Origin of the sequence: Clostridium sp. J1101437_171009_A5 (assembly GCF_015547905.1) — a bacterium.
GTDB lineage: Bacteria > Bacillota > Clostridia > Oscillospirales > Oscillospiraceae > Pseudoflavonifractor_A > Pseudoflavonifractor_A gallinarum.
In genome coordinates, this window is sequence record NZ_JADMVY010000016.1 from 1 (window position 1) to 48,362 (window position 48,362).

General features: G+C 58.2%; 49 protein-coding genes, 4 tRNA genes and 2 pseudogenes. 43 read left to right on the top strand and 12 right to left on the bottom strand.

The window, feature by feature from the left end; translation table 11 throughout:
* Positions 1–342: pseudogene (locus I2C21_RS15865) on the top strand (MobQ family relaxase); the annotation flags it as partial.
* A gap of 550 nt (positions 343–892) precedes the next feature.
* On the opposite strand, the gene I2C21_RS15870 reads toward I2C21_RS15865, so the two are convergent.
* From I2C21_RS15870 to I2C21_RS15885, 4 genes are read right to left on the bottom strand one after another with little or no spacing between them, the layout of a single operon-like run.
* Positions 893–1,078 carry a cysteine-rich KTR domain-containing protein gene (locus I2C21_RS15870; RefSeq protein ID WP_087235254.1) on the bottom strand — a complete coding sequence of 62 codons (186 nt, stop codon included), beginning with the start codon at positions 1,076–1,078 and terminating at the stop codon, positions 893–895.
* Positions 1,079–1,100: 22 nt separating this feature from the next.
* Positions 1,101–2,504 carry a putative hexosyltransferase gene (locus I2C21_RS15875; RefSeq protein WP_195279734.1) on the bottom strand — a complete coding sequence of 468 codons (1,404 nt, stop codon included), beginning with the start codon at positions 2,502–2,504 and terminating at the stop codon, positions 1,101–1,103.
* Between the two features lie 45 nt (positions 2,505–2,549).
* Positions 2,550–4,001 carry a M56 family metallopeptidase gene (locus I2C21_RS15880; protein ID WP_195279735.1) on the bottom strand — a complete coding sequence of 484 codons (1,452 nt, stop codon included), beginning with the start codon at positions 3,999–4,001 and terminating at the stop codon, positions 2,550–2,552.
* Between the two features lie 11 nt (positions 4,002–4,012).
* The gene (locus I2C21_RS15885) at positions 4,013–4,366 is read right to left on the bottom strand and encodes a BlaI/MecI/CopY family transcriptional regulator (RefSeq protein WP_353654830.1); all 354 of its coding nucleotides are present in this window, start codon (positions 4,364–4,366) and stop codon (positions 4,013–4,015) included.
* A 372-nt stretch (positions 4,367–4,738) separates the two neighbouring features.
* Here I2C21_RS15885 and I2C21_RS15890 point away from each other — a divergent pair, with 372 nt between their 5' ends.
* Positions 4,739–6,295, top strand: a complete 1,557-nt coding sequence (locus I2C21_RS15890) for a recombinase family protein (protein ID WP_286167332.1) — start codon at positions 4,739–4,741, stop codon at positions 6,293–6,295.
* A gap of 60 nt (positions 6,296–6,355) precedes the next feature.
* Here I2C21_RS15890 and I2C21_RS15895 read toward each other — a convergent pair.
* Positions 6,356–6,432, bottom strand: a tRNA-Pro gene (locus tag I2C21_RS15895).
* Positions 6,433–6,623: 191 nt separating this feature from the next.
* Between I2C21_RS15895 and trpS the strand changes: the two genes are divergently transcribed.
* From trpS to I2C21_RS15915, 4 genes are all read left to right on the top strand, one after another.
* Positions 6,624–7,625, top strand: a complete 1,002-nt coding sequence (gene trpS, locus I2C21_RS15900) for a tryptophan--tRNA ligase (protein ID WP_101693307.1) — start codon at positions 6,624–6,626, stop codon at positions 7,623–7,625.
* A 31-nt stretch (positions 7,626–7,656) separates the two neighbouring features.
* Positions 7,657–8,790: an MraY family glycosyltransferase gene (locus I2C21_RS15905; RefSeq protein ID WP_101693306.1), complete on the top strand. Its 1,134-nt coding sequence runs from the start codon at positions 7,657–7,659 to the stop codon at positions 8,788–8,790.
* A complete protein-coding gene (gene wecB / locus I2C21_RS15910) occupies positions 8,787–9,932 on the top strand; it encodes a non-hydrolyzing UDP-N-acetylglucosamine 2-epimerase (protein ID WP_186964384.1) in 1,146 nt (381 codons plus the stop codon). Before I2C21_RS15905 ends, wecB begins: the two co-directional genes overlap by 4 nt.
* Positions 9,933–10,010: 78 nt before the next feature.
* Positions 10,011–10,775 (top strand): hypothetical protein, encoded by a 765-nt coding sequence (locus I2C21_RS15915; RefSeq protein WP_195279736.1) that lies wholly within the window; start codon positions 10,011–10,013, stop codon positions 10,773–10,775.
* Positions 10,776–10,785: 10 nt separating this feature from the next.
* Here I2C21_RS15915 and I2C21_RS15920 read toward each other — a convergent pair whose 3' ends face one another.
* Genes I2C21_RS15920 through I2C21_RS15930 form a run of 3 tightly spaced genes read right to left on the bottom strand, consistent with a single transcriptional unit; the run spans position 10,786 to position 11,920 of the window.
* Complete coding sequence (locus I2C21_RS15920; RefSeq protein ID WP_193539264.1) at positions 10,786–11,094, bottom strand: hypothetical protein; 309 nt, start codon at positions 11,092–11,094, stop codon at positions 10,786–10,788.
* A complete protein-coding gene (locus I2C21_RS15925) occupies positions 11,081–11,599 on the bottom strand; it encodes a hypothetical protein (RefSeq protein WP_195279737.1) in 519 nt (172 codons plus the stop codon). The genes I2C21_RS15920 and I2C21_RS15925 overlap by 14 nt, the downstream gene beginning before the upstream one ends.
* Positions 11,600–11,635: 36 nt before the next feature.
* Complete coding sequence (locus tag I2C21_RS15930) at positions 11,636–11,920, bottom strand: hypothetical protein (RefSeq protein WP_195279738.1); 285 nt, start codon at positions 11,918–11,920, stop codon at positions 11,636–11,638.
* A gap of 117 nt (positions 11,921–12,037) precedes the next feature.
* Here I2C21_RS15930 and I2C21_RS15935 point away from each other — a divergent pair, with 117 nt between their 5' ends.
* The gene (locus I2C21_RS15935) at positions 12,038–12,526 is read left to right on the top strand and encodes a metallophosphoesterase (RefSeq protein WP_193539260.1); all 489 of its coding nucleotides are present in this window, start codon (positions 12,038–12,040) and stop codon (positions 12,524–12,526) included.
* A gap of 186 nt (positions 12,527–12,712) precedes the next feature.
* Positions 12,713–13,354 (top strand): TetR/AcrR family transcriptional regulator, encoded by a 642-nt coding sequence (locus I2C21_RS15940; RefSeq protein WP_101693299.1) that lies wholly within the window; start codon positions 12,713–12,715, stop codon positions 13,352–13,354.
* A 64-nt stretch (positions 13,355–13,418) separates the two neighbouring features.
* On the opposite strand, the gene I2C21_RS15945 is transcribed toward I2C21_RS15940, so the two are convergent.
* Together I2C21_RS15945 and I2C21_RS15950 are read right to left on the bottom strand one after the other, a co-directional pair.
* Positions 13,419–14,300: a YitT family protein gene (locus tag I2C21_RS15945; protein ID WP_101693298.1), complete on the bottom strand. Its 882-nt coding sequence runs from the start codon at positions 14,298–14,300 to the stop codon at positions 13,419–13,421.
* Between the two features lie 143 nt (positions 14,301–14,443).
* A tRNA-Ser gene (locus I2C21_RS15950) sits at positions 14,444–14,535 on the bottom strand.
* 435 nt (positions 14,536–14,970) lie between these two features.
* Between I2C21_RS15950 and I2C21_RS15955 the strand changes: the two genes are divergently transcribed.
* From I2C21_RS15955 to mobP3, 34 genes and pseudogenes are all read left to right on the top strand, one after another.
* Complete coding sequence (locus I2C21_RS15955) at positions 14,971–15,786, top strand: cell wall hydrolase (RefSeq protein ID WP_101693297.1); 816 nt, start codon at positions 14,971–14,973, stop codon at positions 15,784–15,786.
* A 142-nt stretch (positions 15,787–15,928) separates the two neighbouring features.
* Positions 15,929–16,015: transfer RNA gene (locus I2C21_RS15960), tRNA-Ser, on the top strand.
* Between the two features lie 43 nt (positions 16,016–16,058).
* Positions 16,059–16,149 (top strand) — tRNA-Ser (locus I2C21_RS15965).
* Between the two features lie 429 nt (positions 16,150–16,578).
* On the top strand, positions 16,579–17,241 hold the full coding sequence (locus I2C21_RS15970) for a hypothetical protein (protein WP_055179047.1): 663 nt from the start codon (positions 16,579–16,581) through the stop codon (positions 17,239–17,241).
* Between the two features lie 160 nt (positions 17,242–17,401).
* Entirely contained in the window at positions 17,402–17,830 is a 429-nt protein-coding gene (locus I2C21_RS15975) for a hypothetical protein (RefSeq protein ID WP_009259888.1), read from the top strand.
* 163 nt (positions 17,831–17,993) lie between these two features.
* A complete protein-coding gene (locus I2C21_RS15980; RefSeq protein WP_009259887.1) occupies positions 17,994–18,290 on the top strand; it encodes a hypothetical protein in 297 nt (98 codons plus the stop codon).
* The gene (locus tag I2C21_RS15985) at positions 18,277–18,636 is read left to right on the top strand and encodes a hypothetical protein (protein WP_009259886.1); all 360 of its coding nucleotides are present in this window, start codon (positions 18,277–18,279) and stop codon (positions 18,634–18,636) included. The genes I2C21_RS15980 and I2C21_RS15985 overlap by 14 nt, the downstream gene beginning before the upstream one ends.
* Positions 18,633–19,562 (top strand): hypothetical protein, encoded by a 930-nt coding sequence (locus I2C21_RS15990; RefSeq protein ID WP_009259885.1) that lies wholly within the window; start codon positions 18,633–18,635, stop codon positions 19,560–19,562. The genes I2C21_RS15985 and I2C21_RS15990 overlap by 4 nt, the downstream gene beginning before the upstream one ends.
* Positions 19,559–20,293: a hypothetical protein gene (locus I2C21_RS15995; RefSeq protein WP_009259884.1), complete on the top strand. Its 735-nt coding sequence runs from the start codon at positions 19,559–19,561 to the stop codon at positions 20,291–20,293. The genes I2C21_RS15990 and I2C21_RS15995 overlap by 4 nt, the downstream gene beginning before the upstream one ends.
* A 191-nt stretch (positions 20,294–20,484) precedes the next feature.
* On the top strand, positions 20,485–21,216 hold the full coding sequence (locus tag I2C21_RS16000) for a DUF4314 domain-containing protein (protein WP_009259883.1): 732 nt from the start codon (positions 20,485–20,487) through the stop codon (positions 21,214–21,216).
* Positions 21,209–22,375, top strand: a complete 1,167-nt coding sequence (locus I2C21_RS16005) for an antirestriction protein ArdA (RefSeq protein WP_044943738.1) — start codon at positions 21,209–21,211, stop codon at positions 22,373–22,375. Before I2C21_RS16000 ends, I2C21_RS16005 begins: the two co-directional genes overlap by 8 nt.
* A gap of 7 nt (positions 22,376–22,382) precedes the next feature.
* Positions 22,383–23,381, top strand: coding sequence for a hypothetical protein (locus tag I2C21_RS16010; RefSeq protein WP_009261579.1), 999 nt, complete (start codon positions 22,383–22,385; stop codon positions 23,379–23,381).
* Between the two features lie 112 nt (positions 23,382–23,493).
* Positions 23,494–23,817 carry a hypothetical protein gene (locus I2C21_RS16015; protein WP_009261578.1) on the top strand — a complete coding sequence of 108 codons (324 nt, stop codon included), beginning with the start codon at positions 23,494–23,496 and terminating at the stop codon, positions 23,815–23,817.
* Positions 23,801–24,814 (top strand): DNA adenine methylase, encoded by a 1,014-nt coding sequence (locus I2C21_RS16020; protein ID WP_024725207.1) that lies wholly within the window; start codon positions 23,801–23,803, stop codon positions 24,812–24,814. The genes I2C21_RS16015 and I2C21_RS16020 overlap by 17 nt, the downstream gene beginning before the upstream one ends.
* A gap of 22 nt (positions 24,815–24,836) precedes the next feature.
* Positions 24,837–25,205 carry a hypothetical protein gene (locus tag I2C21_RS16025; RefSeq protein WP_009261575.1) on the top strand — a complete coding sequence of 123 codons (369 nt, stop codon included), beginning with the start codon at positions 24,837–24,839 and terminating at the stop codon, positions 25,203–25,205.
* Positions 25,202–25,867, top strand: a complete 666-nt coding sequence (locus I2C21_RS16030; RefSeq protein ID WP_024725206.1) for a hypothetical protein — start codon at positions 25,202–25,204, stop codon at positions 25,865–25,867. Before I2C21_RS16025 ends, I2C21_RS16030 begins: the two co-directional genes overlap by 4 nt.
* Positions 25,864–26,778 carry a hypothetical protein gene (locus I2C21_RS16035; RefSeq protein WP_024725205.1) on the top strand — a complete coding sequence of 305 codons (915 nt, stop codon included), beginning with the start codon at positions 25,864–25,866 and terminating at the stop codon, positions 26,776–26,778. Before I2C21_RS16030 ends, I2C21_RS16035 begins: the two co-directional genes overlap by 4 nt.
* Entirely contained in the window at positions 26,775–27,581 is an 807-nt protein-coding gene (locus I2C21_RS16040; RefSeq protein WP_009261588.1) for a class D sortase, read from the top strand. Before I2C21_RS16035 ends, I2C21_RS16040 begins: the two co-directional genes overlap by 4 nt.
* Positions 27,582–27,710: 129 nt before the next feature.
* Positions 27,711–28,499, top strand: a complete 789-nt coding sequence (locus I2C21_RS16045; protein WP_055179027.1) for a hypothetical protein — start codon at positions 27,711–27,713, stop codon at positions 28,497–28,499.
* 73 nt (positions 28,500–28,572) lie between these two features.
* Positions 28,573–34,095, top strand: a complete 5,523-nt coding sequence (locus I2C21_RS16050) for a SpaA isopeptide-forming pilin-related protein (protein WP_195279739.1) — start codon at positions 28,573–28,575, stop codon at positions 34,093–34,095.
* Between the two features lie 71 nt (positions 34,096–34,166).
* On the top strand, positions 34,167–34,508 hold the full coding sequence (locus tag I2C21_RS16055; RefSeq protein ID WP_156622365.1) for a DUF3852 domain-containing protein: 342 nt from the start codon (positions 34,167–34,169) through the stop codon (positions 34,506–34,508).
* 14 nt (positions 34,509–34,522) lie between these two features.
* Positions 34,523–35,410 carry a conjugal transfer protein TrbL family protein gene (locus I2C21_RS16060; RefSeq protein ID WP_024725202.1) on the top strand — a complete coding sequence of 296 codons (888 nt, stop codon included), beginning with the start codon at positions 34,523–34,525 and terminating at the stop codon, positions 35,408–35,410.
* Positions 35,407–36,937 (top strand): annotated as a pseudogene (locus I2C21_RS17695) (DNA cytosine methyltransferase). Before I2C21_RS16060 ends, I2C21_RS17695 begins: the two are co-directional and overlap by 4 nt.
* A 109-nt stretch (positions 36,938–37,046) precedes the next feature.
* Positions 37,047–37,484, top strand: coding sequence for a hypothetical protein (locus tag I2C21_RS16075; RefSeq protein ID WP_009261398.1), 438 nt, complete (start codon positions 37,047–37,049; stop codon positions 37,482–37,484).
* A gap of 59 nt (positions 37,485–37,543) precedes the next feature.
* On the top strand, positions 37,544–37,810 hold the full coding sequence (locus I2C21_RS16080) for a hypothetical protein (protein ID WP_009261397.1): 267 nt from the start codon (positions 37,544–37,546) through the stop codon (positions 37,808–37,810).
* Entirely contained in the window at positions 37,803–38,387 is a 585-nt protein-coding gene (locus I2C21_RS16085) for a hypothetical protein (protein WP_044943729.1), read from the top strand. Before I2C21_RS16080 ends, I2C21_RS16085 begins: the two co-directional genes overlap by 8 nt.
* A complete protein-coding gene (locus I2C21_RS16090; RefSeq protein WP_195279740.1) occupies positions 38,380–40,221 on the top strand; it encodes a VirB4 family type IV secretion system protein in 1,842 nt (613 codons plus the stop codon). The genes I2C21_RS16085 and I2C21_RS16090 overlap by 8 nt, the downstream gene beginning before the upstream one ends.
* Positions 40,221–41,303 (top strand): M23 family metallopeptidase, encoded by a 1,083-nt coding sequence (locus I2C21_RS16095; RefSeq protein WP_009261524.1) that lies wholly within the window; start codon positions 40,221–40,223, stop codon positions 41,301–41,303. Before I2C21_RS16090 ends, I2C21_RS16095 begins: the two co-directional genes overlap by 1 nt.
* A 6-nt stretch (positions 41,304–41,309) precedes the next feature.
* The gene (locus I2C21_RS16100; protein WP_009261614.1) at positions 41,310–41,909 is read left to right on the top strand and encodes a hypothetical protein; all 600 of its coding nucleotides are present in this window, start codon (positions 41,310–41,312) and stop codon (positions 41,907–41,909) included.
* A gap of 2 nt (positions 41,910–41,911) precedes the next feature.
* Positions 41,912–42,172, top strand: a complete 261-nt coding sequence (locus I2C21_RS16105) for a DUF6103 family protein (protein ID WP_024725199.1) — start codon at positions 41,912–41,914, stop codon at positions 42,170–42,172.
* Positions 42,159–43,517, top strand: coding sequence for a hypothetical protein (locus I2C21_RS16110; RefSeq protein ID WP_009261522.1), 1,359 nt, complete (start codon positions 42,159–42,161; stop codon positions 43,515–43,517). Before I2C21_RS16105 ends, I2C21_RS16110 begins: the two co-directional genes overlap by 14 nt.
* The gene (locus I2C21_RS16115; RefSeq protein ID WP_195279741.1) at positions 43,514–44,329 is read left to right on the top strand and encodes a hypothetical protein; all 816 of its coding nucleotides are present in this window, start codon (positions 43,514–43,516) and stop codon (positions 44,327–44,329) included. Before I2C21_RS16110 ends, I2C21_RS16115 begins: the two co-directional genes overlap by 4 nt.
* 320 nt (positions 44,330–44,649) lie before the next feature.
* The gene (locus I2C21_RS16120; RefSeq protein WP_195279742.1) at positions 44,650–45,072 is read left to right on the top strand and encodes a hypothetical protein; all 423 of its coding nucleotides are present in this window, start codon (positions 44,650–44,652) and stop codon (positions 45,070–45,072) included.
* Positions 45,069–46,529 (top strand): MobP3 family relaxase, encoded by a 1,461-nt coding sequence (mobP3, locus tag I2C21_RS16125; RefSeq protein ID WP_009261519.1) that lies wholly within the window; start codon positions 45,069–45,071, stop codon positions 46,527–46,529. The genes I2C21_RS16120 and mobP3 overlap by 4 nt, the downstream gene beginning before the upstream one ends.
* 46 nt (positions 46,530–46,575) lie before the next feature.
* Here the strand turns inward: mobP3 and I2C21_RS16130 are convergent, their stop codons facing one another.
* Both I2C21_RS16130 and I2C21_RS16135 read right to left on the bottom strand, forming a co-directional pair.
* Positions 46,576–46,914 carry a type II toxin-antitoxin system PemK/MazF family toxin gene (locus tag I2C21_RS16130; protein WP_009261518.1) on the bottom strand — a complete coding sequence of 113 codons (339 nt, stop codon included), beginning with the start codon at positions 46,912–46,914 and terminating at the stop codon, positions 46,576–46,578.
* Positions 46,908–47,174 (bottom strand): AbrB/MazE/SpoVT family DNA-binding domain-containing protein, encoded by a 267-nt coding sequence (locus tag I2C21_RS16135; protein WP_009261517.1) that lies wholly within the window; start codon positions 47,172–47,174, stop codon positions 46,908–46,910. Before I2C21_RS16135 ends, I2C21_RS16130 begins: the two co-directional genes overlap by 7 nt.
* 77 nt (positions 47,175–47,251) lie before the next feature.
* Here I2C21_RS16135 and I2C21_RS16140 point away from each other — a divergent pair, with 77 nt between their 5' ends.
* Positions 47,252–48,175, top strand: coding sequence for a DUF3991 and toprim domain-containing protein (locus I2C21_RS16140; protein ID WP_195279743.1), 924 nt, complete (start codon positions 47,252–47,254; stop codon positions 48,173–48,175).
* Positions 48,176–48,362: the final 187 nt, after the last annotated feature.

The following is a 48,362-nucleotide window of genomic DNA, read 5'->3' on the forward strand; positions in this document are numbered from 1 at the left end:
CTGAAACGGCTGGAAGAACAGGAACAGAAATATTCTGCTGAACTGGACGCTGCCTTGAACGAGTATGCCGGGCTTCGAGAGCAGGCGCAGGGCTTTGATCCGGTGCAACTGTATGAAGCAAGACAGGCAATCCGCCCCAGCAAGGAGCAGGAAGCGGAGAACCGGGCGCAGGAGGTTTACGGCGAAAAGTACAGCCCACTTTTGATGTTTGACAGCAAAAAGGCGGTTTCCCGTATGCTACATGAAGATATAGAGCGACAGGCAGTACGGAGAATAGTGCGGCAGTCGCAAAAGGAACAACAAGTCTCCAACAAGATGCAATATAAAGCTCAAGAGCGCTAAGGTATACCGGTTCGCCATGCTCTCCATCTTGGTACTGTATATGAAAACTTTCTCGTACTCGATCTCCTCTTGCTCCGCAGCCTCCGATATGCGGTTGCTTACGCCTTCAAAATAGGCGTCATCCTACTTTCTTGCAGACCATGATAGTGCCTGTTCAACGGCAGGGAGATACTGGTCACCGGTTAGAATTTTTTCGGCAAGTAAGCTCTGGTCGTATTTTGTCGAAACTTCTCCTGTTTCACGGCGGCCCCTTCCTAAAGCCGCCGTATCAACGTATAGAGGCGTCACTCCTTTGTCGAAGGTATAAGGAACGGCGGCCTTGATTTTATCAAGGCCGCCGCAAGTGAATTATTGAGGAGATGGTAATTGCCTGTTGAACGACGGCTTTTTTACCGTTATTCAACAGTTATCTTTTAGGCTATTTTATATCCTCGCATTGATAACATGATCGCATAATTACTCATGCAATTCATTAAAGGCACAAAAGAAGTCTTATTGAAAAGCCAATGCTAAAAAAGCAGAGCCGATGACTATGAGGTTCTTCTCATGCTCATCGGCTCTGCGTCTTTGCGTCTGGCTCTTTGATGACAACCATATTCATTTGTTTTACATTAATTAAGGTTTCTTGCTTACATTTCGGACAATAGAGTGGGAAATTTTGAAGTACCGTATCATTGCGAACTTGTATACGTGTTTTGCCCTTACATAGTGGACAAAGAAGCCATTCGTAGGCCATAACAACTCTCCTTGTTCTACTACTACCATACCTGCCATCGCATTACAAATGCATAAAAGTATAAGGTATACAGGATTCCACTTATGATAGATATTGGTATGTTAATCGTTGCTTTTTTACTTACGAGTGATACCGCAAGCGGAACTGGAATTAGTGTAATCAAATACCTTGGGGCACTTAATAACCATGTCGCACCAATAGCGATTAAAAAGTATGATATGTACCATGCTGTATAGCTGGGACGCATTAACCTAACCGCAAAAATCATTATTATCAAACTACTAAAAATAGCAATGAGATTAGGCAACCAAAGCCCTAATAGGTTCGTGCTATTTGATGAGTAAGAATTAATTGCCTCTTCTAACTGGTAGCAAGCTGTGTTAAAGAACCATCCAAGTTGTTGGTTCCAGTGCATTTTCTGGTATTCTAAAAACTTAAATGGATTTCCAGCAACAAAATAGTTTATAAGGCAATACGCTCCAAAGCCCAGAAAAACCAAAAGTGATTCCAAAAACTTTTCTATGAAATGCCGTATAGGGATTTTTTCTTTTGGCGTATTTTTGAACTCAGCGACAAGTTCAAAAAATAGCGGGACAAATAGTGTCAGTCCAAGAGATCGGGTAAATGCCGCAAGGGCACCAAACAAACAACCAAGCAACCACCTCTTTGTTCTTGCAAAATAGAGGCAGGATGCACACAGCAGCAAAAACAAACTTTCACTCATAGGCGCTGTGAAGAAAAATGCACCAGGAAGTAGACAGAAATACTTGATAGTACGGATAGCAGTTTGGTGGTCAAAATCCAAAAGAAGCAACCGATAAATTACACAGCCAGCGCCAGCAAAAGAAAGCAGCGAAACAAGCAGCCCAGAATATAGATAGTTGTGTAGAATACAATTGACCAAGCGTACCACAATTGGGTAGCCAGGAAGAAATACGAGTTGGACAAGGCGATCCACATCACCTTCAGATAGGTACCAGTCACGAGCGATTGCAAGGTAGTGGTAACTATCAGTACAAGTCCAAAACTCAAGACTATCGACAAATGTTTCTTGATAGCCTATTATGCGTCTGAGTAAAAACGCTGCTACTATGACACTGAGGTTAACTAAAATCAATGAGAAAAAGATTTTTAGCTCGATATTTTTATATGCCATTTTATGGGTAGGCACTTGTTCAACTTTAGTGATTCTAAGAACAGAGCGCCTTCGCCAAAAAAACATCCATTCTGGGACAAAGCGCAGGCAAACTATTGCAAACAATACTGCACTCAAAAGTGCGGAGCAAAAGCCTGGAATACTCACAACTTTACTACTGCACCATACAAGGAACGCACCAATGAGTACGGCTAATCCACCAAGGGAGATCAAAAGTTCGAGTTTATCCTGAGTACTTCTTTTCATTTTCTGTTGGTCATGCAGAAGCATACTCGGTTTTTGAGTACACCTACATTCTCCTTTCTAAAGTTTAGATCACCCGATGTTTATTTCAGAACTGCTAATACTGATTTTTCCAGCTGATACATTTAAGATGAAAAAATTGTATTCTCCGTCCTCTGGAATTGTAATGGGCAACGTTGTTGATCCAATAAAGATACGCGGATTTGATACAATAGTATAGTTTCCATCTTTTTGGTACCCAAGGTACACACTCCATCCGTCCTCGGCGTTTTCGACAGGGACAACATCTAAAGTAATCATCACCGTTTGCCCCGATTTGAGAGACCACGTTCCCCCATTGTTTGTATAAGTAGCCATGTGAGCATTTGATTCTTCATGTGGGCCTGAAATGCCATTTATACAATTCACGGTTTCACCATAAAAATTTGTGTTATCAATCCTTGTATCTGTGTAGTTGGAGTTGATGGAATCATTTATGGAACGAGATATTACTTTGCCATCTGTAGTAAGCAGTTCCGTACTATAAGGTTCGGCATAATTAGTTTGTAAAGGGGCTTCACACGCAAATGCTACAAATATGTTTGTGAAGCAAACGAGTAGTAGAGCTGCCATAGCAACGGATAGACAAGAAGCTTTTTTATATTTCATGATTGAAATAATTCTTTCCTCGGCAGAATTCGTGCTAAAGTAACTCCTAATGGGAGAATATGCATTGCGTGCTTCAGCAATTTCAATCAGTGCGTAAGCATATTCTTTTTTCGTCGTTTTATTTGCACCAAAATGTTTTAAGACCTCTTCATCGCAGGTCATCTCCAAGTCCCGGTTCAGTAATATTGACATAACCCACACCAATGGATTGAACCAATGCACACAAACGGCACATAATATAAAGACTTTGCGAAGCATATCGAAGCGCCGCAAATGGAAATACTCGTGAGTTAAGACATAAGAAATGGACTGCGTGTTATTTATGTCCATTGTTTTAGGAAGGATAATTCGTGGACTAATAATCCCAACTGCAAGCGGAGTAGTAATTCTATCTGATTGTAAAATTCTTAGCGGTCTATACAGAGTGTGCTTTGACTGCCATTCCACTATAGTTGGGGTATTGGTAACAGGTATAGAAAAACGAAGTTCTTGATAATCTTTGAAAATGAAAGCACTAAAAACCACACCAAATACGACCATCCCAGCTATCCAAACTGATATCATAAGCGATGATGATATGGTAGTTTTTGAAGCAATCAGTTGTTCTAATGGTAAAATTCTGAAATCTGCCAGGGCTATATTGATCTCTGCTTGTACACTCGCAGAAGTTTTGCCGACATCTTTTTGCAATTCGTTAAAAAAAGTAAGGATATTCCATTTCGCAGGAAAAGACAATGGAACGAGAAGTTTTATCAGCACGATATCCCATAAAATTAGAAAACTTTTTTTTGGCAACTTATTCATGCCCAAAGCACGAATAAGTACAATGCCTATAATAAGAATTCCTGCTTGGATACTCATTTGTAGTAGTGTCATATCTTAGACCCTCATTCTAAGTCATCTATGAGTTTCTTTAGGCGCTCAATCTCAACATTGGATAATTTTCTGCCGCTCAAATAGGCAGACAAGAACATTTCGGATGAACCATCAAACAGTTTATCGATCAAATTGGTTGTTTCTTGTTGCTGCACTTGCTCTTTACTAATAATAGCGTGACACAAGAAATTGGGTTCGAGACGTTCAATCGCTTCTTTTTCGATAAGTTTTTTAATCACAGTGTATGTCGTATTTCGATTCCACCCTATTTGTTGATTCAAAATTTTTGCAATCTGACCGGCGGTTAAATCACCAAGTTTCCAAAGCGTTTCCATAACTCTTAGCTCTGAATCAAATAGCTTCACAATAATGCACTCCTCTCATGTGACTATTTGAATAGTTACATTTCAATATTACCACCATGCTCACATACTGTCAATGACTATCTCAATAGTCGCTTTCGTGATCTCAGAGAAATAGGCGAGCAATGCCCCGAATAGCCATTCGGCTTCCGGCGCTGCTTGTTGAAGGTATCCCTCAAGTCCCCATGAACGCAGAATTTCATTCTGTGGCTGCGTGTCCGTGGGACGCTTTTGAGGCTGTTGCTCCACTTTCGTTTTGCTACAGCCTCTTTGAATCTATCTACAAATCATAATTAGTGGTGAAAACACCCTTGACAAATCTCTTTCCAGAAAAAGCTGCTGACCAAAGTAGCAAAGGAGAAAGGCTACACCAACTTGGTCCATTTCCTGGATGACGGTATTTCCGGTGTCACCATGGACCGCCCTGGTTTTGTGGAGATGATTCGGCAGCTTGAACAGGGACGGGCCGCCGCCGTGTTTGTGAAGGATCTGTCCCGGCTGGGCCGCAACTACATTGAGGTGGGGCGGCTGACCGAGGAGTTTTTCCCGGAGCACGACATCCGCCTGGTGGCGGTCTCGGACAACATCGACACCGCCGAGGGCGAGAACGAACTGGCGCCCATCCGCAACCTGTTCAATGAGTGGTACGCCCGCGACATCAGCAAGAAGCGCCGGATCAGCAACAAGATCAAGGGCAACGCCGGTGAGCCGATGGGGCCGCCGCCCTATGGCTACAAGAAAGACCCCGACGATCCCAAACGGTGGATCGTGGATGAGGAGGCCGCCCAGGTAGTCCGCCGAGTATTCCGAATGACTTTGGATGGTTATGGAACGGAGCAGATCGCCACAATATTCTCCGAGGAGAAAATCCTTACCCCCATCGCCTATTGGCGTGAAAAGGGCGTCAATCGTCCTGGGAAAAGCAAACTCCGCGGACCGTATATGTGGAACAGCTCCACCATCACTCATATTCTCTCTTTACAGGAGTATTGCGGTGATATTCTTAACTTCAAGACCTACTCCAAGTCATACAAGAACAAAAAGCGGCTTGCCAACGACCGGGAAAACTGGGTCATCTTCCAGGATGTCCACGAACCCATCATTGAGCGGGCGGTCTTTGAACAGGTCCAGCAGAAGCGCGGCAAGATCCGCAAGCGCCGCACCCACGAAGGGGAGCGCAATACGTTCTCCGGCCTTCTGGTCTGCGCTGATTGCGGACACAACCTACACTTTCATTTCAATCAGGGCAACCCCGACATCAAGTATTTTAACTGCTCCAACTATAGGGGCAACCGTGGGAGTTGTACTTCCACCCACTATATCCGATTGGATTTTCTGGAACAGGTGGTGCTTGGTGAGATACGGCGTCTGACAAAGTTTGCCAGCCTCTATGAGGACGAATTTCTGAAAGCGGTGATCGGGCACTCTCAGCAAGCAGCGGAGACCGACCGCAAGCTGAAGGAGAAGGAATTGAAAGCCCTGCTTGCCCGTGATGAGGAACTGGATGGCCTGTTCGAGAGGATCTATGAGGACAATGTTTCCGGCAAGCTCTCTGACGACCGTTTCGCCCGTATGTCGAGGCGGTACGAGGAGGAGCAAAAGGAACTGGCGGAGAAAATCAAGGCGCTCCGCGCCGAGATCGACAAGCAGAGCAGCCAGTCCATGACCACGGATATGTTCATCTCCCTGGTCCGCAAATACACCCGCGCCCGCAAGCTGACGCCCCGGATGCTCAACGAGCTCATCGAGAAGATCGAAGTGTTCAATGCCGAGAAGATCGACGGGGTGTGGGAGCAGCGGCTCCGTATCCACTATAACTGCGTAGGGGTCATTGAGATCCCGGAGCTGATCCCGTTGCCCGCCCCGGAGGTGTCCGTAAACACAAGAAAAGGCGTAGTCGTCAACTACGCCCCATCCACCATCGCCGGATGAAAACAAAAGAAAAAGACGAGTGTTCTTACAGCGTTTCAAATGCTATAAGAACACTCGTCATGGTCCGAGTGGCGGGATTCGAACCCACGGCCTCTTGGACCCGAACCAAGCGCGATACCAAGCTTCGCCACACCCGGATAGAATGCTTATTTATTATAATGATATTTGCAGGTATTGTCAAGAGATTTCTTCCCGCTTTTCCAGGAACATGCATTGTATATCCGAGGCGGGGGAAGCAGAGAAATATAGCGGTGAGCATTGTAATAAAGAGGGGAGTGTGATATACTAACTCAATATGGAAAATGATACACAATGAGGTGTTTCAATCATGGAAAATGAGAAAAAAGTGATGCTCTCCGGCATTCAGCCCAGCGGGGATCTGCACCTGGGCAACTATCTGGGCGCCATCAAAAACTGGGGTGCCCGGGCCGATGAGTTTGACTGCTATTATTTTATGGCGGATATGCACACCATCACCGTCCGGCAGACGCCTGCTGATCTGCGTCGGCGTACGCTGGAGCAGTTGGCCCAGTATATCGCCTGTGGACTGGATCCGGAAAAGAATACCCTCTTTATCCAGTCCCATGTACATCAGCATGCTGAGCTGGGCTGGGTCCTCAACTGCTATACCATGTTCGGCGAACTCTCCCGCATGACCCAGTTCAAGGATAAATCCGCCAAGAACGCGGATAACATCAACGGCGGACTCTTTACCTATCCGTCCCTGATGGCGGCAGACATTCTGCTCTACCAGCCGGATTTTGTTCCTGTTGGCGAGGATCAGAAGCAGCATGTGGAGCTCACCCGCAATGTGGCCCAGCGCTTTAACCACATCTACGGCGATGTGTTCAAGATTCCCGAGCCTTACATCCCCAAGGCGGGCGCCCGGGTCATGTCGCTCAATGCGCCTGAGAGCAAGATGAGCAAGTCTATGCCGGAGGGCTGCGTGTTCCTGATGGAAAAGCCGGAGGATATCCAGCGCAAATTCAAGCGGGCTGTCACGGACAGCGATACGGAGCACTGCGTCCGCTATGACCGGGAGCATAAGCCTGGTGTGGCAAACCTCATGCAGATCTACTCCGCCTGCACCGGCAAGAGCTATGAGGAGATCGAGCGGGAGTTTGATGGACAGGGATACGGCGTCTTTAAGCCCGCAGTAGGGGAGGCAGTGGTCGATCTGCTGCGTCCCATCCGGGAGGAGGCCCAGCGTATTCTGGCGGACAAGGCCTATCTGGAGAGCGTCTACCATGCCGGAGCGGAGAAGGCCTCCTACGTGGCCCAGAAGACCCTGCGGAAAGTTTATAAGAAGGTGGGCTTTGTGGCCCGCTGAGGGGCCAGGCCTGTGAAAAGGAGTCAAATCCATGCCAATGTCAATTGAAACCATTGGAGTTGTGGCAGGCGCTCTGATCACCGCATTTCTGGTGGCCCTGATCACGACACCGATCGTAAAGAGTCTGGCCCAGAAATGGGGCGCCGTGGACGTACCCAAGGACGGCCGCCGGATGCACGACCATCCCATTCCGCGCATGGGAGGCCTTGCGATCTTTTTGGGCTTTCTGCTCAGTGTAATCCTGTTTATCCCCTTTGTACAGACGGATGGGCTCGGAATGCAGCTCCAGGGGATGCTGCTGGGCGCGGTCATCATCGTGGTGCTGGGGATTCTGGATGATATCTATGCGCTGCCCGCGCTGCCCAAGCTCATCGTACAGATCGTGGCGGCGGTCATTGCAGTGTGCAGCGGAAATGTCATCGAGACCATCTCCAATCCCAACATTTTCTCCAACGATCTCTATTGGGAACTGGGATGGCTCTCCATTCCAGTCACTGTGATCTGGATTGTGGCGGTGACCAATGCCGTCAATCTGATCGACGGTCTGGATGGACTGGCCTGCGGCGTGTCTACCATCAGCTCCATGACCGTGTTGGTCATTGCCCTGACCGTGGCCGAACCCACCGTGGCGGTTCTTATGGCCTGCCTGGCCGGAGGGTGCATTGGGTTCCTGCCCTACAATACCAACCCGGCCAAGATTTTTATGGGAGATACCGGCTCTACCTTTCTGGGCTATGTGCTGGCAGTGGTATCCATCCAGGGACTGTTCAAGTACTATACCCTGATCTCCTTTGTGGTGCCCTTCCTGATGCTGGGCCTGCCCATCTTTGACACCTGCTTTGCGTTCATCCGGCGCATCGCCCATGGGCAGAGCCCCATGCACGCTGACCGGAGCCATATCCATCACCGGCTGATCGATATGGGCCTGAATCAGAAGCAGGCCGTGGCGGTGCTCTATGTGATCTCCGCCATCTTGGGTCTGTCCGCCGTGGTTCTGACCACCATTGGCTCTCTGAGAGCCATGCTGCTGCTCTTTGCCATGTGCATCGCAGGATCCATGTCCATCATGCTTGTCCTCCGGGGCGGAGAGAAAAAGCCGGGCGGAGAGCCGCCGGCTGCCCCGAAGAAGGAGGACAAGGAGGAGCAGGAGGAGAATAAAAAATGAGCATTCGAGTGATGACAATTTTCGGCACCCGGCCCGAGGCTATCAAGATGGCTCCACTGGTGCAGGAGCTGCAGTCCCGAGAGGGGATCGAGTCCATCTGCTGTGTGACGGCACAGCACCGGGAGATGCTGGATTCTGTCTTGCACATCTTCCACATCCAGCCGGACTATGACCTCAACATCATGGAACCCCGGCAGACCCTGTCCACCATCACCACCAAGTGCCTGCTGGGAATGGAGGAGGTCTTCCAGAAGGCCCGTCCGGATCTGGTGCTGGTCCATGGAGACACCTCCACCACCTTTGCGGGGGCACTGGCCGCCTTTTATCACCAGATCAAGGTGGGCCATGTGGAGGCCGGCCTGCGGACTTGGGACAAATACTCTCCTTTCCCGGAGGAAATGAACCGCAAGCTGGTGGGCGATATCGCCGACCTGCATTTCGCGCCCACCGTGGCCAACCGCGCCAATCTGGAGCGGGAGGATATCAAAGAGGGCGTATTCATCACCGGCAATACCGTCATTGATGCACTGAAGACAACGGTTGTAAAGGATTTCCACTTTAGTACGGATCTCCTGAACCACCTGGACTATGCGGGGAAAAAGGTCATCCTGGTGACCTGCCATCGCCGGGAGAATTACGGGGAGCCCATGGCCCACATCATGACTGCCTTGCGGCGCCTTGCGGAGGACTTCTCCGATGTGGAGCTGGTATACCCGGTCCATCTCTCTCCGGTGGTGCGGGAGGCGGCCGCAAAGTATCTCTCCGGCCATCCCCGGATCCATCTCATCGATCCTCTGGATGTGCAGGAGATGCACAACCTGATGGCCAGAGCCTATCTGGTAATGACCGACTCCGGCGGACTCCAGGAGGAGGCGCCCGCACTGGGCCGTCCCGTGCTGGTGCTGCGGAGGGAGACCGAGCGGCCGGAGGCCATCACCGCCGGCACGGTCAAGCTGGCCGGCACAGAGGAGGAGACGGTCTATCAGATGGCCGCCGAGCTTTTGCGCGACCAGAGTGCGTATGCGGCCATGGCCCACGCGGTGAACCCCTATGGAGATGGGTTTGCCTGCCGCCGCATTGTGGACGCCATCGAATGGAAATTTGGCCTGCGCCCGGATCGTCCCGAGGAATTTCAGGCATAAAGAGATGCCCACAGGGGCGGGGACCTGCCGTCCCCGCCCCTGTGGGCATTCTGCGATCGAGAGGAAAAGGAGTGCTCCATGGAAGGGAAAAGTCGCAATATCCTGGTGATCCTCATCATACTGGTCATTGCGGTGGCGGTGTTCTCCAGCTTCGGCATGGATCTGTTCACGCCGGCCTCGCCGCCCATCACCCTCCCGCCAGTGGAGGAGAGCCAGCCCGGCGGAGAAACACCGGAAGATGATCCGAATGAGAGCCAGATTTTGGTGTCCGTTACCCCGGAGACGGTACAGAATGTGATCGCTACCCTGGCCAGGCCCAGCAGCTATTACTGTCAAGTGACCGTGGAATATTCAGAAAGCGAGGGCAAGCTGACCGCAGAACAGTGGGTGGATGGCGGATGGAGCAAGACGGATACCACGCTTCCCTCCGGAACGGTACGCCACAGCATCGTGGGGGAGGAGTGGGTCTACTACTGGTATGGAAACGGCCGCACCTGGACCAGTGCTCCGGCAGACACATACTCAGCCGATCTGGAGGGACCGCATATCCCCACCTATGAAGATGTTCTGGCAGAGGAGCCAGCCTGCATTACCGCGGCGGATTATGTCGAAAAAAACGGTATGGCCTGCATCTATGTGGCGGTGGAGGACCCGGAGCTGGGCAGCGTGTCCCACTACTGGATCTCGGTAGAGAGCGGACTGTTGGCCGCCGCGGAGCAGATCAAGGCGGACAAGGTGGTCCTCTCCATGAACGCTACGGCGGCGGAGCGCCCGGTAACACCGGGACAGGAGTTTTCGCTTCCCGACGGAACGGTGCTGCATACGGTGCAGAGCGCTGCCTGAGCAGGATGGCCTACTCCAATCCCAGCAGAAGGAGCAGCCCCAAGGTAATCATCAGCTCGATGTCGTCTCCCTCCAAAAAGAGAAAGAGCAAGATCAGCAGCAGGAGGATATCGCCGGAATCCAGCTTATCCAGCTTGAGATACTTCAGAATGCCGGACAGCCCCTTGGAATGCCCGGAGTGGGAAGGAGCGGTACTCTCTTTCACCGGGGGATCTAGCTGGGGAGAGGGGGAGGATACCGGCTGGGGAGAAACCCGGTCATCCTCCAGAATACGGGTATATGTAGTTCCGGAGGGAATGTAGCGGTTATAGAGCGCCATCGTCCGATCCCTCCTTTTGGAAAAGCAGGAAAGCGACCCGGATCAGGCGGGAGAGCTTTGCAATCTGGACGGCCTGATCCAGCTTAGCCAGGCGCTCTTCCTTTAAAAATGGTTTGAGTGCATTGAGAAGAGCCACTTTCCGGTCGTCGGTGGAGCGGTATTCGGAAAAGAGCCGCAGGGCTTTTTGGACCAGGGCGGGGTCCAGATCCCCCAGAAGTGAGAGCGGATTGCTCTCTCCGCCGCCTCCGTTGAGGTTACCCAGGAGCCCCAGCAGAGCGGACCAGTCCGGAGCAGAATCCGTTCCACCGCTGGAAGAAGGAGCGGCGGAGAGGGGCTCTACGGGTTCAAAAACCGGCTCCTCCGATGCTGCGGAGGGAGAGGGGGGCTCTTCTTCTCCGGGAGATGCGGTGCCGTCTCCGGTCAACGCCTTGGCGATAGAGACGATTTGTCCCATGGCCTCCGGATCGCCCAGAATGGCGTGCAGTTTGTCTTCGAATTCTGCCATGCGGCGCTCCTTTCCGGCCAGAGGAAGGCCTGCTTCTTATTTCTTGGGGGCGGCTTTTTGGATGCGCTCCACCACGGCAGCGCCCTCCTGGCTCTGCATGACGGAATTCATGAGTCCCATCAGTGCGGAGGGGTCTCCCTTGGCTGCGGAGGCGGCGGCCTGCTGCAGCCCGGAACCGGCACGCTGTTCCAGCATGGACATCAGTTTCTGGGTGTCCGGTGAGTGCAGCAGGGCGGCCAGCACTTCCTTGTGTTGGAGCAGGCCGGCAGCGGCAGGATTTTTCATCAGGTCGTCCAGATTGGACTGGGGCAGTTTGGTCATGGCGCGTCCCTCCATTATTCCAGGATATGAGATATATCCTTATAACATGTGCTGCGGCGCCCGGGCTGGGGCCGCATCCACTCTCAGTATATGTGATGGAACAGAGAAGGTGCGTATATGAAAATTTTGGTGTTTTCCGACTCCCACGGCAATGTTCCGAATATGGAACAGGCGGTGCGCAGCGACCGGCCGGACTACATCCTCCATCTGGGGGATGTCAATTCAGACGCCAGAGCCCTGGGAAAGCTCTTTCCCTCCATTCCCATGGAATGCGTGTGCGGGAACTGTGACGGAAGGAGACCGGATTTGGACGAGGAGAAGGTGCTGGAGCTGGAGGGACGGCGCATTCTGATGATGCACGGCCATACCCGGGGTGTCAAGGTGGGAATGAGCCGGGCCGTCTGGGCGGCACGGGAAGCGCAGGCCCACATCTTGCTGTTTGGGCATACCCATGAGGCATTTTGCGAGTATCAGCATGGACTGTGGATTTTGAATCCAGGTACCATTCGCGGCGGATGGGGAGGAGCCACGTACGGGGTCATTTCGCTGGAGGGAGCCAACACCGTGTGCTATCTGCTCAAGGCCGACCCGGTACCTGGGAGATAGAGAAAGACTGACGAATATTGGAATAGAAGAGGATATTTTCCTGCCAAAAATCAAAAAGAAAAGAAGCCGCAGGAGAAAAATAAGAATTTTGTGAAAAAGATAACATAAACTCTTGTCAATAAAATCAGAGGATGATATTATAAGTTAAACCAGTCTTTCAAAGTTAAAACCAAAGGTGTGATTGTGTTGAGTAAGAAGCAGGCATTGACTGAATTCCACCGTGGTTCCATTCTGGCTGCGGCCGAGCGGCTCTTTGCAGAAAAGGGAACCGAAAAGACCACTATGGATGACATTGCCCGTGAGTCGGAATACAGCAAGGCGACGCTGTATGTGTACTTCCAGAGCAAAGAGGAGATCGTGAATGCCATTCTTCTGAGCAGCATGGTGCTGCTCCAGAAAAAGATCCAGGAAGCGATCCGCGGGAATGCCAATTGGTTCCACGCCTACGATGCGATCTGTGACGCCATCATCCGCTTTTACGGAGAAAATCCGGCGGCCTATGAGGTGGTGGGCAGCGACGGCGTGGTGGACCTGAACAGCACCAAGCTGGATCAGGGCCTGAAGGATATTCTCCAGGTGGGGGATGCCACCAACCAGCTGCTGGCGGATTTCCTGCGCCGGGGTGCCGCCGAGGGCGTCGTGCGCATCGAGCTTCCGCCCGATGAGACGGTGCTGCTCTTCTGGGCGACTCTCTCTGGTATGGTGCAGATGGCGGACAGCAAGAGCCACTATCTGGAGCGCTCCCTGAAGATCGACCGGGATGTCTTCCTGCGTCACGGTGCGCGGATGCTGCTGGACGCCATTACCAAGGGACGTACGGTGGAATAACAGAACATCAAAAAGATCAAAAAGGCCTGTTCTCCTTTTATATAGGAGAACAGGCCTTTTTCTTTTAATCCAGGGGACGGATAAAGAAGTTGCCGATCACTTCGTCGGAGTTCAGGACATTGACAAAGGTGCCGGGCATATTCTGGCTGATGTAGCGGCTGATCTTCCGGATGTCATTGTCGGAGAGGACCGTATACACCACATACCGGTGCTTTTTGGTGTAGGCGCCGTCTCCGGGCCAGACGGTAGCGCTGTGGTTGGTGATCTCGATCAGAGCCTTGGAGAGCTGCTCAGGGTCCTCTGTGATGATGAAGAGGGTCTTTTTCTTGTAGCGCTTGTAAAATGTGTTGATGACCTGTGTGTAGCAGAACTGATAGATGATCGAGTAAAGCGCCTTGTCCATACCAAACTGCCAGCCATAGATCAAGATGACCGTGGCGCTGAACAGGAGCATATAGGTAAAGGAGTTGCTCGTCTGGAACTTGGCAGCCAGGGACATGGCGATAAAGTCGGTTCCGCCGCTGCTGGCGCCGCTGTTCAGGATGAGGACAATGCCGATGGCGCCGAAGATCGCACCGAACACGGCAATGAGAAGGGGATCATCCACGATCTCGTACTTGGGCAGCAGATCGACCAGAATGGACGAGAGGAAGATACTGAAACAGGAGAGAATGGTAAAGCGTTTGCCCACCAGTCGGAACGCGATCAGAGCGGGTACCAGATTGAATCCGATGTTGAGGACGGAGAAGGGGATCTCGATATTCAAGTACTTCTGGAAAAGCCCTTGAATCAGGATGGAGAGTCCGGAAAAACCACCCGGAACCAAATCCCCCGCGGCAATAAAGGTGTTCATGTTTAGTGCGAATATGATACTTCCGGCAAGCAGAAGCGCGCTGTTGAGCAGAGTCTTTCCAAATGATTTCTTATCTGGATTCACAGGAAACATCACCGATCCTTTCATTGAGCCTATCAGCATTATAGCAGATATAGAGGTGTTGTGAAATAGAATCTGCCGCGAACTTCAATCCAACAGAAGACGGCGGCAGGGGAATAGAAAAAGTCCTGAGAACAAAAAGTTCTCAGGACTTTTGGCGGAGAGAGAGGGATTCGAACCCTCGAGACGCTATTAACGCCTACACGATTTCCAATCGTGCGCCTTCGACCAGCTCAGCCATCTCTCCAAGCCGCTCTACGCGTCGTTGCCTCAGCAACATGGACTATTATACCATGGAATTTGAAAACGTCAAGAGGAAATTTCAAAAAAATCAAAAATTTTTTCAACAGGCAAAAACGAGCTTGAAAACAGCGTCCCAAGGCCCCCAAAAAGGGGGGATCAGAAGGGCTGTTGTGGGGGGAGAGGGGAGGGGGTGAGAAAAAGCCTCTGATCTCCAGGATGGAAAAGTAACAGTCTGTAACAGAATTCTGTCGAGCGGAACGTACTCTGTGATTACGGATGGAAAATGGGAGATGAGCAAAACCATTGCGCTGCAAGGGATTTGAGGATGTGACAAAAATTCCCCTTGCAATCTCCGGAGAAATAAGTTACAATGTGGTTACAATCTAATGAAAAAGAGGTAACAGATTGTAAACAGAAAGTAACAGGAGGTATCCTCATCATGCAAAAGCGAGTGTCCTGCCTGGCGCTCGGTCTGGCCTTGTTCCTGACCTTGAGTGCCCATGCGGCCGCCGCCGAGCGCAGCGCCAATGTCGTGGTGGACGGCAAGACTTTGGAGCCCACCGTAGCGACCGAGGTCGTAAATCAGAATACCTATGTGTCCTATTTTCCGGTGGTCCACGCCATGTATCCGGATGCAACTGCGTCCTGGGAAAATGGGCAGTCGGTAACCCGGGCGAGTGGTTTGACCCTCAGCGTGTGTCCCGGTGCCAAGTATATCGTAGCCAATGGCCGCTACCTGTACGTGCCGGACGGAGTGCGCAACAGCAATGGGAACATGATGGTTCCTGCCCGTGTCCTGGCTCAGGCGCTGGGCGGCAAGGCCTGGTGGGATGAGAACACCCAGAGTGTGAAATTCCAGTCCGGGACCGGACCGATCCAGTCGGGGGACACATTTTATAACGGCGATGATCTCTACTGGCTCTCCCGTATCATCTACGCAGAGAGCGGCAATCAGTCCCTGGAAGGGAAGATCGCGGTAGGAAATGTGATCTTGAATCGGGTGGCGGACAGCCGATTCCCGAACACCGTAAAAGGGGTCATCTTCCAGAAGAATCAGTTCACCCCGGTGAGCAATGGCAGTATCTACCGCACGCCCAGTAATGAGAGCATTGCTGCCGCCAAGCTCTGTTTGGAGGGAACCAATACCGCAGGGAACAGCCTTTACTTTGTAAATCCCCGCGTCTCTCCCAATAGCTGGGCCAGCCGGAACCGTCCCCGTGTGGCGACCATCGGCGCCCACGCGTTCTTTGCCTAAGAGCACAAGAAGTAACATCCCTGTCGTCTGCAAGTTGCGGACGGCAGGGAATTTTTTCTTTCTGAGAAAAATTTTATTTTATTGGTTGACAAAATGCACTTGTTGTGATAATATAATTTACGCGCTGTGGTGAGTCGGACGTGGAGAGATGTCCGAGTGGTTTAAGGAGCCGGTCTTGAAAACCGGTGACTCGCAAGAGCCGTGGGTTCGAATCCCACTCTCTCCGCCACTTTTATCATGAGCAGTGTACTTGACAGGTTGTCAATCGGCATGCAGAAGTACCCAAGTGGCCGAAGGGGCTCCCCTGCTAAGGGAGTAGTGTGGGAAACCGCAGCGAGGGTTCAAATCCCTCCTTCTGCGCCATAAAGCCACACCAATCTGGATATTTTAAGCGGAATGCTTAGAGTATCAGAGGGTGTGGCTTTTTTATTTCCCTGAAATTTGTGTTCTGAAAAAAAGATATTTTCGAGGCTTGTGGAGCCACAGAAGGACATTGAACCCCGGATCGCTCCATAAGATACCGGTTACCCCTCCCCTGCGCCCTTTTTCAGCCCTGAAGGCCGCCAAATGGAGGAAAAAATATATACAAAAAGTAGAGCGTCGGTTTGTTGGTTTCGCAACCATCAGACCGGCGCTTTTTTGCTGCACAGGAAGTTCAAAAAGGGCGCACACCTTTGCGTCTGCTTTGCTGAATAGATTTTTGTAGAGAAGATGGTATGGTGAAATTCCCGGGCAGGGGCGCAGAACGGTGATCGAAAAAGGGCGCTGAGCCCCCAAAGGAGGAATACGAACATGCCCCCCAAAACCTATTTCGAGGAACTGTCCTACGCCCTGCGGCGGCGGGAGCTACTGCCCCGGCCGCTGGAGGAGGACGGCCTGCTCCCGGTGGAGTGGAACGGACGCATCCTGTGCCGGGTCACGGAGAGCGGCGCCGTCCGGTATGACCCCACCTGGGTAGACACCAGCAGGGCAAAGGCCGCCCTGGCTCAGGCCACGGAGGCGGCGGGGACGGTGATGGAGTACATGACGCTTCTGGAGAATGCCCCACCTCTGAAGGCGGATGGCCTGGCGGACGGTTACCGGGTGCTGGCAGAGTTCAACGGCACAGTGCTGGCCGGGACAGAGACGCTGCTGGGGGCCCAGTTCGTCACCTGGGCCCGGGACTATGACCGGAGCGGGGTCAACAACGGCCACTACTACATGGAGGACTATCAGGGCGCCAGGGAGGACTTCGCCCTCCGCTCCGGGCTGGTGGCCAGGGAACGGGTCTTTGACCGGGAGCAGCTGGAGGGGCTGCGCCAGGCGGTGCAGGGCTTCCTCTATGGAGAGGGCCCCGCCTCCTACCAGCAGGAGTTCCAATGCCGGCGCCTCCTGGATCAGATCACAGCCCAGCTGCCGGAAAGAACCCAGGATCAGATGCAGAGCGAAAGTCAGAAGCTTGGACAGTCCATATGAGGGCGGTGCCAAATCAGGCGCCGCTTTTTCTATACAGAAATTGTTGGTATCGCTTGGTTTGCGGCATTTTTTTCGTTACGTATGGTGATAGCTTTATCCCGCAAAAGCGGGTATTGTTGTGGTCAGAAGCCCACCAAAAAATAACGAGGAGGACACACGTATGAAACAGATTGAGAAGCATCCCGCGCCGGAGAAGCTGCTTCAGCAGATAACTGAGGAGGCAATCAATGCCCTGGCGCTGGGCGGGCCGGACAAGATCGGGGATGAGGCTCCCATGGAGGCAGGCGTGAAGCTGATTGCCAAAGCCTGGGAAGTGCCCCGGGAGAGCCTGCAGGCCAGCCTGGAGCTGATTGAAAGAGAACGGCAGCTTCTGCGCAGCGGGAGCAGCGAGGACGCTCTGCCCAACAGCGAACTGCTGAAGCCTTACGACGGCAAGATGATTGCCGAACTGCTCTGGGGCCTGTTTGAGACGACGGCCAGGCTGGAGGATGCCCAAGACCGGGCGGCGATGCACAAGCTGGCCCTTCTCATGGCGGAAAGCCTGAACCTGGACAGTTGGATCGCGGAGTGCGGGCCATCTAAAATCTGAGACGGAAGCATACAGGAGGGGGGCTGTCCTTGGACAGCCCCCCTCACCTTTGCGCCAAAGAAGGATCGTTTACTTCCACTGGAGTGGAAAGGCCGCCCTGTCCCAGGGCGAGGCTAACCGCCGGCGGTAGCGCAACATCTGATATAGAAAGAGGGAGTAAATCTTGAACCGTCCATGTGAGGGCGGCGCCAAATCAGGCGCCGCCTTTTTCTATGCCCAGATTTTATTCCATTTCAGTGCCCGTAAGATTTATGCCCCGGAGCACCCGGCGGAACCGCCGCCCAGGCCAGTATGCACCCGCTCCCCCCTCTGTGTGGGCTGCCCCTACCCTGCCAACGGCTTCCTCTGCTGGGGGAAGGATGGGAAGTGCCTGCGCTCGGAGATGCGGCGGCTCAATGCCACGGACAGGTGGGCAGAGCAAGAAACTAAGGAGGAGATTCACACAGATGAATCCATGTAACAATCGCTTTCCCCTGCGGCCGGCCGCCCGTGAGGAGGCCGGCCTGTTCTACTCAGATGACCAGGCGGACAGAACAGTGGGACTGGACAGGCCGGTGGGCCGGGTTTCCTTTGCCAATGGCGAGCGCATGGAGTTCACAGCCCCACAGGATTACCTCCGGACCATCCGGGAGGAGCTGCCCACAAGGGATGTGACCGGCTTCCGCTTCGAGACCCTGACGGATGACCCGGCGGTGCGCAAGGCGGCGGACGATATGACCTATGACCTGTATGGGGAGGAGAACCCCAGGCCGCTGGAGGATTACGTGCCCCGCCAGGGGCCGGAGATAGGAGGGCAGCAGATGTGACCACACAGAACAGACAGCCGGTGCTGCGCTGTGTCCTGAGCAACGCGGCGCACCCGGAGTATGGCCAGGTGACCATCCCCTTCCCCATCCCCGGCATGGAATATGAGCGCACCCTGGAATGCCTGGCCGCTATGGAGCTGGGAGCCCCCCTGAAACGGGACTGCCGGGTGGACGAGCTGGAGAGCGGCTTCCCCATCCTCAAACGCCTGGAGAAGGTGGGCGCCAATCTGGACGAGCTGGACTACCTGGCCCGGCGGCTGGACAGCTTTGACGACTATGAGGCCGCCCAGTTCCAGGCTATGGCGGTCAGGCTGGGTACGTTTGATATGACGGACTTCATCAATCTTACCTTCTGCTGCCAGCAGGCCACGGTGATCACGGACTTTTCGGATTTGGACGCTGTAGGCCGCCAGCATTACATGACGCTGGAGGGCGGCTGTGCCAGTGAGGAGGAGCTGGAACAGGTGGATGGCAGAGCAGCGGCCTTGAAGTTGATCCTCAACAAGCATGGCACTATCACACCCTATGGCGTGGTTTATGATAACGGTATGGAGCTGGAGAAGTTCTACAAGGAGGGCGGCCCCTTTCCGGACTATCTTGACCGGGAGTTCGTCATACTCCTGGAGGCATCCTACGGCGAGGGGCAGAGCACACTGCTGGTTCTGCCGGACAGCCCGGAAAGGCTGGAACGTCTCCTGTGCCGCACCGGCATCCGGGACAGCCCCCACTTTTGGATAGTAGACAGCACCCTGCCCGGCGAGGTCATCAGCAGCATTCCGGCGGAACGCCTGTCCATCAATGGCCTCAACCGGCTGTGCCAGGCGGTTGAGCGGATTGCACCGGAGGATTTGAAAACTCTGGTACAACTGCTGGCCGACAAGGATCACCCCAGCCAGGGGCCATCCCTGGGCGGGCTATCCATGTGAACCGAGGGGGAGAGAATATACAGAAAAAAGAGTTTATCCGGCAGATCAATGAACTGGTTCCCAGGCCGGACCCCGTCACCACCGAGGCACTGTACCGCTTTGACCGGGAGTGTGCGGAGACGGAGTACATCGATATGCTCACCGCCCTGCGAGTGGTGGCGCGGAATTTCGGTGAGGAAACCCTCCAGGGCGCCTATGAGGTCATCCAGCACCAAAACGCCGCTCTGCCCAGCGAGCTGTTCGCCGCTGCCGTCTACTTTCAGGCCGGGCGCACACCGGCAGAGGTGTCCGGCCTGGCCAAGGAGGGCCGGCTTATGGGCTTCTTTGGCCCGGAGCGGCCGGAGGAGCCCAGCCGGATTGCGACCTGCACCATTGTGGAGTCCGGGCAGGAACAGCGGTTTTACACCATGGACTTTGGGCGCTTCAATCCGCAGCATGCCTTGAAGCGGGCCATCACATACGGCCGGGAAACAGGCATATCCGCCACCCAGGCCATGGCCCGCCTCACCATGGATCAACCGGAGTTTGCCGAAAAGCCCGGCGGGCCCCGCTGTATCCTGGACGGCCTGGGCTCAGAGCTCACCGAGGCGTTGTTCCAGATCTCGTCAGCCTGCCCCGCCGTGGCCGCCCATATCACCTGTAATGCGGATCTGGGTATCACAGAGGTGGCCTATTATCCGCTGTGGCTGGAGCGGAGTCAGAGTCAGGCGCCCATGCAGCCGCAGATGTAAAAAATGCTGGATATTACGGGCACACTGTGGTATGTTGTGTGCTTACCAGAAGAAAGGACGGGAAAGAACTATGAACCATCAGAGGAAACAGAGCATGCACAGGGACTCCGTTGAAGGCCGGCTTCCGCTTTGGAAGCCGGCCTTTTCTATCCGAATGACACTTGAGGCAAAATGAAGGGAGACAGATCATCATGCAGGGTGTATCGAAGGAGTGGCTGGATTTCCTGCGGAATCAGTTCCCCGCGGGCAGCCGGATCCAAACATGGGAGCTGGATGATCCCAGAAACACGCTGGAGGAGGCTGGTACTCTGGAGCACATCGATGACTCGGGCCGGTTCCACGTCCGGCAGAGCGACGGAGGTGAGTGCGTCCTGACCCTTGGGGAGGAGATGTTCTCCGTCCACCCGCCTGAGTCCACCCAGCTCAAGCTGTACATGCCCCTCACCGCCAGCTTCTATGCCCGGAATGAGTGGGGAGATTGGGATGAGACGGGTGAAGAATGGGACGGCAGAACGCTTCTGGACTATGAGGACAGGATCCTGGGCTTCATGGTACGGAACCGGGTGCCGGAGGAGGCGGAGCGGGGCCTCATGCTCTGGTGCGACAAGGAGTTCCTGGACGTCAAGGTGCGCTCCGCCGTGTTTACGGCAGAGGCCAGAGACGGCAGGCTGTGGGGCGTGGCGGAGTGCCAGGTCGTCGGCCAGCTCTCTCCGGAGGAGCTGACCGGGCTGAAGGACTATCTCACCGGCCAGGCCGCGGACGGCGTTGGCGAGGGCCTGGAGCAGCAGGCAATCCGTGTGGACGGCGGGGAGCTTTACGTCCACATGTGGCAGCCGGAGGGCTGGAGCATCCAGACGGAGGCAGAGCAGTTCGGGCTGACGCAGGCCCAGGGCATGACGATGGGGGGTATGAGCCGTGGATAAGGCCTTTACAGTATCCCTGTGCAATCCGGACAAGGATACTTATGTGACACTGGAGCTTCCAGCAGACCCGTATGCTGTCCTGGATGCCTGGGAACGGCTGCGGCTCGCACCGGACACCAGAGTGGAATGGGAGATGGAGGACTATGGGGAATTCCCCGTCCTGTTCCCTGGCCTGCAATCTGGCGAGGGCTTCCCCGCGCTCAATGCCCTGGCGGAGCGGCTGACCAGTCTGGACAGCCGGCAGCGCACCGCATTCGAGGGGCTAGTCAAGCTGCAGGACGGCAGGCCCATGGAACCAGACGCCCTCATTACCCTGTCTGAGCAGGCAAAGCACTGCCAGGTGGCGCCCGAGGCCACGGATGACGCCTCGTTGGGCCGGGTTTACGCGGCAAACGGTTCCATCCCCGAGGTGAAGGATGTGCCGGACAAGGTATTTGAACTGCTGGACTTCCAGCTCCTGGGCCGCCGGATCCGTCAGTCGGCGGGCGGGGTCTTCACCAGGCAGGGGTATGTGGTACCGGATGGGAACTGGAAGCCCACAGAGGGCCAGGAACCCCGCATCGCGCCGGAGGCCCCGACTGGCTTCTTTCGGCTGGAGCTCCGGCTCGGGGAGGAACGGGCGGAGCTCACCCTCCCCGCCGGACAGGAGCTGGTGGAGGTGCGGGAGCGGATGGAGGCCGTGGGCCTCCCCAACTGCGCCGTCACCGCCTTCCACAGCCGGGTACCCCAGCTTCCGGCAGCGTGGGCCACGCCGGAGCGGCTGGATACCCTGAACTGCCTGGCCATCCGGCTGATGGTGCTGGCGGAGCGGGACTCTCTGGCCCTGATCAAGTACAAGGCGGTGCTGGAGGTGTCGTCCATTTCGAGCCTGGAGGATGCCATGGCGTTGACGGAACGGCTGGACGCCTACAATCTGAATTGGGCAGCCGCCTCTCCAGAGGACGTGGCCCGCGGGGAGCTGCGCCGCTCCATGGGGGAGGAGAATGCCGACCTGCTGTGCTGGTACCTGAACCTCTACGGCTACGGCGAGGCGCTGATCCAGCAGTACGGGGGCGAGCTGACAGACTACGGTCTGCTGACCCGGGCGGATGGCCAGCCGGTGCAGAAACCGCTGCCGCCCCAGCCCACCCGGGGCGGCGTACAGATGGAAATGAGGTGAAACGCCCATGGATAAAGCAGGACTTTTACAGCTCCCCGGCAGGCCGGAGGAGCAGGACTGGCTGCGGGAGCGGCTGGAGGTGTTGACCGCGCGGGAGGGGATCGCCTTGGACGCGGCCATCCAGCGCCATCCCGCCCAGGACAGTACAGAGGTGGTCAGCCTGCTGGCCAGCCTGGACGAGTATGAGGTGTTGGGCGGCATCCAGAGTTATGAGGATCTGGGCCTGTATTACCTGGAGGAGACCAACGCCAGGCTCCTGGCGCTGCGGGACTACATCGACCTGGACAAGCTGGGCAGGCAGTATGAGGCACAGCACCCCGGCCGGTTCGCAGGGGGCTGCTATGTGGTATATCCGCGAAAGGGGGTGACGGGCTTCTACGACGGGGTCAACCTGCCTGGGCCGGACTACAGCTGGAGCCTGCGGCTGAAGCTGGCCTCCTCCGCGGTGCCGGAGGGGGTGTGGCTGGCGCTGCCGGACTACAACGACATCATGGACGTGAGGCCGGGGGAGATCCGGCTGGCCCTGGACGCTCTGGGTGTGCAGACCATCCGGGAGTGCACCCTGCTGGAGGCCCGGTGCAGCCTGCCGGGGATCACCGGCCTGGAGGATGCATATAGGGGACGGCTGGAGGATCTCATCTATGACGGTCAGAACCTGGGATTTATCCTCCAGGAACAGAACCAGGGGCAGAAGGGGTTCCTCCAGGCCTATCTCTGGATACTGGAGTATGAGCACTGCGCCACCCTGCCCGCCGCCCTGGATTTGGCGCAGAACCTGAACCGCTACCAGGTGGTGCGGGCGGATCAGCTCCAAGACATGGCGTGGATGGATCTGCGCGTGCGGTTGGGATGTGTGGATCGGGCCCTGTCAGGCTGCATTGATCTGGAACGGTACGGACTGGATTTGCTGCGGAAGAAGGGCTATACCTTGACAGAGGACGGATGTGCATACATTGCTAGGCAGCAGACGCAATCCCAGGCGCCCCAACAGATGCAGCAGATGTAACCCCAGGTCAAATCTATATCAAAACGAAACAGGGGCCGTTTTCCCGAAGGGGACAGCGGCCCCTGTTTTTTGTGCCCTTTTTCGGGAGGACGGCCCGGAAAAGGAGGACGTCATGAAAGCCAAAGAGAAGCAACTGCTGGAGTACCTGAAGAAGCACTGCCCCGGCCGGGAAAACGCCATCAGTGGCAAACAGATGAAAAAGAGGTTCCGCATCCATGAGGCAGAGCTGCGGAAGCTGGTCCATAACCTGCGGGTGGACGGGGCGCCTATCTGCAGCGACCGCACCGGCTACTTCTACCCCGCCAACGCCTGGGAGGTGATTGCCACAATCGGGCATCTCCGGCGAATGCGGGACGGCGTGGAGAAGGCCATCCGTAGCTTGGAGAGGGCCACGGGGGCCTTCCGTCTACCCGGGGGAGGTGAGGCGGATCGCTAAACCCTTCTTCCCCTGGGTAGGCGGGAAGCTGTTCCTGCTCCCCTATATTTTCCAGCTGCTCCCCAGGAGGGCGCCCCGTCTGCTGGAGGTCTGCGGCGGCAGCGGCGCGGTGACCCTGGGCTTGGGCGCCGGGTATGCCCCGCTCCGGGTGTATAACGACGTGGATGTGGATCTGGTCAACCTGTTCCGCTGTGCCCGGGACCGGCCCCTGGCGCTGCTCAGGGAGCTGGACTTCCTGCCCCTCCACGCCCGGGCGGACTTCGAGGTGGTGCTCCGCTTCCTCAACCACGGGTATGACCCCAACGACTTCCTGGAGGAGGAGCTCCAGATCGCGGAGGAGTACTTCCCGCCCATGGACAGGCAGGAGGTGAAGAAGCTCCTGATGGGCCGGGCCAACCTGCCGGACGTACAGCGGGCTGCGGCCTATTATCTGAGCATCCGGTACAGCTACAGCGCCACCGGGAACAGCTTCGGCGGGCGCAGCGTGGAGCTGCGCCGCTTCCTTGGCCTGCTCCGACGCGCCTCGGACGCACTCCAGGGCGTGGTGGTGGAGAACAAGGACTGCTGCGATGTGGTTCGGCAGTACGTCCGGACGGGTGCGGTGATCTATGCGGACCCGCCCTATCTGGAGGCGGAGAGGATGTACGCGCCCTCCTTTGCCCTCCGGGATCACGTCCGGCTCCACGATTGCCTGTGCGCCCCGGCGGCGCGGGACAGCCACATCGTCCTGTCCTATAACAGCCATCCGGACATTCTGGACCTCTTCGCCCCGGACTTTTATATTGTGGGCTTTGACCGCCCCAACCCCATGGCCCGGCAGGAGGACTCCAGGTACCACGAGCTGCTCATGACCAACTTTGACCCAAGCCCCATGCTCAACCGCCAGCTCTCCCTGCTGGATAACCCCGGACTGGTGTCCAGCGACCGGCCGGAGCTGCGGATCCTGTCCGCCCCTACCGGGCGGCTGCCTCGGGTGTGGGACTGGCCGCAGGACTAAGAATACGAGGTGAAAACAGAAGATGAAATTTACCATCTGCCATGACACAAGCAAGAAGACCCTGGCCATCCCCCGGGCCGCCCTCCAGCTCTCCGGACTGGAGGACGCGGAGCGGCTGGCCCTGCATACAGAGCACGGCTGCATCGTGCTTACCCGGCAGGGGGGCACTGCAAGGGAGCGGCTGGATGCCATCCGGCTGCTCTACGATCTGAACATCGGCATGGTTGTCCGCTTGGCTCTGGACAGCCGGTCAGCCAGCGGTATGCCGTGCAAAAGAGCGTCCGAGGTATTCCGAACCTATGACGCGGAGTTCCTGGATATGCTGGAGCATTGCGGCGTGGATTTGTTCGGGTTGGGCGCCCTGCTGACCCGGGAGGAGGATGCCGAATGAGCTTGGCCTATTACACCATGGATGATCTGCGGCTGGGCCGGGGCGGCTTCCTACAGAAAGGCTGGACGATCCGGCAGCGCCCGGAGCTGGGGGAGGCCCTGGCGCACTACCGGGGCATGCCCATCACCAAGCGGAAGGTGCTGGGCCTGACGGACGGCTTCCATGTGCTGGAGCTGGTGAAGAACGTGCCCCTCTTCCCAGATGATCCAGAGGGGGAAGATGTGCTGGCCTCAGAGTTGGGGGAGCCGCTGCCTCAATGGGCGGACACTCCAGAGGCCTGCCAGGCATTCCGCGCCTGTGTAGAGGATCTTGGCCTTCGCTACCAAATTGAGGGCAAGATCCTGGCCCCCATCCCCGTCAACAAGAAGCAGCGCCGCAAGAAGCTGGTGGGGAAATACCTCTGGCCCGACGTCCCCGGCAATCCGGCCTCTGCTCTCCGGTGGGTGTACCTGGCCGGGAAGGGCTGGCTGGCCCCCACGGTGCTCGAGGAGCACCCTGCCGTGCTGCCCCTGGTGCTCAAGGTGCGGGCGGACGGCATCACGGACAAAGGCGACTACCGCCCCCTGGAGCTGGAGCCCTGGGAGTTCCGCCTCCTGGCCCGGCGCACTCTGGAGCGGCTGGAGCAAAATATGACAAAATGTGAAGGAGGAACCCCATCGTGAAACGCACCATTCTGAGATGCGCCGCCGGCCTGTTGATAGCCGCGGCGCTGCTCCCAACCGCCCTGGCGGCGGAGCCATTCCCCGCGGTCACCGAGGTGCAGGTCTGCTATCCAACCTCTGTCACCCGCAGTGAGGACGGCACGGAGATCCGCAAGGTCTATGACCTGTCCCCGGAGCAGGACCCTGCCGGTATCCCCCGGTCGGACTTCGAGCAGGACGGCTTCCACTACACCCTGACAGACCTGCTCCAGCAGGAGCTGCCGGAGCATGAGAGCCGTCCGCACACGGAGACGGTATCGTTGGAGAGTAAAAGCAAGGATATGGAATCCGTCCTGGCCCTGCTGCCCCAGGAGAAGGAGTTCGTCACGGAGGACGGACTGTCCGGCACCCTGTCCCTCCAGCTGGACACTGTCCAGGTGGAAGCGGCGGGCTACGGCAGCTCCACCCGGGAGGTGTCCGCCACCCGCTCCTATCCCAACCTGGCCAGCCAGGATACCGCCAGCATCCCCAAGAGCATTGAGGAGGACGGGCGCAACCTCACCCTCCAGAATATTGACTGGCGGACGGACAACACCGCCAGCGTGGCCGGTTACAACCTGGGGGACTGTTACACCGCCGTGGCCACCTACACCGGCACCGCCACCAGCAGTTATGTCACCGGCTATACTGTCACGGCGGACTACACCGGCACCGTCAGCCGCATCGCCCTGAACCGGGTGCGTTACGTTGCAATTTTTGAGGGGGAGCCCCTGGAGCCCGCCGTACCCATGGAGGAGTCTGGGGATGGCCTGGCCCAGTTCAACTGGGCGGCCATCCTGCTCCCGCTGGGCGTGGTCTTTGCTGTGGGCGGCGTGATTGGAGCCTGCCTGTTCGTCAAGCGGCGCCGGGAGAACAAGGAGGATTCGGAGTGAAGAAGCTGGCCACCCTGTGCCTGGCCGCCTGCCTGGCGGCGGCCCTGGCTACCCCGGCGGGTGCTTTAGATTACGCCATTGACGCGCCGGAGGGGCCGGACTACGGCAAGCCCACCTCGGTGGAGGTGGTACACACGGCAGACGGCGGGGCCCTGAAAAACGAGGACATCAGCAAGAATGCCGCCCTCATCCCGCCGGGCTTCGGCAGCGCCAGCGCAGACACTCTGAACACCGGAACCTGGCTCACGCCCAACCTGGCCCCGGAGGGTATGGCAGTGGGCGCCGTCAACGGCAGCGGGATGCCCGTTGTGTTCCCGCCTTCTGTGGACACCTTCACCGCCGTCCCCGCGGAACCGGAGCAGGAGACGGAATCTGGCGGCACCTTGGGCTATACCCCGGTGGCCTCGGACCTCTACTACTCCGGCGGATACCTGGGTACCTTAAAAATCCCCGCCATCGGCCTGAGTGTGCGGGTCTATGAGGGTACAGACAGCTCCACGCTCATGAAGGGCGCGGGACATTTCAAAGGCACCAGCATCTGGGATGGAAACTGCGCCATCGCCGGACACAACCGGGGGGTGCGGGACGACTTTGGAGATCTCCACACCCTGGAGCGGGGAGATACCATCACCTGGACCACCAAGCTGGGTGTCCGCACCTATGAGGTCACCAGTGTGCAGAAGGTCAAGGAGACGGATACCAGCGGCACCGCCCCTTCCAACGAGAACAAGCTCACTCTCTACACCTGCGTGCGTAACCAGAGGACCTACCGCTGGCAGGTGCAGGCGGCGGAGGTTGTGTAACCTGCTTTGTTTTGCGGGCTCATTTTCTCCACCGGGCCCCCCCTTTGCTATAGACTTTTCCCCAGATTTCCGGTATGTTGTTGCTGTAAGGAACACAAGGACAGCAGAGGAAAGAAGGAGGTCAACCGTATGAAAAGGAAACAGCTTATTCCGGCGGTATTGGCAGGTACCTTGATAGGCGCAGCACTGGTGGGGCCCGCGTCGGCGGGGGTGGCTGCCCTCACTGCAGCCCCAAGCACCCAGACCTTCTATATAGACGGCAAGCAGGTGGATCTGGAAGCGTATGTCATCCATGGCCACAACTATGTGCAGCTCCGGGACGTCGGCCGGGCGGTAGACTTCGGCGTGGCGTATGACCAGGGCGCCAACCGTGTCCTGGTAGACACCAGCTCCCCTTACACAGAGGAAAGTGCGGTGTCCGCCCCCTCCGGGGTGGTCACCGTCCCCCAGTCGGACGAGCCCCTCCGGCTGAAGGAGGGGGACAAGGTGCTCTGCGATGACGGCACCACCTATGAGATCACGGATCTGCGTCTGTGGGAGGAGCCGGAACCCCTGCCCGCCTATGACCAGACGCGCTTCCCGGAGCTGGAGTTGCCGAAGGCGGAGGTGCGTCGGTTTCAAAGTGAATATGGGGACAACCTGCACATTCGAAACCTCTATGAGACCCGGCGGATGGAGTACACCATCTACAACGCCGCAGTGAACTGTCCAGAGCTGTGGGCGGATGGTGCCCCCGCTCTCAACCTGCACCTGGGCATCTCTGCACAGAACGCGGTGCAGATGTTCTGGCCCTGGCAGGAAGACCAGCTTACCCAAGTATTCTGCTCCGCGCCGGGGGCCCGGTTCGAGGTGGAAGCCTGGGATGTGTACCACGACGGGAAATATCTCTATACCGAATATAATATCAGAGGGACGTGACCTAACAGCGTCCCAGACAAACCGGCGGGAGGCGGCAAGCCTCCCGCTTTTTGCTTAGGAGGGAAGTTTGCAAATGAAACGAATCATCAGCCTGATGCTCACCCTGGCGGTGGCCCTGTCCCTGCTGATCCTGCCGGCGGGTGCCGCCTCCACCCCGGAGGAGGCCCTGGGTGAGGTCAACATTTACAGCGGCGGCTACTCCATGAATTATCTGGCCGTCAACGGCAGGGTGCAGACCCAGTCGTATACCTACTTTCTCTACCGCAACAGCGTCGGGGAGACGCAGGAAATCCCAGCCTATTGTGTAACGCCAGACCAGTACGGCGTACCACAGACGGTTCCTGAAGGGGAGAGCATCCGCTATCTGGCGGAGGAGAAAGCGTCAGACTCTAAAGTGGTGGGCCTGGTGGCCAACATGTACCCCCACCGCTCCCTGGCGGAGTTGGGTCTGACCAACAAGTACCAGGCATTTTACGCCGGCAAGATTGCCCTGTGGTGTTACCTGATCCCCGAGTGGGACATCAGCGACGTCACCGTAGCCCCCGGACTTACCGGCCCGGAGAGGGAGATTGGGGAAAGCATTCTCAATGCCGCGGTCAAAATCTATACTCAGGGTACCACATGGACCAGTGTGGCAGAGCCCCAGCTCACCACCTCCCCAGATCAGGAGGCAGCCTACCCCGTCACCATTGATGGGGCCGCCTATCGCCAGCAGGTATTTACTGTCACTTCTCCGACCTGGGTGGACGGACAGGCTGTTAATGTATCGTTCCAGGATGGGACGGACGTACCGGAGGGCGCCCGTATTGTGGATGAGAACAACCAGGATATTACCCAGGTCAAGGTCTCCAATACCGGAGACGGCTACAAGGGGACCTTCAAGGTGCTCTACCCAGAGGACTGCGTAGCGGGCCAGAGCGGCAGTGTCCAGCTCTCCCTCTCAGCCGATGTGTACCAGTATGTCGTATTTTACGCGCTTTGCCAGGAGGTTGACCAGTACGGCAACCTCCAGAGTTACCTCTGCGACACGGATCCCAAGGTCAGCCTGCTGCGAAACGCCATCTCTAACTATTCGGATACCGACGAGCCGGATGACCCAGACGAGCCTACGCCCCCTCCCAGCGAAACCGCCCTCAAGATCACCAAGTATGAGGCGGGCACCACTGTCACCCTCTCCGGCGCCACCTTCGAGGTGGTGGGCCCGGATGGGGACACCATCGGCGTCTACACCACGCCGGAATCCGGTTCCATCACTATCCCTCTCACCGAGGTGGGCAACTATACCATCTATGAACGGGTATCACCGGAGTACCACCTGCTGGATGAGGAGCCGGTCAAACAGGTCACCGTGAAGTACGGGGAAACCGCCGAGGTGGACTTTGAAAATGAACCCTACGGCGATCTCAGAATTGAAAAGATCGACGCTTCCACCGGGGCCAGCCTGGCGGGAGCCAAAATACAGATCAAGCACATCGAGAGCGGCGCGACCTATACCGGTACCACCGGCACCGGCGGTTCCTATACCTTCACGGAGCTGAAGCCGGGGGCATACGAAATCCGGGAACTGTCCGCTCCAGAGGGGTGGCAGCGGGATTCCCAGACCTATACCACCACTGTGGTGGCAGGAGACTGCGTCACCTACACCCTGAAGAACGAGGCCCTGCCCGGCCTGAAGATTATCAAGTACGACCGCCTGAGCCATGAGACTATGCCCGGCGTCACCTTCCGTATCTGGCGGGATGGGGAACTGCTGGGGGACTATGAGACGGACGCCCTGGGAGAAATCCTGCTCACGGACTGCCGGCCGGGCACCTACCGCGTCCAGGAGGTGGACACTGGGGACAGTGGACATCTGGTGGATTTCACCCCGCAGGAAATTGAACTGAAGGCCGGAGACAGTATTAAGGAGCTCTACTTTTTTAACGACCAGAAGCCCGGGATCTGGCTGGTCAAGGTGGACAGCGCCAACCCCTCCAAGGTGATCCCCAACGCCAAGTTCCGCATTGAGGCGGTGGACGGCAGCTTTGGCCCGGCGGAATTTGTTACCGACCAAAACGGCGAAATCGACCTGTCTGAACTGCCCACCGGAGCTTATGTGGTGACGGAACTGGACTGCCCCGGCTACATCATTGATGAGGCCCAGCGCATCATCCAACTGGAGGCCAACCAGACAGCCCGGTTTGTGTTCACCAACTCCGTCCAGCCCTCCCTGCACCTCATCAAGCTGAGTGCGGACGGTTCCCGGCTGGCTGGGGTGACTTTCCGCATCGCCAAAATCGAGGACGGCAGCCGGTATCTGGACCGTACCACTGATGAAAATGGAGAGATCCTGATCTCCGGCCTGGAGCCGGGGGTGTATTCGGTCAAGGAGCTGGACACCACCTCAGACCACATCAGCGACCCGGTGGAACGCCATGTGGAGCTGTTCCCCGGCAAGACCTCCACGATCATCCTAGAGAACGACATCCGCCCCAACCTGACGGTGGTGAAGCGGGATGCCGACACCGGGGAGCCCGTGCCGGATACCGTATTCCTGGTGGAAGCGGCGGACGGCCACAGCGTGGATGAAATCAAGACCGGGGCAGACGGAACGGCCACCCTGGAAAATCTGCTGCCCGGGGTGTATCAAATTTCAGAAAAATCGGTTCCCTCCCCTTATCTCATGGATGCGGAGCCCCAGTTGGTCACCCTCTATCCCAACCGGAACCACACCGTCTATTTCGAGAACCACAAAAAGCCCACCCTTACCATCCAGAAGGTAGACAGCATCACCGGCAGCCCCATCCGGGGGGCCAAATTCCAGCTCTGGTACGGCAGCAATGGCACCGACACCGGCGAGCTCAACAACCTGGGGATCTACTTCACTGACGCCAGCGGCCAGATCGTGTTGGAGGGCCTGCGGGACGGCTGGTACCGGGTGACGGAGCTGGAACCCGCCCCCGGCTTCACCATCAAGGAGCCTGCCACCCAGGAGGTCTATATTGAGGGCGGCGGAAACAAGTCTCTGACATTTGAGAACGTCCCCCTCAACGCCATCGTGGTACACAAGACGGACAGCGTCACTGGCGAGGCCCTGGGCGGGGCCACCTTCCAGCTCCGCTACCTGGGAGGCGCCTCCGGTACCGGCGGCACCGTGATTGGACAGAAGGTGACCGGCTCCAACGGCATGGCCATCTGGACGGGCCTGAAGCCAGGATCGTACATCGTGGAGGAGGTGGATCCGGCGGACGGGTACAGCATCATCCAGTCCTCCGAGACCGTCTACCTGGCAGACAACGGGGAGCAGAGTGTCATCACTGTCCGCTTTGAAAACATGCCGGACGGGAACCTCCTGATCCGCAAGGTGTGCTCGGCCAACCCCAGCGTGACCCTGCCTGACGCAGAGTTCAAGGTCACCTATGCGGACGGCACCCTCATTGGGGACTCCAACGGCATCTACCGGACGGACGAAAATGGTGAGATCCTGATCTCCGGCCTCCAGCCCGGAAAGAGCGTGGTGGTGACGGAAACCCAGGCCCCTCCGGGCTACCTCATCGATACCCAGGCCCAGACCGTGCAGATCAAAGAGGGCCGGACGGTCAGCCTCACTTTTAAGAATCAGCCGAAGGGTGAGCTGATCATCCAGAAACGGGACAGCGCCACGGGCCAGCCTCTCGCCGGGGCCCAGTTCCGAGTGACGACGGCCGCCGGCTGCGAGGTGGGACTGGACGGGGTAATTGGCGATTCCACCCTCACCCAGAACGGTATTTTCACCACCGACAGCAGCGGTGAGATCCGCATCACCAACCTGGCCCCCGGCGCATACGTGCTCACGGAGATCAAGGCGCCCCATGGGTACGTCATGGACGCCCCCTCCACCAATGTAGTCATCGGGGAGGGTGTAGATACCCAAACGGTGGTCATCACCAACACCCCCAAGGGCGGCCTTGTCATCAACAAGCTGGATTCCGTCACCCATGAGCCCCTGGAGGGGGTAGAGTTTACCATCACCGAGGCGGACGGCACGGTGGTGGACGACAACGGCGGCATGACCTCCAGCATGGGCCTCTACCGCACTGACGAAAACGGCCAGATCATCATTGACGGTTTGGTGGGGACATTCATCATCACGGAAACCAAGACCATCGAGGGCTACACCATCCATGAGGAGACCCGTACCCAAACGGTGGTCATCAACCCCAACGACACCCAGACCATCACGGTGTATAACGACCCTGTGGGCGGCTTGGAGCTGATCAAGGTCAACGCGGATGACACCAAGGAGCGGATTCCCAACACTACATTTGAAATCCGCCGTATGGACGACGCCCTGGTGGGTACCGTGACAACAGACCGAAACGGCCGGGTGTTCCTGTCCCTGGAGAATGGATCGTACTATGCCGTGGAAACCGAGAGCGCGGAAGGCTTCCACATGGACGATACGCCCCACTATTTCGAGGTGGAGAACGGGGAGACAACCACCCTCCAGGTGGAGAACACGCCGGTGAGCGCCATCCTGATCCACAAAACGGACAGCACCACCGGCGAGGGCATCTATGGGGTGCCGTTTATCCTCTATGATAGCACCAACACCCCCGTTGGCCAGTACACTTCGAATAACGAGGGGTATGTACTGATCGAGGGTCTGGAGGCCGGGCGGTATTATCTCAGAGAGTTAGAGAATGAGGGCTATGTTCCTGACACGGAGAAAAAGACCGTCTATGTGGAGTCTGGGGAGACCACCGAGGTGGAGTGGGAGAACACCCCCATCACTGGACAGATCCAGATAACAAAGACCTCCGCGGACTACAACAGTGTCAACGGCTGGCCCGCCGGCACCCCCATCCCCGGCACAGAGTTTGAGATCTACAACGCCCGGACCGGCAACTTAGTCGATACGGTTGAGACGGACAAGAACGGCGTTGCATCCTCCCGGCCTCTCCCACTGGGCCGCTACAAAATCGTGGAGTCCAAGGCCGCAGACTTTTACGGCCTGGACAAGACCCCCATCGAGGTGGAGATCGAGTTTGCCGGCCAGATTGTCAAGGTGGCTATGACCAACAAGAGCCTCTACACCAATGTAAGCATCCAAAAGACCGGCTATGTGGAGGTTATGCCCGGCCAACAGATCCGCTACGATTTCAGCGGCATCGGCAACAACTCCACCACCAGCCTTACCTCATTTTTCTGGAGGGATACCCTGCCCGGCCAGGCGGTGCGGCTGGACAAGATTGTCACTGGCACCTACAACGTGCCGGGCAATTATAAGGTGGTCTACAAGACCAACCTGAGTGGCGGCACTTGGCGCACCTTGGCGGACAACCTGAGCACCCAGCAGAACTATGTACTGGACGCCTCCAAGGCCGCCCTGTGCCTGGCCTCCAACGAGTACGTCACCGAATTTATGATGTCCTTCGGCGTGGTGCCCGCCAACTTCCGGCAGGTGGAGGCACCCCAGGTCTATGCCACCGTCTACGCCTGGCTTACCGGTGGCAGCCAATTCGTCAACCAGGCGGACGTGGGCGGCGTGTACAACGGCCAGTGGATTATGGCCACCTCCCGGTGGGTGACCAAGGTCTACAAGCCCTCGGAGCCCCTGCCCCGCACCGGCTATTGATTCCAGCAACCCATCTTCAGGAGGGCCGCCCAACCCGGGCGGCCCTTCAATTTCATGGAGGTGCTACGAAAGTGACTTTGAGAAAAAAGAGCATCAGAATCCTGCTCCTGGCCCTGACGGTGGCCGCCCTGTGCATGGTCCCGGCCTTCGCCTCCTCCGCCGGCAATGTGGCGGACGCCGTGGAGCAGACCTGGACGGATGCCGCCGGCCAGATTAAGACCGTGGTGGATACTGTGGTGTTCCCCGCCCTCACCATGGTGCTGGGGATTGCATTCTTTGTCAAGGTGGCACTGTGCTTCTTCGACTATCGCAAGCACGGCCAGTTTGAGTGGACGGGGGCGGCCATCCTGTTCGTCTGCCTGATCTTCGTGCTGCTGGCCCCCAATTACATCTGGAATATCGTAGGCATCTGAGGCGGTGAAGGCGAGTGTTTATTTGGGACTTTGTGGCCAATCCGGTGATGGAGTCCATCCTGGACTGGTTTTACAGCCAGATGGTGGGCTTCCTGGGCGCCTTCTTCGCCCAGATGGGAAACATGGGGGTGGAGCTGTTTGACCTCTCCTGGGTGCGGTCAGTGGTGCGCTTCTTCTCCCAACTGGGCTGGGCCCTCTTTGCCGTCAGCGTGGTGGTATCTGCCTTTGAGTGCGGCATTGAGTACGCATCTGGCCGGGGCAATCTCCAGCAGCCCGCCCTCAACGCCCTCAAGGGCTTCTTTGCCGTCAGCCTGTTCACCACTGTGCCCGTTCGGCTGTACGCCCTCTCCGTCTCCCTCCAGGGTACCTTCGCCATGGAAATCACAGGGGCGGGAAAGAGCATCGGGGAGCTGGGCAATGAAATCCTCACAGGCCTTGAGGGGGCTGGCCTGACGGATATCGCGGCCCAGGCCAAATGGGGCCTGGGTACCAACCCCATCATGCTCCTCTTCGCCATGATCTTCATGGCCTATGCGGTAATCAAGGTGTTCTTCTCAAACTTGAAACGGGGCGGCATCCTGCTCATCCAGATTGCCGTGGGCTCCCTGTACATGTTCTCCATCCCCCGGGGCTATACGGACGGCTTCACCCAGTGGTGCAAGCAGGTCATTGGCCTGTGTCTCAGCGCCTTCCTCCAGGCCACCATTCTGGTGGCGGGGCTTATGGTGTTCAGCGACAAAGCCCTCCTGGGGCTTGGCCTCATGCTGGCCGCCGGAGAGGTGCCCCGCATCGCCGGGGCCTTCGGCCTGGACACCACCACCAGAGCCAATATCATGAGCGCCGTCTACACCGCCCAGGCTGCCGTCAATACCACCCGCACCATTGTCCAGGCGGTAAAATGACCCTTACCCTCGGAAGCTTGTTTGACGGCATCGGCGGCTTTCCGCTGGCCGCCATACGGCAGGGGATCACCCCACTGTGGGCCAGCGAGATTGAGCCCTTCCCCATTCAAGTCACGAAACATCATTTCCCGGAGACGCTCCATATGGGGGATATCACCAGGCTGGACGGGGCGAAGCTGCCGCCGGTGGACATTATCTGCGGCGGCTCACCCTGTCAGGACTTATCCGTGGCATCCTGTACCCGCGCCGGACTGGCCGGCGCACGGTCCGGGCTGTTCCTGGAGCAGATCCGGGTGACAAAGGAGATGCGGGATGCGGATATACGACGAGGGCGGACAGGCAAGTCTGTTCGCCCCAGATGGTTCTGCTGGGAGAATGTCCCCGGCGTGTTCAGCAGCGGCTTCCCTAAAGGGGAGGACTTCCGGTTCGTCCTGGAACAGATCGCCGGAATTGCAGACAATTCCATACCTTTCACTCGACCTCACCCCTGGGGCTGGCAACCTGCTGGGAAATTACGAGTGGGAGCTGCATTCTCCCTGGCGTGGAAGGTCTTCGACGCTCAATACTGGCCCGGCACCCCCCAGCGGAGACGCAGGGTGTTCCTTGTCGCTGATTTTGCAGGACAATCCGCCCCGAAAATACTATTTGACCAGGAGAGCCTGCCTGGGCATTCTGCGCAGGGCGAAGGAGCGGGGCAAGCCTCTCCCGCCCCAGCTCCATGCGGCCCTCCTGGTGCAGGCGGGGCTGGCCGCCTGGGATGAGTGCGGCCTGGCGGATACCCGGGATATTACAGCCGGGTTTTCCGCCGGGGCGGGGGCCAGCGCGGGCAGTATTGGATACTCGGAGCGTGCGGCGCCCACCCTGAAGGCCGGCCAGAGCGGCAACCGCATGCCCTCCGTGCTCTGCCTCAACGACCAGGGCGGCAGCGTCATGGACTGCACTGAAGATAAGACCGGAACCCTGCGGGCACAACAGCACGGGCATCAGCCCCTGGTTTTTGAGAACCACGGCATTGACAGCCGATACACTGGGCCGCATCCGATCGTGCCCACACTATCCGCCAGGGCTGGTACCGGAGGCAACAACCTGCCTCTGGCCCTCCAGCCGGAGCCGACTATGTGTATCTGCGGCAATGCCATTGACCGGCAGCCCCGCAATGGCGGCAACGGCATTGGCATCCAAAATGATGTGGCCTATACCCTGACCAGTGCGGACCGGCACGCCATTTTTCGCCGCCAGCGGGTGGACAAATTCAGAGAGGACGATACCGCCTCCACCCAGAGTGCCCGTCAGGGGAAGGATGCCACCGATCTGATCTGCCAGCCAAGCCGTGATACACTGGCGGTTTTCCTGATCCGGCGTCTCACTCCACTGGAGTGTGAGCGGCTTCAGGGGTTCCCGGATGGGTGGACAGACCTGCCCGGCGCCTCGGACTCCGCCCGGTACAAGGCCTTGGGTAATAGTGTCCCAGTGCCATGCGTGGAGTATATCATGGCGGGCATCGCCCGGGCGGCGGAGGGGGGCTGACATTGTTGCTTATGCTTGCTTTCCGGCACAATCTTTGTTGCTGTTGGTGATGGCTATTTACCGCCGGGATCGATATACTTGCGTTACCAAACAGAAGGGGGGCCAATCCATGGAAGAAAATGTGAAGAACCTCTGTGCACCCATCCCCGCCGGGCTTCACGCCCGGGTGCGGGAGGAGCAGGAGGTATCCGGAAAAACACTGGGCCAGTATATGGCCTGGTTGATCCAAACATTTTACGACAATCAGAAGGAGGAAACTACGATGAGCGGAGACAAGAGAACGGTGGCATTCCAGGTGCCCGGCGAGCTGTTCGAGCGATTTAAGGACTACCTGCAGGAGAAGGGCATCAAGCAGAACGCCTTCTTCCTGGACTGCATCCACAGGGCCCTGGCGGAGGCCCAGGAGGAATGTAAGGCTGCAGGGGATACCGCCAACGAGGGGCACGTGGAGCAGGAGGGCCGCCTCCCGGAGGAAGCCGTTGCAGAGACCGAGGGGGAAACAGATGGATGTGACGAGGATACGGAAGAAAGCAGTACAGAAGGATAAACTGCAGGAAGGGATCCGGCCGGACAGGCTGGGTCCCTTCCTGTTTTGGAGGTGTTTTCGTGTTCATCTACCCAGACAACCTGAAGGCCAAGGCCACCCTGTGGCTGTGGCAGCTGCGGGACGTGGCCATTATCGGGGTGGCCTTTCTGCTCTCTGTATTGGCGCTGGCCCAGACGGGGACCATGCTGCCCCTGGTGGGTACCGTGCTGTACGCCTTCCTCGCCATCCAGGTGGAGGGCTCCAGCGTCCTGGACTTCCTGCGGCGGGCGGCCTGCTTCCTGTTCCTGCAGCAGCAATACTATGAATGGGGGCAGAACAATGAATAGAAAGGAACAGCAGTTCCTGCGTCAGCGGCAGACTACCCGGCAGCTCATGGGTGTCACCCGCCTGACGGAGCACGGCGCGGTGTGCGGCAGGGACGAACTGCTCTTCTACCTGCTCCGGCCGGACAACCTGTCCATCCTGTCCCCGAAGGGTATCCGGGGCCGGGTGCGGGCCCTCACCGGGCTTCTCCAGGGGATGGCATCCCTGGAGCTGCTGGCCCTGGACTCCAGGGAGTCATTTCTGAAAAACAAGCAGTATTACCAGAGAAGGCTGGAGGAGGAACCGTCTCCCGCCCTGCGGGAGCTGCTCCGGCAGGATATGGAGCACTTGGACGCACGCCAGTCCTCCACCGCCGCCTCCCGGGAGTTCGTCCTGGTCTGCCGGTTGGACAGCAAGGCCGCAGAGGATCGGGAGCTGCCCCGGCGATTGGAGAAGCAGATCCAGGATCACGGCTTTCACGTTTGCCTGGCCGGGGAACAGGACGTGAAGCGCATCCTGGCGGTGTATTACCAGCAGAACGTGGTCACCGAGCACTTTGACCAGGTGGACGGGGAGAGGTGGGTGACAGAGCATGGCTAAAGCACAGAAGAAGCGGAAAAAACCGGTGGAAAAACCAGCGCAGCTCTTCCAGCCCAAGGACTTTCTGGACCTGATTGCCCCAGCAGCCGTGAAGTTTAACACGGACTCCTATGTGCTGGGCGGGCTGTACCGCTGCGTCCTGGCCCTCCGGGGCTACCCCGCCGCCACCGAGGAGCTGGCCCTGCTCTCCCACATCTGTAACCGGGCCGGCGTCACCCTCCATCTCTATGCCCGCCAGGTGACAGCGGCGGCGGAGGAGGCCATCTACCATAAGGCCGTCAATAAGAACCGGCTGGATCGGAGCAATCAGGATAACCTGAAGCGGAGCGTCACGGCGGAGGCCAACCTACAGGACGTGGCCGTCATCATTGCCGGCGCCCGGAAGAACCGGGAGCCCCTCATACACTGCGCCGTGTTCCTGGAGCTGGCCGCCCAAACCCCCGAGGAGCTGCGGCTGCTGCGGGACGAGGTGGGCGCCGAGCTCACCCGGGCCAAGCTCAGTGCAGATCCCCTGCTGCTCCGCCAGCGGGAGGGCTTCCTCTCCGCCAACCCGGCGGGGCGGAACGCCCTGGGCGCCCAGTTTGAGCGGGTGCTGCCCGCCAGCTCCACCGCCAACCTGTACCCCATCAACTACTCCGGCCGCAGCGATCCTCACGGGTTTTACATCGGCAATGACCACTATGGTGCGGACATCCTGCTGGATCTGGACCGCCGCACACCGGACAAGACCAATTCCAGCGTGCTCATCCTGGGCAACTCCGGCGAGGGCAAGAGCTACCTGCTCAAGCTGCTCATCTGCAACCTGCTGGAGAGCGGCAAGACGGTGATTTGCCTGGACCCGGAGCAGGAGCTGGCCTGGCTCTGCGGCAGGCTGGGCGGCTGTTACGCGGACCTCATGGGCGGGCAGTTCCGTATCAACTTTTTGGAGGCCAAGCGGTGGGATATTGGCGACGACAGGGATGAAGATCCAACTGTGCCCAATGCCTTCCGCCAGCAATCCCCCCTATCCCAGCACATCTCCTTCCTCAAGGACTTTTTCCGGGCCTACAAGCCCTTCACCCACCAACAGGTGGATACCTTGGAGCTGATGCTGGAGCGGCTGTACCGGAAATGGGGCATTTCAGACAAGACAAACTTCTCGGCCATGGGGCCGGAGGACTGGCCTATTGCGGAGGATCTGTACGCCGTCCTGGAGGACGCCTATGAACACTATGACCGGGAGGACAGCCCTCTGTATCCCAGGGAGCTGCTGCGGGAACTCTTGCTGGGGCTCCACTCCATGTGCCGGGGGGCGGAGAGCGTCTACTTCAACGGCCGCACGAACATCACCAGCGCAAGGTTCCTGGTGTTTGGCGTCAAGGATCTGATTCATGCCAACTCCTCGGTCAAGGACGCCCTGCTGTTCAACCTGCTGTCCTACCTCAGCGACCAGCTCCTTACCAAAGGCAACACCGTGGCCGCCCTGGACGAGCTCTACCTCTGGCTGTCCAACCTGACCACCATTGAGTACATCCGTAACTGCCTCAAGCGGGTGCGCAAGCGCAATTCCGCCCTGATCCTGGCGTCGCAAAACCTGGAGGATTTCGATATCCAGGGCGTGCGGGAGCTGACCCGCCCCCTGTTTGCCATCCCCACCCACCAGTTTCTCTTCCATGGCGGCAAGGTGGACAAGAAGTTCTACATGGACAACCTGCAACTGGAAAGTGCCGAGTACGACCTGATCAGTTCCCCCAATAACGGTGTCTGCCTGTTCAAATCCGGTGCGGACCGCAACCTGCTGGACGTCCACGCCCCGCCCCACAAGCATGCACTGATCACAGGAGGCGGAGGATAATGGCCGCTCCAGCCCTGGTGCTCAAGGCTGCTGCATCTATTCTCGCCAATGAAAAGAGCCGGAAGGCCGTGGGGTGGGTGCTGATAGCCGTACTCTCTCCCATCATTCTCCTTCTGGCCTTCTTCTGCACCACCTTCTCAGGTGGGGCGGAACACAACCGCACTGTGGCGGATCTGTGCTTTCACGGCGGGGCCGTCCCGGAGGGCACCCCGGAGGAGTATCAGGCATACATCCAGGAGATGCGGGACAGCTTTGTCCTGCTGGATGCCGCCATGCAGACCGTAGAGGGGCAGATGGAGGACGGGGACGGCCTGGATGATGTCCGAGTCAAGGCGGTGTTCTTCGCTCTGTACTTCGGCGCGGATGACCCGGCGGCCCACGCCGGGCAGGCCTTTGTGGATTGCTTTGTCACCTATGAGGAGCGCACCCGCACGGTGACCACTGTGGATGAGGAGGGGAATGAGGTGGAGACCCAGGAGACCTATACCGTGGCCGTCTCAATCTCAGATTTCCAGCAGGTCTGGCAAAACATCCGGCATCTTACCGGAGCGGAAGCCACACCGGAACAGCAGGCCAACGCGGACAGCGTTTACAATGTCGTGAAGTACGGTGCATCTACTGGAACGGAGGGCTGGATCCCCGGCACCGACGTGCCCTTCATCGGGGCGGACGGCTTCTGCTCCCCCATTGGGGCGGGCTGGGAGAGCCGGGTCACCTCGGAGTTTGGCTACCGGAGGGACCCCTTCACCGGGGAGACCCGGGGTCATACCGGCATGGATTTGGCGGTACCCACCGGCACCCCCGTCCGGGCCGCCCTGCCCGGCACCGTCACCGCCGCCCAGTACCACAGCAGCTACGGCTACTATGTGATGATCGACCATGGTAACGGCCTGTCCACTCTCTACGCCCACAACTCTCAACTGCTGGTGCGGGTGGGCCAAACGGTGGAGGCCGGCGACATCGTATCTCTGTCCGGCAGCACCGGCCGATCCACCGGCCCCCACCTCCACTTCGAGGTGCGGGTCAGCGGACAGAGAACAAACCCCAGATACTACCTGCCAACCACATCATACGAGGAGTGAGAGAATATGAACTCAATCCAGAATACGGCTTGCCTTATTGCCGCCTATGAAACGGCGGCGGGGCTGCCGGACAACGAACGGATCACCCGGACAGATGGTACATGGAGGCCGGGGGTGACGGAGCAGCAGGCGGCGTCACTTTACCGGCAGGCACAGGCCCTGCTGGCTCCGGAGACCAAGCTGCTCTCCACAAGCCGCGAGTCACTGATCGACCAGATGCGGGACGCTTTGCTGTCCAGGGAGCTGTCCGTGGGAGACACGGTGCTCTTTGCCGCCACAGAACCCTATGGCGGTCCTGGAGACTTTGCCCTCCGTGGCGGCGTCATCCAGTCCATTGACCCGGAACGCAAAACCTGCTCCGTACAGGGACGTTTTTTCCCGATGGACGACGTCCCTCTCCACTATGTGCTGGGGAGCTATGACCGCAGCGTTTCAGAGGAACACTACGGCTTCCCACACATCCGCCCTCTGCTGGGGGAACACCCTGAGCTGGCGGAGCGGTATCTGCGTGAAGCAGAGGCCCGGTGGAACACCCTATGCGGGCAGCCTGCAGTTTCATCCGAGGTTCCGAAAAACACAATGCAGGCGATGGGAGGCATGAGCTGACTATGGAAAAAACAGAACTGACGGTGAGCATGGAACCGGAGCGGCTGGACGCGCTCCGGTATTTTCTGGCCGCTAAGAACAAGCGCACACCCCAGAAGGAGCTCCAGCGGGCGCTGGAGGAGCTGTACGAGGCCTATGTACCGGCGGAGACCCGGGCCTACCTGGACGCCCGGTGCCGGCCGGACCGGGACAGGCGTCGGCGGCCGGCGGCATCCAAGGCTACACAGATGCAGAAGGAGGAAGCGACAGATGGAGACCATTGAACTGAGCGGCCGCACTGGACAGGAGGTCTATGAGGAGCTGAAGCACCGGTTGGAGGGCATGGGCTATCTGCCGGACGAGTATTTTCTGCTGGACGCCGACTGGGAGGACAGAAGGGTGATCCCCAGGAATGCGGATCTCTTCTGCACTACGGACTACGGGGACAGCGAGGGGATTTACCTGGATGTGTACCTGAAGTGGTACGGGGAGGACGGCAAGCCTGTGATCAAAAGCTTCGCCACGGGCAAGACCCTGGGCGAGAGCGGCTCCGACATGGACCGGATGTTCCTCATCTCCTCCGCCATTACCAAGGCGTTTCACGGTGAGCAAGGTGCCTATGCCAGATACCGGCAGATGGAAGACAGCACGAAAGCGGAGGGCGTGGTGCTCCATCTCAGTCCGAAGGAGCAACGGGTACTCATGGATGCGCTGCTGGAACAGCGGATGCGGCAGGAGGCACAGATGACGAATACGGAGCAGCTCCTGCGCCGTATGACCGGCAGCATCACCGCCTATATGGACGAGGTGGGCGCCCGCCCCCTGCGCATGAGCACGGCGGACCGGGCGGTGCTGGCCATCCGGGATGGGGAGCTCTATGCGTTTTCCTCCCTGGCAGTTCAGATCACGAAGCCGGAAGAGCGGGGCAGCCTGCTGGCCGCAGCGGCAGGCAGGCCAGGCCCAGTGGGCAAACGGATGGCCAGACTGATGCTTGGGACAAAGTCACCCTACCCGGAGGACGTCTGGTTGGATGCCTGCAAACGGGCGGTGGACACCGGGGATCTCCAGCGGGTGCAGATGATGCTGGATCAGACAATGGACAAGGTGGCCAATCCGTCCCCCGCCCTGCCCGGTGAGGTGCTCCGGTACGCCTTCGGGCAGAACCGCGCCATGGCCAGAGAGCTTATCCGCTGGGCCACGCCGGAGCAGGTTGCCGCCGCACCCTCCAGGCTGCTGTGCGGCGCCGCCTATGCCCATGATCTGCCCATGCTCACGGAGCTGCTCCAAAAGGGCCTCCAGCCGGGTGACCAGGCCGCCCCCCTGCTGCGCCCTCTGCTCGCTGCATACGACGAGCAGAGGGTAGCACATCTGCTAAGGGACAGCCTGCGGGTGCAGCCGGAGGACTATGAGGCGATGAACGTGTGTCTGCGGGCGCAGGCGCAGGCGGCGGCGGAAGCCCTGCTGGAGCGGGGTATGAAGCTGGACGGCTACCTGGCGTGGGCGGCAAAACAGGACGTCCTTCTGGACACGCAGGCCCAGGAGATCCTGGACTGCCTGGCGGAACAGCAGGCCCAGGTAAACAGCGTGCCGGAGCAGAATGGGCCTGTACTGGGAGGGATGAGCCTGTGAGTGTTCCCGTACTGACCCACCGCAGGGATCTGCGGCAGGGGGATTTGGTGTTCCCGGAGGAGATCCTGCGTATCGGCCACACGCTGGATTTCCAGCTCGACTGTGTCAGCAAAGAAGTTCAGCAGGAGGTGTTTGGCCCGGAGCTGGATACCAGTTCACTGTGTGACTGGCTGAACCTCCATACTGCCTATGATTTTGCGCTTCAGGATGTGGCGGACCACATAGAAATAACCCTCTGCCGGAATTTTGGAAAGAAGGCGCATCCGTTCCTGTATCCGCTTAACAGGGCGGAGCGAGACGTCCTGCGCGGGGAGATGGAGGCATGCTGTCAGCGGCGCACCGACCGTTCTCTGGCGCAGCAGTACAGTCATCTGCTGACAACGGAGGAAGCCGAGCCGCCGGAGCTCACGGTCGGGACACACCGGCTGCCCATGGGGGAGGTTGGCTTCGCGGAGGATCTGTCCGAGTGCGGTGGGCTGCTCCAGTTCTATATGCCGGTGACCTTTGACCCGGACGCGGTCTTTGGCACCCACGTAGCGACCGCGGAAAACGACGACTGGCTCAACGTGTACGCCGCCTATGACCTGAACGCCAGCCGGCCGTGCTCCGCACTAGACGTCATCCTGGTGTGCGGAGACGGCAATGAGTTCGCCTTCCGGTATCCGCTGGCCAAGCAGGAGCAGGCCGCGCTGCTGGAGAAGATGGACGCCTACTGCCTGGAACAGACCGGCATGGCGCTGGCAGATTTCCGGGCCCGGTATCTGGTGGAGGAACCGCAGCCCCGCCAGGCCCCCAGCCTGGCCCAGCTGTGAGCACGCCGTCGGCCCCGTGTGCGCCCTGTGTGCCGGTTTCAGGCAGAGGGCGGGCCAGGGCCCCGCCCAGACGGGAAACCGCCCCGTTGGGGCCAGTTTCGCCCCGGTTTGGGGCGTTCGATTTTAGTACGAGGATAAAGGGAGGTGGTCGCAAGCGCCCGCCTCCCGCCCACAAAGCCCCGCAGTGCGGGGCTTTCCCGGATTTTAGGCCAGGTGGTCGGAATGGGAGGTTCCGGCCGTTTGGGGTGGTCGGGTTCAGATAAACACTTACTGCGCCAGCGGGTTCCGCTGTGTCGCAGGCAAAAGCGGAGGTGAAGAACATGGAGGAACACGACAACAAAAAGCGCACCGCTGTCTGGCTGACGCCCGGTGTGATCCGCCGGATGGACGGCTGGCTGGAGGAAGACAACTGCAAAACGCGCAGTGAATTTATTGAAAAGGCCCTGCGGTTCTACATGGGCTACCTGGCCACGGAGGATACCTCAGAGTACCTCTCCCGCGCCCTGGTGGACACCCTGCGGGGTACATTGGCAGACAACGAAAACCGGCTGTGCACTTTGCTGTTCAAGCTGTGCGTGGAGGTGAACATGATGAGCCACACCGTTGCCGCCCACTTCCGCGCTGATCCGGTGAACCGCCGGGAGCTGCGGGCCTATGCGGTGGACGAGGTGCTGCGTACCAACGGGAAGATCAGCTTTGACGACGCGCTGGATCTCCAGCGACAGGTCTACCCTGACGGATGAGCCGCGTCCGCTTCATGTCCCCCTACCTGAAGGGCGGCAGGGACGCGGCCAAGCTGTCCAACCGGGCCCGCTACATCGCCACCCGCCCCGGCGTGGAAGTGCTCAGGGGTGAACAACAAGACCAGTCCGCTACGAGCAAACAGCAGGCTTATATCCAGAGCCTGCTCCGGGACTTCCCCGGCGCGAAGGAATTGCTGGAGTATGAAGACTACTGCAACGCGCCCACCCAAGCAAACGCCAACACTTTCATTCGCCAAGTGCAGGAGGACTTCGCGGAGCCCATGAGCCGGCTGGAGAACTACCTGGACTACGTGTCCCACCGTCCCGGCGTGCAGATGGACGGTGAGCACGGCCTGTGGTGCGCCGGGGGTAAGGTGCGCAATCTCTCCCAGGCCGTCCGGGAGGTGGCGGAGCACACCGGCAGCGTGTGGACGCCGGTGGTGGCCATCCGCCGGGAGGACGCGGAGCGGCTGGGCTACAACGACGCGGAGAGCTGGCGGCAGCTGGTGTGCGCCTGTGCGCCTGAGATTGCCAGAGGATATAAAATCCCGCTGGAGCACCTGCACTGGTACGCCGCCTTCCACCGCAAGGAGGACAGCGTCCACATCCACATGGTGGTGTTCTCCTCCGATCCCAAGGAGGGCTACCTCACCAGGCAGGGTATCCAGCAGGTGAAGTCCGCATTCGGCCGGCGGATCTTCCAACAGGATCTGCTCCACGTCTACGAACAGAAAACCGAATACCGGGACACCCTAAGCCGGGACGCGGAGCGCACCATGGCAGAGCTGATTGCACAGATGGAGACCGGACAGCTCCAAAATGAAAACCTGGAACGGCTGGTGCTGGAGCTGACCCAGCGGTTGCAGAGCACCAAGGGCAAAAAAGTCTACGGATATCTGCCACCCAAGACCAAAGCATTGGTGGACGCCATCGTGGATGAGCTGGCAAAGGACGAGTGTGTGGCGGCCGCCTATGACCTGTGGAACCAGATGCGGGAAGAGGTGTGCCGCACCTACTCCGAGCAGATGCCGGAGCGCCTGCCGCTTTCCAAACAGAAGGAGTTCAAGGCCGTGCGCAACATGGTCATCCGGGAGGCGCTCCAGCTGGGGCGGGGGGAGCATCCCACAGCAGATGAGATGGTACACATGCCCACACCGTCGGGCACACCGCCTGCACAATCGGGCCTGCCGCATGGGGCACATCACCCACAACAGGAGGCCGCGCACCACCAGCGTACACAGACACATCGGACGGTATCCCACGCGGATACCGCCCGATGTGTCCTCCAGTTGTTCCACAACATGGGCCGCATCTTCCGGGAGCAGTCCGCCTCCGATGCCATCCAGACTGGCCTGCACATCGACCGGAAGCGGCGCCGGATGCTCCGGGAGAAGCGTATGGCCCTGGGACACAAGGCCGATGACCATGAGGAAATCCCCCAGCATTCTCAAAGATAAGATGGGGGACTGCCATTGAACTGGTAGTCCTCCGTGGTTTCTTCCGCTACTTCGGTTCCAAAAAACCGATGACCATATCTACCGCCTCTGAGGAGATGTCCTCCGGAGCACGTTCTACAAAGGATGCGTGGCGGCTGTTCAGATCCAGCATCCGGGCCTGATCACACAGGATGACCCCGTCTGTCCTGGTGCGCTCATCCAGCCGGAGGTGGAACGGGTGGCCCCGGTCTGTATGGGTGATGGGGCACACCATGGTCAGGCTGCTGACCCGGTTGAACAGATTGTTGCTGATCACCAGGGCAGGGCGGCGGTCCTTCTGCTCATGGCCGGCTTGGGGATCAAAGTCCAGATAGACGATGTCCCCCTGTTCAAAAATCGTCACCATGCCTCAGAACCCTCCGCCTTCCTCCAATCCAGCTCTTCGGCCTCAATTCGGTCGATCTGGTCAATGGGCTTTCCGTAGAATGCGGTGAGGCGTTCCTCCAGGGTGCGGTGCGGGATGGAAGAGGCACGCCGGATGTTGATACCATCATCCATCTGCACCAGTTCCACCCGGTCGTGTTCTTTCAGACCAACTGCGTCCAGGAGGGCCTTGGGGATCCGCAGGCCCTGGCTGTTGCCCCATTTTTGGATCGTCGCGTACATGAACGACACCTGCCTTTCAAAGATAGTATATACAGAGTATAAACAAAAGTCAACCGTTTGATTCGAGGTGAGCCAGCATGGGAACCTATATCCATTTTACCGATGAACAGAAGGAGCGGGCCAACTCCGTTGATCTGGAGGAATTCCTGCGGCAGCGGGGGGAGAAGCTGCTCCGCGCCGGGCGGGAGTCCCGGCTGGCTAGGGTGCACCATATCACCGTCCGGGGCAACGAATGGTACGACCATATTGCCCGGCAGGGCGGCCATGCGGTCAGCTTTGTCCAGCACTACTACGGCATGAGCTATCAGGAGGCCATGGAGCTCCTGTTGGGGAATGAATTGGGCGCGACATATCCCGCCGCAGAGCCAAAGCGGGAGGAGCCGCCTAAGCCCTTCGCCCTGCCTCCGCCCAACGCCGATATGCGCCGTGTGTACGCTTACCTGATGAAACAGCGCCGCGTTAGCCGGGAGGTGGTCACCCACTTCGCCCGGTCCGGCCTGCTGTACGAGGATGCTCAATACCACAACTGTGTCTTTGTGGGCACGGATGAGCAGGGCGTTCCCCGCCACGCTCACAAGCGGAGCACCAACAGCCAGGGCAAGTCCTTTAAGGTAAACGTGGAGGGCAGCAAGCCCCAGTACAGCTTCCACCACGTGGGGCAGGACGGCCTGCTCTATGTGTTCGAGGCCCCGATTGATCTGCTGAGCTTCCTCACGCTGTATCCGGACAGATGGCAGGAGCACAGCTATGTAGCCCTGTGCGGCACTGGCGGCCAGGCCGTGTGCTGGATGCTGGAGCAGCATCCCAGCCTCCAATCCGTTGTGCTCTGTCTGGATCACGACGAGCCTGGGCAGACGGCGGCCAGGCGCCTCCAGGAAGAGTTACAGGGAGCAGGATACCACAGCGGTATCCTGCTCCCTGTGCATAAGGACTGGAACGACGACCTGGTGCAAGGGCAGAGCATGGCCGGCCTTGCAATGACCATGGGGCAGAGTATGTAGGCCGCAGAGGCGCACCGCCCGCCAGGGGGGGCCCTGCCGCTGGACCGGGGGCCGGTTCATCCTGGACCACCAAGAAGGTCACATTTGAAGTAAATCTAAGTACAGAGGACAGACTAAAATGGTACCTATAGAAAGGACAGTACTCTGACAAAAAAGCACGAAAGACAGACCAGAGATTGACAGTGGT

Excerpts from the sequence above, each read along its gene's own strand:
- I2C21_RS16110 (WP_009261522.1), top strand. The coding sequence starts at position 42,159 with ATGGAGACCATTGAACTGAGCGGCCGCACTGGACAGGAGGTCTATGAG.
- I2C21_RS16075 (WP_009261398.1), top strand. The coding sequence starts at position 37,047 with ATGGAAGAAAATGTGAAGAACCTCTGTGCACCCATCCCCGCCGGGCTT.
- I2C21_RS15915 (WP_195279736.1), top strand. The coding sequence starts at position 10,011 with ATGGAAGGGAAAAGTCGCAATATCCTGGTGATCCTCATCATACTGGTC.
- I2C21_RS15920 (WP_193539264.1), bottom strand. The coding sequence starts at position 11,094 with ATGGCGCTCTATAACCGCTACATTCCCTCCGGAACTACATATACCCGT.
- I2C21_RS16025 (WP_009261575.1), top strand. The coding sequence starts at position 24,837 with ATGAAATTTACCATCTGCCATGACACAAGCAAGAAGACCCTGGCCATC.
- I2C21_RS15945 (WP_101693298.1), bottom strand. The coding sequence starts at position 14,300 with ATGTTTCCTGTGAATCCAGATAAGAAATCATTTGGAAAGACTCTGCTC.
- I2C21_RS15970 (WP_055179047.1), top strand. The coding sequence starts at position 16,579 with ATGCCCCCCAAAACCTATTTCGAGGAACTGTCCTACGCCCTGCGGCGG.
- I2C21_RS15975 (WP_009259888.1), top strand. The coding sequence starts at position 17,402 with ATGAAACAGATTGAGAAGCATCCCGCGCCGGAGAAGCTGCTTCAGCAG.
- I2C21_RS16085 (WP_044943729.1), top strand. The coding sequence starts at position 37,803 with ATGAATAGAAAGGAACAGCAGTTCCTGCGTCAGCGGCAGACTACCCGG.
- I2C21_RS16045 (WP_055179027.1), top strand. The coding sequence starts at position 27,711 with ATGAAAAGGAAACAGCTTATTCCGGCGGTATTGGCAGGTACCTTGATA.
- I2C21_RS16120 (WP_195279742.1), top strand. The coding sequence starts at position 44,650 with ATGGAGGAACACGACAACAAAAAGCGCACCGCTGTCTGGCTGACGCCC.
- I2C21_RS16095 (WP_009261524.1), top strand. The coding sequence starts at position 40,221 with ATGGCCGCTCCAGCCCTGGTGCTCAAGGCTGCTGCATCTATTCTCGCC.
- I2C21_RS16050 (WP_195279739.1), top strand. The coding sequence starts at position 28,573 with ATGAAACGAATCATCAGCCTGATGCTCACCCTGGCGGTGGCCCTGTCC.
- I2C21_RS16135 (WP_009261517.1), bottom strand. The coding sequence starts at position 47,174 with ATGTACGCGACGATCCAAAAATGGGGCAACAGCCAGGGCCTGCGGATC.
- I2C21_RS15925 (WP_195279737.1), bottom strand. The coding sequence starts at position 11,599 with ATGGCAGAATTCGAAGACAAACTGCACGCCATTCTGGGCGATCCGGAG.
- I2C21_RS15905 (WP_101693306.1), top strand. The coding sequence starts at position 7,657 with ATGCCAATGTCAATTGAAACCATTGGAGTTGTGGCAGGCGCTCTGATC.
- I2C21_RS15880 (WP_195279735.1), bottom strand. The coding sequence starts at position 4,001 with ATGACACTACTACAAATGAGTATCCAAGCAGGAATTCTTATTATAGGC.
- I2C21_RS16000 (WP_009259883.1), top strand. The coding sequence starts at position 20,485 with ATGCAGGGTGTATCGAAGGAGTGGCTGGATTTCCTGCGGAATCAGTTC.
- I2C21_RS16030 (WP_024725206.1), top strand. The coding sequence starts at position 25,202 with ATGAGCTTGGCCTATTACACCATGGATGATCTGCGGCTGGGCCGGGGC.
- mobP3 (WP_009261519.1), top strand. The coding sequence starts at position 45,069 with ATGAGCCGCGTCCGCTTCATGTCCCCCTACCTGAAGGGCGGCAGGGAC.
- I2C21_RS15985 (WP_009259886.1), top strand. The coding sequence starts at position 18,277 with ATGAATCCATGTAACAATCGCTTTCCCCTGCGGCCGGCCGCCCGTGAG.
- I2C21_RS16090 (WP_195279740.1), top strand. The coding sequence starts at position 38,380 with ATGGCTAAAGCACAGAAGAAGCGGAAAAAACCGGTGGAAAAACCAGCG.
- wecB (WP_186964384.1), top strand. The coding sequence starts at position 8,787 with ATGAGCATTCGAGTGATGACAATTTTCGGCACCCGGCCCGAGGCTATC.
- I2C21_RS16105 (WP_024725199.1), top strand. The coding sequence starts at position 41,912 with ATGGAAAAAACAGAACTGACGGTGAGCATGGAACCGGAGCGGCTGGAC.
- I2C21_RS16010 (WP_009261579.1), top strand. The coding sequence starts at position 22,383 with ATGGATAAAGCAGGACTTTTACAGCTCCCCGGCAGGCCGGAGGAGCAG.
- I2C21_RS15875 (WP_195279734.1), bottom strand. The coding sequence starts at position 2,504 with ATGCTTCTGCATGACCAACAGAAAATGAAAAGAAGTACTCAGGATAAA.
- trpS (WP_101693307.1), top strand. The coding sequence starts at position 6,624 with ATGGAAAATGAGAAAAAAGTGATGCTCTCCGGCATTCAGCCCAGCGGG.
- I2C21_RS15955 (WP_101693297.1), top strand. The coding sequence starts at position 14,971 with ATGCAAAAGCGAGTGTCCTGCCTGGCGCTCGGTCTGGCCTTGTTCCTG.
- I2C21_RS16130 (WP_009261518.1), bottom strand. The coding sequence starts at position 46,914 with ATGGTGACGATTTTTGAACAGGGGGACATCGTCTATCTGGACTTTGAT.
- I2C21_RS16100 (WP_009261614.1), top strand. The coding sequence starts at position 41,310 with ATGAACTCAATCCAGAATACGGCTTGCCTTATTGCCGCCTATGAAACG.
- I2C21_RS15930 (WP_195279738.1), bottom strand. The coding sequence starts at position 11,920 with ATGACCAAACTGCCCCAGTCCAATCTGGACGACCTGATGAAAAATCCT.
- I2C21_RS15935 (WP_193539260.1), top strand. The coding sequence starts at position 12,038 with ATGAAAATTTTGGTGTTTTCCGACTCCCACGGCAATGTTCCGAATATG.
- I2C21_RS16015 (WP_009261578.1), top strand. The coding sequence starts at position 23,494 with ATGAAAGCCAAAGAGAAGCAACTGCTGGAGTACCTGAAGAAGCACTGC.
- I2C21_RS16140 (WP_195279743.1), top strand. The coding sequence starts at position 47,252 with ATGGGAACCTATATCCATTTTACCGATGAACAGAAGGAGCGGGCCAAC.
- I2C21_RS15870 (WP_087235254.1), bottom strand. The coding sequence starts at position 1,078 with ATGGCCTACGAATGGCTTCTTTGTCCACTATGTAAGGGCAAAACACGT.